The organism is Vreelandella sp. H-I2, assembly GCF_052959335.1.
In genome coordinates, this window is sequence record NZ_JBRAMC010000002.1 from 624,815 (window position 1) to 682,054 (window position 57,240).

The following is a 57,240-nucleotide window of genomic DNA, read 5'->3' on the forward strand; positions in this document are numbered from 1 at the left end:
CCAGCCTGGGGGATGTGTTGCACTTAGCGGGACTGGGCCAAAACCTGATGGATGCCGCGTTCACGACCGTGATCGCCAGAAAGCATTATGGCCACGAGACTGACGAGAGCGAGCTGGGCCAGCGGCGTTCGCGGGCCATTCAGCGGTTGTTGAAACAGCTGAGCAGTGAGCTTGGCGAAAAACAGCAGGCCTCAACTATCAACTTGGGTGAAATCGCTATCGCAGTAGCGCTGGATTACTTAGCTTTCAGGCTGCCAGAAGTGAACTGGGAAGAAGGGTATCCACAGTTGCAATCATGGCATTCTGGTGTGATCGCACGGGCAAGCTTTCAGCAGACTGCATTCGTTTAGTAGAGCCGCCGTGAAAAACCGCGTCTCCTTCATCGCCTCGCTATTGCGGGGCGTTTTTGTGATAGAGCCTTACCCATCCTGAAGTTCAAAACAATACAAAACCCAGCAGTACTGTTTCGCAGCAATCGAGAGCATCAGTAGGGCGGTAATGGGGCCAGAGAATGCCCCAAGCCACCCTCGTAGCCTAAAGTTTTACGAAGTAAACATGGGTTTCATCGAACTTAGCTGCTAGTCTGAAATAACTAGAGCGAAAAATCGCCGCAGGGACAACCTAAATGCAAATTACCTCACGCATAGACTTTACCCCGTTAGCCAATGTGAGCAGGTGCATGTTGATGGCAAACTGCTTGCCGATTCCACGAAAGCCCTCGAAATCAACGAGCAAAGCTATCCGCCACGCCACTAAATCCCACGTGAAGACGTACTGATGGATTTGCTTACACCCTCAGGAACGGCGACCCACTGTCCGCTTAAAATCCATACGGTGTATTTCTTATCAGGATTAGGTGATATTCAAGTTATTGCTTATAGCAACGAGCAGAAGAATAAAGAGATAAAAAGTATAGCCGCTAGGGAGGCTTTTGGTGGGGCAAGACGTACAAGGTTAGAGGTAGGACCAGCTAGTTATGTTTTGCTATTTTTTTATTAAATAAAATAAAACTTTCATGTTTTTAAGCAGTTTGAAATAAATAGGATAGAATTGAAGCTTGATAGGTAGTAAGACTTATCGCAAAAGGAATAATATGTCGAAATCTGACAGTGGTGGTATTGGTGCTAAAAAAGGGTTCCTGTACCAAGACTATGTAGCAGCTTTGTGTACCCTCAAAATGCTGACCGATAAAAGTGTAAATAAAATTCGTTGTGAGGTTTCTGACGATATTGATATTGTATTTGACGATTACATTGAATACATACAAGTGAAAACAACTAAAGCTGACAGATCTTGGTTAATTAGTGAGTTTACACAAGTATCATCTAGAAAAGAAAAAAATGTGAGTGGTAAAGAGAAAAAAATACTTAACAAAGACTCAATTTTACACAAATCATTAGATTGTGATGAAGGTGACCTACCAGGCCACTTTCGTATCGTTAGCCCCCGTGACATATGTTCAAAGTTATCTTATCTGAAAATACCTCTAAGCGAGAGGAATGATAGCCAGTGTAAAGAAGATATTCTTAAATCTCTCAGAAATGCTCTAAAGGATTATAAATCTCCTAACGGAAATGATGTGGAATATTGGCTTGACCATGCTGCTTGGGAAGTTATTGCGGGTGATGAGCAAATCAAGCTTGAGGCTTTTAAAATAATAACAACTGTTGCATATGAGTACTGTGGAATACACTTAAACCCTTCCCGTGATCCTGAACGGATTTTGAATGATTTGCTCGTGAATCTGATAGAAAAGAGTGCTTCTTCAATCGTTCTAAGGAGCGAAGATAATAAAATCTACACTAGAAAAGATTTTATTGAATGGTTTAAAAAAGAGGTTATTTATTATGGTGAGAAATCTAAAGATCAGCTAAAAGTATATACCGCCGAAAAAGCTAAGCTGATGGTTATACTTGACGAATTTTTAACAGATGACAGCCGATATGCATTCGATGGTGAAAAAGCGTGTCAAGGTCTTCAAGGTTTATATCACAGGAAGAAATATAACTATAACAACATATCAAGAGGAATTGCTCAATGGTTGCCAGAAGTGCTGCTTCGCCCTAGTGAAATTGCCGAGCAATCTCCTGAGAAGTTGGAGGAGAAAATAAAGCGCTATGCTTTCAGAAAAGAAAAATATCTATCAGAATTGGAAAGTATGATTGCAAGTGTTTTGCTTCATTCAACTATAAGAACAAAATACGGTTCTCAACCTATACCGGCTCATTTATATATAGATGACGGGAATTGCACTTTTTTTGAAAATATTCATATTCTTTTGAATGATCATGAACCAGATATACTGCTAATGGGGTTTAGTTATATCATTGCAGATAATGTTTCAGATTCCTTGTTTCAAATAGTCGAAGATTTTGATAAACTCCTTGAATCTGATGCATTTAGCCAGAAAAATGAAAAAATTTTAGAAGATAAAGAAGATGGTTATCTACTAAAACATGATATTGACGATATTTTACAAGCAAATACCTCCTTTGATGAAAACTTATCACGTTTTAGGTTTGCTTTCTTTTTGGGTTATGAAACAGAAGTATTAAAATGCAATATGAATGATATGTCTTCAAGTTATATGTCTTTGCTAGAGCAAGAAGTTATTTTTAATTTCCAGAAAATGATAGACGCACTAGTTGCAAAAGACGATTTTTTTAAAGATTTAAATATGGACGTCTATCTATACCCCATACCATCAATTGATAACCTTAAACTCGCTGTTAAATTACAAGTAGAGGGCGGATAATGCTCCATATAAATCCTAAAACATGTATAAAGACTGTCATAGACGGCGAGTTAAGTCCTTTTGTTTATTTAAAATATGCTGATAAATATTTATCCTCTCCAGCACATAGAGTAATCGGTAGAGAGTATGTGATCCGTGCGCTAGCAGAAATAGATAGATTCAGTAGTTATAATGAGATTCTGAAAAATTTAGTTAGAAAGGCCGGTTTATATCCTTATATAAAAAAATATTTCATTTCTAATGATGATTTAGATACAGAGTTGCTACTATCACTTTATCAAAGTGAATCTGACCCAGGTTTTATTTTTCATTCGATGCAAGCGAAAATCCTAAATCTACTAATTTCTGGAAGAAATGTAGTGCTTAGCGCACCTACCAGTATGGGTAAGAGTGCAGTTGTTGATTCGTTAATCGCAAGTAACAAGTTTCATAAATTAGTAATAGTAGTACCAACAATTGCACTTATTGATGAAACAAGACGAAGGATTGAAAAGTGCTTTAGTAGTGATTTTCAGGTAATTCATCATGGCTCACAAGAACGCCGTAAAAATAAAGTTATATACGTTCTCACACAAGAACGGGTCAATGAAAGAGAAGATTTGCAAAATATTGATCTTTTTGTAGTAGATGAATTTTATAAACTGGCATTTAGTCAAGAAGAAAAGTCGCGGGTAATTGCTCTTAATGTTGCTTTGAGTAAACTTTTGTTGGTTTCTAGACAATTCTATATGATTGGTCCATATATAGATGGCATTCGGGGCTTGGATGCTTTGCATCATGAGTATGTGTTTGTTCCGTCACAATTTAATACTGTTGCTTTGAATATTAATGAATACAATATAAGGCCTAATGATATTTCGCTAAAAAATATTGCATTGAATAGGATTATAAAAGAATACTCGGGTCAAACTATAATATATTGCAGATCACAAAATTCAATTGATCAAGTTGTATCTTCTTTAGATTGTATTTCGTCTGTTGACTTGCCTGCTGAAGTTGAAGAATATTACAGTTGGATTAAATTAAATTATGGTGAAAGTTGGTGCTACTCAAGAGCTTTGAGGCTTGGGGTTGCAGTGCACCATGGTGCTTTGCCCCGTGCTTTGCAACAAAAAACAATAGAATTATTTAATAGGGGAAAGATTAAATATTTAATATGTACTTCTACACTAATCGAAGGTGTTAATACGGTTGCTGAAAATGTAGTTATATATGACAATAGAAGGTCTAATTCATCAATTGATGATTTTACACACAAAAATATTGCTGGTCGTGCGGGTCGTATGAATAAGCACCTGATTGGAAACGTTTTTTGTTTAGAGCCTCTTCCAAAAAAAGAGCTCCAATCAAATGTTGTAGAATTGCCATTGGGACAACAAGGTGTCGATACTCCTCTTAATCTACTTGCTGGGATACAAGTTGAGCATCTAACTGAGATGAGTAATGAAAGCCTTTCTAAGTATAAAATTTCTTCTGATGTGCCGTTTGATATAATAAAAAAGCACTTTTCTTATAATGTCGAGGTTATTAAGGATGCCCATGATTTTATTGTAAAGCTCACATGGGAAGATGTTATAGAGCTTTCTTCTAAAAAAGCCCCCGATGGTCACTGTTTAGATTTGTTAGTAAAATTCATGAAAATTGTTGAGTATGGTTCGCTTCAGAAACTAAGCCTTCATTTTTATGATAATGAAGATTTAAAAAATAGGATGGCTTGGTATATATACGCACAAAATCATACTTCTTATATTCGTGAGCGCCTGCAATATATATATAAGAATTATCTGGATACCCAGATGCGCTCAAGAGCCACTGATAAAGAGTTAAAAATAGTCCGTAATATATTTAAGCACGCTATACCTAGAACGCTTATGCTTTTACAGGACTTGCTGAATCACGAGTTAAATAACTTAGACATTGATAAAAAAGCTGACTATGGGTATTTGATTCATATTTTTGAAAATTCTCATTTGCCTCCTACTTTTTCTGCTTTAGAAGAAATGGGGGTAGCGATAGAAACTTTAGAAAAAATAGTGAGTGAGCGGTTAAGTAAAAAAAGTATCGAAATTGTATCTAGATACTTAAGAATTCATCATAAAAATATGGAAAAACTAAATTCTGTTGATAAATTGTTTATTGAGCTTGCTTTATGATGATTTTGATTGTGTATAGTTAAATTGCTATATGCCTAGAATGTTATTGGTTGCTCTTCCGTCTCAAATGAGTACCCATTTAAAATTTTCTAATCACCACCCATCCCACTTACCTCATAATCTCACTGGTCACCGCATCATTCAATATCCCGCGTTTGGCTTCGATTAGCGTGAGCCAATCGCGAGCTCGGGTGATGCCGGTGTAGACCAGCTCGCGGGTTAGGGTTGGGTTGGGCGTTGGCGGTAGCAGCAGGGCGGTGTGCTGAAACTCCGAGCCTTGTGTACCGTCACTGCGAACACGGTTTCTACCGCATGCGCTACGACAATAACGATGGTTCATTTTTCATTATTTATCTGCTGCTTGCCGTTACTATTGGTGGTATGAAACTCTGGCTTGGGCTGATTCAAATCAGCGGCGCCGCGACGGCATCAAGCTACCACCTTCTTAATACGTTCTTCGGCGTACTACTCGCTTATCTAATACTAAGAAGCCTTTACGCATGGCGGATTTCATTGGTGCAGCGCTTATTGCAACCTGACTAATTTTTACAATTCAGGCAAACGGAAGGATAAGTCAAAGTTAACGACCATAAATGAGCTGAGCATTTAGCTCCATTACGTCAGCCCAATGATATACAACTACCCTATTAGAACATGGAGGCGATAGCTGGAAGGGGGGATCGTTTTGGATACAATCTCAACAAATTCATGTGGCTGATAGCCCGAACGCTAAGCACTCTCGCGATCTCTTAAGCTTGTCGTTAGTTCAATACTAGACGCTTTAGTTTGATTTAATAAATAAAAGGAGGGTGGATGGGTATTGAGCTTATGGGCTTCGTCGCAGTCGTATTATTGGCGTATCTGATTCCTGGCCCGGATTTTTTGCTAGTCAGTCGGTATGCGGTAAAGCATCGTCGACTTGGGTTAGCCGCAGCGCTGGGTGCTCAAAGCGGACTCTGTATACATATGCTGATGGCTGCCCTGGGTCTTTCGGCCATTGCGGCCCGCTCCGCCGAGCTGTTTATGCTGATTCGGTGGGTAGGTGCAGCTTATTTGATCTGGATGGGATTAACAGTTCTGTACAGCAGTCGTAGCCAGTACCGCAGTGAACAGGCAGATGCACAAGAGGTTATTGAGGTTGCTAGCCGTAGGCGTGCTTTTGCCAATGGTTTTTTGTGCAATTTGCTTAATCCAAAGGCAATCATCTTTTTCCTAAGTGTCTTACCCCAGTTTATCAATCCAACGGTCGGTGCAGCTCAGCAAATTTTGATACTCGGCGTGCTTGATGTGTTGATTGGTATCGCATGGTGGTGGGTCGTTATCATACTTATGGAGCGCGTTGCGCGGGCATTACGTAGACCGCACATAAGGCAGTGGTGGGATTGGGTTACTGGCAGTTTGATGATCGGTGCAGGTGCTCTCTTGGCTCGCAATAGTCCTAGTTAGTAGTGTCATATACGGTTTTGAAGCTAACAAATAGTTGGATCCGACAAGTGAGCTTTGGCGATAAAGCCATGAAGCGTTTGCCAGAATCTTCGCTTCGTTACGGTTGTATCGGAGACTTGGGAGTTGAGTACCGTCCTTGCGAACATGGTTTCTATTGCGCGCAGGCGTGAAGGCAACACCCAGTGAACTAGTCTTTTAAAACAGTTGCTTCTTATCGATGCTAGCTACTTGGCGAGGGTCGAGAAATGTCTGCAAATGTCCCCAACTACAACAGCCTTTGATAAGCGTCTAGGAGTAGGGCAGTGGTAAGGAGCTTGAGAAGGTCGTGGTCAAACCCACCACAGCCTAGTGCCGTTTGGTTGTAGACATCTCTAAACCTTTCACGATCTACTAGATCCCACTGAGCGAGCTGTCCATCGAGAACCAGCGGTTCCAGATACGCTCTATTGTTCCACAGTGCTTTCTGAAAGGCCCCTGTAACTGAGCCCTTCCTGCGTCGGAAAACGGCACTCGTATTGTAATGTTTAGCGACTTTCTGCCGGAAAGGTAGCCGCGTATGATTTTTATCATAGAGGGTGTCTGTAGGAAGCGAAAGGGCGTAACGGAGCATTTCATCCTGAGTGAATGGCCTCAAATACTGCGCACGTTCATCGCAGATAACACGATAGCTGTTCTCGTTGATAGCATCTTGCATCCATGCGCGTCTTATAGGCTCGTTTCTAGCAACTGTGAGCGAGGGGCGATCTTGGCAGAAGCTAGCAATTACTTCGTCTCGGAGAAACTTATTAACCGGATTCGGAGACGGCTTCATTATTGCTCGTAACACTCGAATATAACTAACCGAGTACAAATGAGCGTAGTGCCTAAGTTTTCGGGCGAATGCAGAAGGTTGACTGAGCAAAGTATCACGTAGCGTTGCCACCGGCACTGGGTCGAGGAATATCTGGTCGCCACCATGGCCATCTAGAATTTTCACAGGCCGTGTCTTGGTTCGTATCGATAGCTCCTCCGCGAGCTGATAGATGACGGCTTGGAAGGCAAGTGCAGTTGAAGGAGCTGCAGGTAGCGGCCGCTGAATCGGACGAAATAGCAAATCCTCCGAAAGCGTTAAAGAAAAGTGCTCGATTCCGAGTTCGTCGGCAATAGCCGAGGCAATCATCGCATCATCGTGTGCACTACCGCCTGGAAAGTACCAAGTGCAGGCTACAGGTTGCTCTATCCCGTATACGGCAGCAACTGCATAGAGCAAAGACGTCGAGTCACACCCGCCCGAGAACGCAATACCGAAACGCTCTGTAAGAGCCTCTTGTTGAAGCAATTCTTCTAGTATCGCAGCTGGATCTCCAGAGGCGTTGCTTATGGCATGTATTGAATCTAGCTCCGAGGCGATGCGGAGTGCTTCTCCACGCTGAAGGTGAGCCACGCCGCCAGCGGGGATAACATGCACATCTCTCCAAATTGAGAAACCCAGTGTACTGTCGTTATTCAAGTGCGCGACAACCTTCTCGAGCGCTGGCGTGTTGGCTCCTTTCTCTAGTACCTCCTCAAGTGTGCTGCCAACCAATACACCTGAAGACGTAGTTCGTAAATATACCTCACGGCAACTACCCAACGGATTCCGCACCCTTATCTTGCCGCCCTTAGCTTCGACATACGGGGCGCGAGCATTACGCCTTATCGCCATCCCACTGAGCTGGCTTTGCCCTTGCGCTGGTTTAATTGAACTGTCATCGAGACTTATCAGCAACGGAACACGACCGATGAGCTGGTGCACAACGCTATTGGTCCAAGGTTTACTGACGCCATCTTGTCGCGCATCCTTTAAGTACCCCAACGTCATAAGCTTAGCTCCCTTGCTCCGCCAAAATCGGTGCTTTGTACGATCCGACATCAATGCACTCATCGGCAAGCGCAAGTACCTGCTCACGGTGGCTTACTACCACCAGGGTCTCAACGCGTGACCTTAGCGCCTGCATGAGCTGAATCTCGCGCGCACTGTCCAGCGCTGCCGTGGGCTCATCGAGGATCATGGTGCGTGTGCCGCGCAGCAGCGCTCTGCCAATGGCGATGCGCTGTTGCTCCCCACCGGAAAGATTTCTTCCTTGTACGCCGACATCTCGATCCAGCACACCTTCTCCAGAGCTTTCACCGCCGATCCGTTCTAGATCCAGCAGTTCGATGAGTGCCAGGAGCTCTTGGTCAGGCACGGTCTGTTGGTGTGCGTACAGAAGATTTTCGCGAACGCTACCGCTGAAAATCAGCGGTGCTTGGGGAACGACACTTACTTCGCTAAGAATGTCCTCCGGTGAAAGGCGGCGAACACTGACACCGTGAAAGTGAATCTCACCATCAGCTTGAGGTTCAAGCCCCAGAAGGGTTCTTAACAGCGTGGATTTTCCGCTTCCAGATGGGCCGCGTATCCCATACATCTTGCCAGCCTGAATTTCCACACTGAGCGGCATGGCGGAGGTAGCGTCATCGGCGCGTAAGGTAACCTCGCGTAGCGTGAAGACAGGCTGCTGATGATCCAGAGTGATATCGGCCCCGGCCTTGGGATCGGTCGGCAGGCCAAGGTATCTAAGGCCGTCACCGAGAGCGACGTAGTTCTTCTTGAGGTCGATCAGCGCCGCCGCGATCATGACGAACGGGGAGGTGAGTTGAACCACATAGGTCGTGATCATGATGAAATCGCCGACTTGATAGCGCTGGCGTAGCGTTTCGCTGACGGTATAGAGCGTGAACCCACCTAGCACGACGCCCACAGCGAGAACTTGTCCACCCATTAAACCGCTGAGCTTCGCATGGGTCCCGTATACCGTGTGAACGTAGGTGCGCAGATGCTGGTCGAGTTTGCGTTCTTCATGCCCAACCGCGAGGTTGATCTTAATGTCGTACAGGGCACGTAGGCGCTCGGCGAGGAATTCACTCAGCTGAGTATGCGTCTGGTAGAATTTCTTGTGGATGCGGGTCGTCGTATCGGCAATTCGGTAGGTCAACGCGAAAAGCACAACGATGGCCAGGATGAAGGCGGCTGCGAAGGTGAGGTTGATCACCTGCCAGAGAATACCAAAGACAAAGCAAAGCTGGATCACAACCGGGGTGATGGTCCAGAAGAGGGCGTGGTTGATCAGGCCGAAGCTGCTCATTGCTCGGTTCACGTCGGCCATGACCACACCTGTATCAAGCTGATGCTGCGCTTGGTAAGGTAACCGTAGCAGACGCCGCACAATACTCGAATACACGGCCGCATCGCACCTAGCCATCACGTATGAACTGGCGAGATTCTTTCCCCACTCCATCATGTTGCTTAACGTCCAGCCGACTGCATAGGCAGTAGCGAAGACGTAGATCATACCCACTGCCGCCTCACCCGAATCCTCAACTAAGAGGTTGGTTGTTTGCCGCAGTAAATAGGGAACAGATGCGCCCACCGCCGCTATGCTGATCATGAGCAGCAGTACTAATATGAGGTGGATAAAAAATCTTGGATAGCGAATTCGAATCAACTCGAGTCCGCGCCGGTAGGTGGCCAGATAGGATGGAGAATACGTATCTTTCATAGCAGGGCTCTGTGGTCTAGATTTCAACAATCGGACACATTCTTTCGGGCAAACTCGGGTCATCGCCTAGCACTTTTCCCTCAACCTCAACCCAAGCGTGTGACAAGAAGTCGTATCGCTGAACTCCTATACGGAACGTGGTACAGACACCAAGTGAAAGAAGTAGTCGTGATAGCGACATGGAAAACTCCAGGCATTCCACACGATAAGGCACCCAGAGTGCTACCTCTGCTATAGCGTTAGCAGCGCACGCGCAAATTCGATTGTGTTCACTGGTTTCCGTCGGTATGCGTATTGAATGCGCTTGTGCAGCTTTTAGCGCACGTAGGCTATTCATTGCAGTGTGAAATCCTCGCGTTGATAGCAAAGTCTTGATCCAAAGCAAAGTTTGAAGCGCGCGGAGATTCATCCATTTAACTGAAACTGCCTGGTGAAATTGGCGAGCAAACCGCCACTCGTAGTCGCCAATCCCGTGTTCCTGTGCGATAACTCTCCGGATCGACTGACGCTGACTCGAGAGTTCGAGTAATCCTACATTGAGCAGTTCTTGAACGAGCGCTGACTGTTCGTTTCCCTCCATTAGAGCCAACTCAAGTTCTAAGCTAGTTGGCGCTTCTAAGATGACGTAACGGTCTCCTTGCTCATCAAGAATGATGAATTCACCATTAAGAAGTACGTAGTGAACATATTGGCTAAACTTGGGATAAACCTCCATGTCATGGCTCCGGGGTTGCTGGACAGGGATGGCCGCATATAAAAAGGCGGAACATAGAAGTGACAATGAGGCATGTCGCACTAGGTGCGACATGCCAGTTAGGCACTAGGCCTTAGGTCCACGGATCCCGCCAAACAGCATAGGAACCCTCAATAATGGCACCGCCGCCTCCCCCGCGAGTTGCACTGCTCGCTTTGAAGGTAGATGCCTTTTGACGTAGCACGCTGGGTAGGTGCTTCTTCACGCTATTTTTCTTCAACATGTCTTTCTCCTTTTATGGCTTTGTTTCAATTCCGACGTCGGCACTAATGAGGTTATCGGGGATGATAAGACTGCGCACCTGTCCATCTGGATAGTCATATGCTGGCTTACCCCGCGTTCGGGCAACACTTGCCTTATTCTTGTGATTACATGACAACTACTTGCTAGCTCGACAGCTAACAGGTAGTTATCGGGGGCAGTCGTGGAGAAGAGAACTAGACAGAAGAGAACTAAACAGAAGAGAAAATTGAGGTCGATTTATACGTAATTCGCTCTTACCCTACGGCGGTGATCAGTAAAATAAGACAGTAAAGAATAGACGTTGGGATTAGAGATGTACTTTGCAGCGGCATTGAGATGCTCGTTCCAGCTTTTCTTTATGTGCAAGCTTGGCTTGTGTCATCATTGCCAAAAAACCAGGGCGTCGTTTAGCAATAAGCAGGTCGCTGCTGGACCGAAACTCATCCCAGTCGAGGGCAGCGAAAATCGGTGCATCCCGATCAGACTGATGATGGTTCCCTGGTCTTGGGTGGCAGGGGAGGCCGTGCAGCCTCAAGGCACGAAGTAAACGACTAGTACCGATCATGTACACCTTATCGATTTGGTTTAGAGTACAAAAAGTGTAAAGCAGCTTTAAGATCAGACTAGTTGCGGTTTGATTATCTGAAAAAGCGAAGCGACGGAATGCCGGGGCTACTGCTAAGCGTGATACCTCGCAGACACCAGGCCGTCGTAGTGAGCAACCTGTCGGCGCGATGTCAGAAAAAACACTATCGATCATCCAAGGCGCCCAATAAGGGTGCACTCTTAAATAAGCTGCTGGTTTACCCTGAGCCAGGACACCTAAATGCCAAACGCTATCATCGAAAGCATCGACTTCTCGCAATTGCCCTTCGTGGCCTACCCACCTAAGCTCACGACAGAAGACCTTGGCTCTGAGTTCGAATGCTTGAGTTAAACGACAGTCGCACAATGGGTATTCAAGGCGGTACTCATGGTGATCAAGTGTGAGTGGCTTTATATCATCAGAACTTGGGGAAGGTGGTTTCGCTTTTTTTGCACTCATGTGTATACCAGTATCGTTATCGTCATTTCCTGTATTAGAATTAACTTTATTGAGAGTGATGGCTACTAACCAAATGGATAGGTAGAAACAGCAGGAGTTAACTATAGGTTCACTTTCTAGAAGGTAAGACCAGAGAGTGAGGAGTACACCACTCAGCTAATCACTACAGACACTACATGAGGGGAGTTATCCAACTACTACACATAGTTATTTTCCCAAGGTAGCGGGTTATACCGCGCCACCTTGGATGTGTAATATTAGTAATATCCGTAGAGATGCTGTAACGGGCCGAGGTATGGAATACCAGAGAGGTGGAAAACGATATGTCCGATGACTTGGATCAAGCGACTCTTTTCGGCCTTATTGACCACATGAAAAGCTGCCTTTCACAGCCAGAACGAGGTGTCTCAGACACGCTGGATTGGCTTCGTGACCTCAGCTGTTGCGATGGCATCATTCTGTGCCAAGCAAAACATCCATCCGCTTCCTCAGTCAGGCATCTTGTTAGCCATGACTATCCTCCGAAATGGATACAAACTTACTTGGCACAAGATTTTGGTAAGGTCGACCCAGTGATACGTTATGCATCTTTAGTCTCAGATATTTACTCTTGGAAAGACGCTTATACACACTTTGGAAGTTACTGCCCGCCTGCGTTTTTTGAAAAAGCCGCTGATTATGGGTTGCACGCTGGGGTCGCGTGCAGTTTTGCGCAAGAGCACTCCGATATAGTCACAATCTGTTCTATTTGCGTCGATAACAACGTGCTACCCCCAGCAGCCCAATGGGCACTTAGTAATGTCATGCCAGCGTTGCATACAGCAACTGGATGTATAAAGCAGCATACGTCTATACAGCCACTGACCGTGCGTGAATTGGAAGTGCTAAAGTGGGCAAGTGAAGGTAAAACGGTATGGGAAACAGGAATGATCCTCAGCCTTTCTGAGGGCACTGTGAAGTTTCACCTGAGCAACATCTACCGGAAATTAGATGTAACCAATCGAGCGCAGGCTATAGCTGCTGCTGCACACCAGGGGCTGATTTGAATTAAGATGCGGATTCGTAGACCTCATCTCAAAATACTCCCTGTCTTTTGGGGCTCGGTTGGTCTTGATCCGGGGCTCACTAGCTCTCCAGAGCTTCAACATCGAACGGCTCAATAGATTTGAACACTCCCGTCTTGGTCATTTTTCTCCGCAGTTCGAAACGCTCTAGGGTTGCCGGTGGCTCGATGTTGGCGAGGGCCTTGAAATTGATTTCTCGCCATTGAGGCTTGGTAACCAGGACACTATACAGATAGCTTTCAGTGGGCTGACCAGTCCCGGTGTCGAGTGCCGGTACGTAGGCCGATACAAGCGCTAGCTGAACGGTTGGAAGACGGTGATATATTTCACCGAGTACGCGCATCGCCACGCCATGAGCGTAGTCGCGATACAGAATGCGCCGCCGAGTGGCGGCAATTTTTTTGACAGAAACTTTCGGTTGTTTAGCGGCTAGGGTGTATTCCACGTCTGGGAAATCATTCTCTTCGGGTAGCTCGATGTCGATAGCGATGGTGCTAGCATCATCTCCGAGATCAAAACTCACGCTCGTCTCTCTGGGCCACGGAATTTCCCCCAGATGTTCCTCAAGAACATTGGCCATGGCATCAAGATTCGTCAGCACTAACTCGGTTTCCTGCTCACGCCGTTGCCGCTCCTGCTCGTTAAAGGCCCGTGCTGCCTCCTCCCATTCGCTAAAGGCGTGTGCGTATTGTTCCGCCCACCGCTCGTTTTGTTCTGCTAGCCGACGTTTAGCCGGGGGCCAGATACGGCTCCAGAGTGTTGGCTGAATAAGGGGCTTGCGTTGGGGTTCGGGTTCGGGAAATGCTCGGCTCTGAAATACAGGCTTGTCTTGTGGGAATAGCGTATCGCAATGCACTGTCGCCAGCGCCGAGAGGTCGGCGTTCAGCCGATCGCATGCTTGTTGGAGCATATCGCGCATGCCTTCTCCAGCGTACTTACGAAGTACACGGAGCTCTGTCTCGTCATATGGCTGGCCACCATCGCCAGTGATCACTAGCTCGCCGTCTTCTTGTACTCGAACACGCACCACCGCCGAGCCACCAGCCTTGAGCTGCTGTTCAAGTGCTTTGCCGGGAGAGGGAGCTCCCGCTTGGGCGCTCCTGCTTCCACGCTTATTGAGCTTTTCACGGTAGGCTAGGCCGGTACCCGGCAGTCCCACGTTGCCATATACACCGCGACTGCTAACGTTTATTTTGGCGCCACGAGGACCTATAGAGGCCCCGACACCACTTTTGCTGAGGTTCAGGCTAATGCCTGGGGCAATACGGATACGCCGATTAAATCGAAGTGCCATTCTCCGCTCCCTGTGTTATTACCAGTTATTATCGTCTTCGCCCTTGTTCCTAAGCTTCGATATGGTATCGCTTAAGCCTGCCTTCGGGATGCCGATGTTATGTCTCGTCGCCCAAGGCAGTGAGTGTAGGCACGTTCCCCAAGGCGATAGCCAACATCAAGCTCTACCTACTTGGAACCCGATGCAGCGTCGACTGCCTTTAGGTCGTATTTCGCGGTAACCGTTGATAGCTAGGATGGGACAAGTTAGCTTAGGGTGCTAGGATTAATCTCATATTTTTATAACTACAATCCTCATACGTAAGGGATGGCTCTATGCCAACGGCTTCCACTCGCCCTCCATCACCATCCGACAAGTTCGAGTTAGCATTGGCGGCTCCGTACTTACAGACACCACAAGCGACATCAATCTACGTGAGCTCGACTATACGCCGCGCCAATATTGTATCCGCGACGAGCTACGGATGAACCTGCAGATGGCCTCCAACAGCAAGACCCACTCCCCCCTTGAAGGGCGATGCCATGTACTTTTCATTTTGCGACCGGGTTGATGTGGTGGGGAAATGATGCCGTGCGACCCAACGCAGGCCTTGAATTTCACGCAGGCCAATATCGCATAGCCATTGGACTAAACGCTCTCACTCCCACACCTCGATTTGGTAAATGCAATGGCCGATGCTACAGATAATTACTTAGACGTCTATCAAAGCTGGCAGCACCACCTCTTTAATTTCGATTTGGCTGTCAGAGAAACTGCAACACTCGGTTTGCGTAAGCCTCAGTTAGCGGCTCTATATGCTTCTCTTGGGCATCTGGTGATGTCCCCAGCCACTACCGCAACTATCGTAATGCCCACTGGCACAGGCAAGACGGATACCATGCTGGGGTTGCTAATCGCAGGCCGGATACCAAGGGCTCTTTTTCTTGTACCATCTGATGCATTGCGAACCCAACTTGTAGAAAAAGCTAGGGAGCTAGAAAAGCTGCGCGAGATCGGCGCAGTGTCCAACACGGCACTTAATCCAATCGTGAAGGCACTTGACTCAAAAATGACAGAAGAAGAAGTGCTGGAGCTTGTCAAGGCGAATGTTATTGTTGCTACTCCCCAGGCGTTGCAGCGCTTCGATAACAAAGCTCTCCAAGCCCTATCTGACATCTGCAGCCATTTAATTATTGATGAAGCACATCACGTTGCAGCTATGTCGTGGGAACGAGTAAAAGCTGCCTTCAAAGCTAAGCCCTGCCTGCAGTTCACCGCTACGCCTTTCAGAGAAGACAGGCAACCTCTCGAAGGCAAAATTATCTACAACTATCCCCTTAAAGACGCACAGATCGACGGTTACTTTAAGCCGATAGAGTTTCATCCAGTCCGCGAATACAACCTAGAGCTGGCTGACGATGTGATTTCAGACAAGGCCGTGGAGCTATTACGAAGCGATCGAGACCTAGGACTTAATCATCTGCTAATGGTGCGTGCGAGATCAATGAAACGCGCCGAAGCTCTGTTTGAAATCTATAAAAAACACAAAGACCTTTCTCCCGTGCTCATTCACAGTAAAGTGCCGAATCGAGTTAAGCTCCTGGGCGAGATCGTCCAAAAGAAATATAAGATCATTGTATGCGTCGACATGCTTGGTGAAGGTTTTGACCTGCCAGAGCTGAAGATAGCGGCTATTCATGACCAGCATAGAAGCCCAGCCGTCACGCTCCAGTTCATTGGTCGTTTGACCCGGGTGGACGACACACTTGGCGATGCCAAATTCGTTGCAAACATTGCGAATCAGAAAACCGATTACCAAATGGCTGCGCTCTACAAGGAGAGTGCCGACTGGAGTTCTGTGATCAGAGATGTAAGCCACGATAAGATTAACCGTGAAATTGAGAAGGAAACTTTTACTGAGCAGTTCCCTGATGATGCTGACGCAGAGAATATTTTCGGATTAAACCCAAATCCAAAGATCAGTGCGGTCGCCTTCCACGTAGAGCGCGATCACTGGAGGCCAGAGCAAGCTGAACACTTCTCCAATAAGAAAGAAGGAATAAAGTTTTTCTCAATCAACGAGGAGGCTGACACCATCATTATGGTGACTCGACGAGAGACTGCCGTTGGTTGGGCTCAAACATCTGAGATCGTTGATACGAGCTGGGTTCTATATTTGGCTTACTACCATGAAGTCGACAGCACCTTATTTGTCCACACCTCGGGGGACGAGACACAAGCATCGCGTTTTTTGAAACTGATTACGAAGGATGCTAGAAGAATCAATGGCGAACCTACCTTTCGAACCCTGCATAATATCAAGCTCATGAAGCTTCAGAATGTAGGTCTCTCAAGGACGCGCAAGGATCTTAGATTCACTATGCACGTTGGACGTGACATCAATACCGTCATCAGTGAAATCGAGAATGGCACGGCAAAGAAATCTAATATATTCGCGACTGGGTTTGAGCTTGGAGAGCGAACCACCGTCGGTTGCTCTCATAAAGGTAAAATATGGGAGATGAATTCCTCTACCATCCTCTACTGGATAGAGTGGTGCAAGCGGACCTCAAAAAAACTCAACGATGCAACGATAAATCCTTCCGACGTACTCAAGGATGTTATGCGAGCGGAAAAGATCGTTGGTAGGTGGCCAAAAGGGCTGTTTTATGCAGATTGGCCAGAGTCCATTGCCATTGAAAATGAGAAAAAGATCTCGTTGTATTTTAATGGTGAAATCTTCAACCTTCTCGATGTTCAGCTTGGGAAACCCCAGCGTATCGACGATCTAACGCTGAGCATTCCTATCCTTGCTACATCAACAGACGGCATTGAGTGCAAGTTCCCCGAAATCTCAATACGGTTACTTGACGATAGTTACAGAGTCTCTTGTGCAGGCGCAAAAATAATCTTTGGTGAAGAAAGCTTACTAGAGCTGTATCTAGATGCTAATCCCTTGGTATTGCTAGCAGTGGATGGTTCGATCGTCGAAGGCAACTATAGGTACTTTACGCCTAACAGTCTGGATATCAAGCTTCCGGTTGCGCTAATAGAGCCTTGGGATTGGGGAACTACCAAAATTCATAACGAGTCCATGCGGGCAACTCGCAATCTGGATACTGTGCAAGGCTTTACCTTCAACAAAATTAAGGACAAATACACACTTGTTTTCGATGATGATGGCAAAGGAGAAATTGCAGATCTCGTAGCAATAAGAGAAACCAAAGATACTATCTACGTTGACCTTTATCACTGTAAGTTCTGTCAAATGAAGAATGGAATAGTCCAGCCCGGTGCACGCGTTGAAGACGTATATGAGGTCTGCGGCCAAGCATCAAGGTCTGTTAAATGGCTGTACACTCAGGAAAAATTCTTTGACAGACTAATGGATAGATATCAGAAGTCTTTACCAAAAGGCTTCATAAGAATACTCAAGGGTAGTCCTAAACAGTTGGAGTTAATGCGTAACAAGTGTCATGACCACGAAATGGTCTTTAGATTTGTGATTGTTCAGCCTGCAATCTCTGCGGCAAAAATTTCCGCGGCACAACTCGCTGTACTTGGCACAAGCTACTCGTATATTAAAAGTGTATCTGGGTCGGACATTAAAGTAGTTACAAGTCCATAACGAGAACATGAAATAGCCACAGACGCGGCTTCACGCCTCTTTTCCCTTAATTTGGTATAACATTCAGCAAGTGAGGGAAAAGAAGCAGCTAAACGGTTCATGTTTGGTGACGTTGTGTGATTTAGGAAAAACTCGACCTATGAATTCTATACAAAACTATCAGCCGGGTTACATCGGTGATGGCTATTTAGGCCGAAAACCAACACCCCCAATGGTAATGTCGATTTTGATTACAACCTCTCCATCCCACTAACCCGCATAACCTCCCTAGCCACCGCATCATTCAATATCCCCCGTTTGGCTTCGATCAGCGTGAGCCAATCGCGGGCGCGGGTGATGCCCGTATAGACCAGCTCGCGGGTGAGAATGGGGTTGGGCGTTTGCGGTAGCAGCAGGGCGGTGTGCTGAAACTCGGAGCCTTGTGATTTATGTACCGTCATCGCGAATACGGTTTCCACCGCGTGCAGGCGGGAAGGCAGCACCCAATGGATAGGGTTTTCTGCGTCGCTGGTCGGAAAGGCGACTCTTAATAGCGATCCTCCTGGCTTATTTGAAGGGCTTCGTGGATCAGGCACCGCCATTGTGATGCCGATATCACCGTTCATCAGTTTTAGGCCGTAGTCATTTTGGGTGACCAGTACCGGGCGGCCTTCGAACCAGCCTTTCTCTAGCGTGTGGTCGTTGCCAAACAGCAGCTTTTCGCGGCGCAATGTTTTGGCGATGCGCAGGTTTAAGCCTTCTACTCCCCATGGGCCTTTGCGCACTGCGCACAGCAGCTGGAAGCGGCTGTAGGCCTTGAGTACTTGCTTCGCCCAGGCATCGTAAACTTCACCGTTCTCTTCAAACGCTAGTGCCGTATCGGGCCGTTCACTCGCTAGGGTATTCAGGTAGTGCTGGTAGCCGGTGGGCGGTGCAATCGGCTCGCCCTTGAAATTGGTGCGCCCTTCGCCTTCGTTGGAAAAACGTTCCGGACTGCCGATGATCACCAGGCGCTCCAGGGCGCTGTCTTCGTTTTGCGCGTCTGGCTTCAACACCAAGTGGTGCAGGTCGGCGTAGCCGTTATTCAGTACGCCATGCACGGCTTGGTGTTTATCCCGTTCACGCAGTGCCTCACTTAGCGGTTGGTTAATCGCCTGGGCAAGCTGACCAATGCCGCTGGTTTCAGTAAAACGGTGGCTTACACGCAGCATGGTAATGGCTTGATCCAGCGCCTGGCCGTCCGGATCGATTAATGCCTCCGGCAGCGGGTGGTCGGTGAGTTCGGCCAGCCACTGCGCCGTGGCGGGTGTGTAGTGGGCGGCGTCGGCGCGCCGGCACAGGTCGCCCAGCACGGCGCCTGCTTCCACGGATGCCAGTTGGTCTTTATCCCCCAGCAGCACCAGCTTGGCGCTGGCGGGGAGGGCGCTGAGTAGCGCCGTCATCATTTCGATATCCACCATTGAGGCTTCATCCACCACCAGCACATCCAGCGCCAGCGGGTTGGCGGCGTTGTGGCGGAAGTGGCGGGTGTCGGCGCGGGCGCCAAGTAGCCTGTGTATCGTGGTCACTTCTGTCGGAATGTCTATTGCGTTCGATGAGGAGGCCGCTGAGTGCTCATCTAATAGCGATTCCAACCCGCTAAGCGGCAGGTCTTTCACCTGCCCGGCGATGGATTCATTCAGCCGTGCGGCAGCTTTGCCGGTGGGGGCGGCCAGGCGGATGCGCAGCGGGTGAGCGTTGGGCTGTGCCAGTTGCAGGGTTTGCAGCACGGCTAGCAGGCGCACCACGGTGGTGGTTTTACCGGTACCGGGGCCACCGGTGATGATGGCGAACGGGCTGCGAGCGGCAAGGGCGCAGGCGGTTTTTTGCCAATCCAGGGTGCTGGTGGGGGGGAATAGCGTATCTAGTGCATCTTTGAGTATTTGGGGGTGACTATCGTCACCTTTCGAGAGCTGAAGCTCCCTCCCACCCGTTTTATCAAGTTCTGTGGTGGCTAATCGGGTGGCGATTTCCTGATGTAGGGTTTGTTCGAACTGCCAGTAGCGGCGCAGGTAGAGTTTGCTGGTGTTGCCACTATGGCTTACCACCAGCGGCGTATTGCCGGGGCCGTCGCTGATTAGCATGGGGTGGTTGAGCGCGGCCTGCCACTCTTGCAGCGTTAGCGTGGCCAGCACGTGGCTGGGCAGCGGCGGCGGGTCGTTCAGATCGTCGCCTTCCGGCGGTAGCGAAAGCGCAAAATCCGGGGCGGCCAACGTGGCGGCTAGGTCCAGGCACACATGGCCACGGCCAAGCTGATGGCTAGCGAGCGCCGCCGCTAGCAATAGCAGCGGTGGGGTGTTGTGGGTTTCCTGCTCAAAAAAACGCACCAGGGCCAAATCTAAATCCCGCAGCCAGCCACGGGCGACCCAGCGCTCGCACAGCCGAAATAGTTCAGCGGTATCACTTAGCGCGGGGTGGGGCTGGGCGGCTACCTGTGGTGCTGTGGGTGCCGCTGCATCTTCAGATCGAGCAGCAGGAGGCGCGTCATCGGCAAACAGATCAAGGTTCATGGGCTCGTTCATAGAGGCTGTGTCTCTTTTGCTCATAGCTGTTTGCTCATGCTGGTTGCTCAAACCAGTGACTCCTGGCCTGTTACTGAGTTTGTTGCTGCGCCTGATTCTATGCTTGCCGTTGTGCCTGCAAAGAGCGCGTCCAGTGCTTCAATTAGCGCGACCGGCGCGGGCACGGCGTGTACCCCGCGGGCGGTGGTGCGGCTGCCGCGTAGAAACACGGTCATCGAGCCGCCCAGGTGTTGGTGTGGGTCGTAGTCGGGCATGCGCGCTTTCAGCAGCCGGTGGAGGGCAAGCATATACAGCGCTGCTTGCAGGTCGTAGCGTTTTTCGAGCATGGCATCGCGCAGGGCATTGGCGGTGTAGGCGCTGTCGTCGCTGCCCAGGTAGTTGGATTTCCAGTCGAGCACATAGAAGCGGCCTTCATGCTCAAAGGCGAGGTCGATAAAGCCCTTGAGCATGCCGTTGAGGGTGTCGGCATCCAACACGGGGCGCGCTACCCCTGGCAGTAAGTGATCACTAACCAGCTCATCCAGCTTGCGCGTTTCTACGTGGTGTGCGGCAAACCAGAACTCCAACTCCACCTGGTAGCTTTCGAGCTCACATAGCGCCACCTGGCTGCCCTCGCTGGGATTTGACGGGGCCAGTGACAGAGAGTGAGGCAGGGGAAGAGGTGTCGAGAGCAGCTCTTCAAACCAGCCTGCCAGCGTCTCGTACCATGCCTGCCAGCCACGCAGTTGTACGCGCCGCCGCAGCATGTCTTCCCGAGCGGCAGGGTCCTTTAGCGCGTTATCAAAGCCTAGCTGGCCCGCCCATTCTAAAAGGCCGTGTAAAAACGTGCCTGGCCCTGGGCCGCGGGGAAAGCGGTGCAGGTGGAACGCCTCGGTGTTAATGGCGTTGTCGTGGGGCTCATCCAGAACTTCCAGGGTGGTGGCTTCCTGGGGGGTGGTGGGTTCGGGCATGGGCGATGGGACGGGCGTGGTAACAGCGCCTGAGAGAGCCCCCGAGGTACGCAGCGCTGAATAGCTGGCGATCCACCACTGTTCCCGGGCGGGGCGCAGCGGGGTGCGGGCCAGTCCTAGCGCTTGCTGTTCCGGTGCGGGGGTAAAGCGCAGCGCGGTGGGCTCTGGGGCGGTGTTTAGTGCGATGTCGCTGCCTGCCACCAGTTCACCTAGCGCTTGGGTAAACCCGCTGGGGGCGATGGCTTTGCCGCCGTTGATGAGGTGGCCGATGGCGCTGTTCTCGCTGCCTTTTAGAGCTGCCAGCCCCAGCCAGGTGGCGTGGCGGGCGCGGGTGAGCGCCACATAGAGCTTGCGCAGGTCTTCGCCCAGGCGTTCGCGGTCAGCGGTGGCAAGTGTCTCTTCATCGGCGTTCAGGCTAATTTGCAGCGTGCCTTCGCCATCGTGCCAGCGCAGCGGCAGGTCGGTGTCGCTGACCGGGCGGTGGTTGGCGATAAACGGCAGGAACACCAGCGGGTACTCAAGCCCTTTGGATTTGTGAATGGTCACTACCTTGACCAGGTCGGCGTCGCTCTCCAGGCGCAGCTTGTGGCTGTCGCCGTGGCTGTCCGGGTCGGCAATGGCTTCGGCCAGAAAGCGAATCAGCGCGTGTTCGCCATCCAGTTCCTGGCTGGCGTGCTGCAGCATTTCACCCAGGTGGAGCAGGTCGGTTAGCAAACGCTCACCCTCGGCGAACTCGCCCAGCAGCCGTGCGGCGATATCAAAATCGACCATCAATCGGCGCACCAGCGGCAGCACGCCTTGGCGTTGCCACAGGCGGTGGTAGTCGCTGAACTGCTCGACCCGCGCTTCCCAGGCCAGCTCACTCTGGTTGAGGTAATCGAGTGCTTCAAGGCTTAGCCCAATCACCGGCGTTGCCAGGGCGGCGCGCAGCTTGGCTTCCGCCTGGCGGGAGTTGGCCTGGGGCTCGGCGCAGGCGCGTAGCCAAATGGCCAACTGCGGGGCAATGGGGGAGCTAAATACCTTGTCGTGATCGGAAAGGTAGACGCTCTTGATGCCTCGGCTGGCCAGCGCCAGTCGAATCGCCCGAGCTTCCTGCAGGCCGTTGACCAGCACCGCCATGTCCGAGGGAGCCAGCGGAGTGAGTGATTGCTCTTCGCCTCTCACACTGCTATCGACCGCCACACTGTTATCGCCCACTTGTACAAAGCCTGCCTGCTGTAGGCGGCCTGCTTCCAGCAGCGCGGCCATGTGCGAGGCGCAGCATTCGGCCATTTCAGTATGGTAGACGGTTTTGGAAAGCGGCTCTTCGCACTCCATTGGCCATAGGGTCATCGCCGGGATAGATTTGCCGTTGAGTACCAGCGCCTCCTTGGTGCCTTTGGCCTCCACTGGGTTAAACGGCAGGGGGTTGTTGCCGCTTTCTGCACGGAACAGGAAAGCCCCGGCGCTATGTTGGTCGGCGTAGTGAAAGCAGTGATTAACTGCCGCCACCATGGCGCTGCTGGAACGGAAATTGGTGCCCAACGTGACATGGCGGCCATCGGTGTCGTGCCGGGCCCGCAGGTAGGTGAAAATATCCGCACCGCGAAACGCGTAAATCGCCTGTTTGGGGTCGCCAATCAGTAGGATAGCGCTGTCACGGCGGGGCTGAGCGACGTCATACACGGCATTAAAAATGCGGTACTGGACCGGGTCGGTATCCTGAAACTCGTCGATCAGCGCGACGGGAAACTGACGCTGGATCTGCGCGGCCAGGGCCTCTTTATTGGGACCTTGCAGGGCGCGGTCTAGCTGCGTAAGCAGGTCGTTGGGGCCCATCTCGGCGCGGCGCTCCTGCTCGCGCTCCATGCGGGCGCGGCACCACTGCACAGCGTGAATCAGTAGGTCGTTGCGTGGCTCGGGCAGGGCAGCCAGTGCAGCTGGTAGTTGCGCTAGCGCTGCCCATACGTGCGGGCAGGGCGGCGCGCCTTCTTTCCATATCTCGGCCATGCCGTCAGGCGTCATGCGTTTCCAGGCGGCGTCGGTGAGCGCGGGGCGGTCGGCCTCCGTTTCACACCACTCGCGTAGTGCGCCTAGCCAGTTGGCGCGGCTTTTGGCGTTGAAGCTCTGGCCCTTGAAGGCTTTGCGCGTGGCGGCCTCTTCCAGGGCGGGCACCAGTTCGTCCAGCCAGGCGGCCCAGGGCGCTTTGAGTTCGCTGAGCTTTGCGGCGCGTTCTGCCTGGGTGGCGGCCAGGGTCTCGCTGGGCTCGGGCTTTTTGTCGCCCAGCGCTTCGCTTTCGGGCAGTAGCCGCTGCACCAGGGCGTGCAGGTCGTCCGGTGATTTCCAGTAGCTAATGACAGTGCCGAGGGCGTCGCTGTCCAGCGGGTAGTAGAAGCTGCGCCAGTAGTCGCGCACCACTTCCTGTTCCAGTTCGCGCTGGTCGTTCTCCAGGTTCAGCGAGAACAGGCTGCCGCTGTCGAAAGCGTGTTCGCGCAGCATGCGGTAGCACCAGCTGTGGATGGTTGAAACGGCGGCTTCGTCCATCCATTCGGCGGCCAGCGCCAGGCGCCGCGAACAGGCGGGCCAGGTGGCGGGGTCGTATTGGTCGCGGAGTTCTAGCAGTAGTTGATCGCTTTCTTGGCCATCAGCGCGAAACACTTCGGCGGCCTCTACCAGCCGGTTGCGGATACGTTCGCGTAGCTCTTGGGTGGCGGCGTTGGTAAAGGTAACCACCAGGATTTCCGGCGGCGTGAGCGGGCGTACAAATGCCGTGTCATCGTCAGTGCGGTGGCCGCCGAGCACCAACCGCACGTAAAGCAGTGCAATAGTGAAGGTTTTACCGGTGCCCGCGCTGGCCTCTATCAGCCGGCTGCCGTGAAGCGGCAGGCTTAGTGGGTCAAGAGATGTGATAGAAGGCATGGCATTTCCCGAGCAGTATTCACTGGTCAGCACTGTATAGCGCTGGAGGGCGAGGCTAGTCTAGGTGTTATTTGAACACGAGAAGGTAGCTGGGTAGAAGCCAGGTTATTCTAGAAACGGCGATTATAGCTGGTTTTTGCTTGAAATATTGACGTAATCAATTGCGCTTTAATGGAGTTATAAAGTTATTGTGGCTGGCGTGCCTATATTGGTTTTATTTATTTTATTTATCGCTATAAAGGCAACGTAATGGGGCGCTTCCTTAAGCTGTTTATTATTTCCTGGGCAGCTTTAGTTAATATACGCCCCCGCCGAACACAAAGAATGGTAGTGGCGAAGGGGATCTCTTTTTCGGCTATATCTACAATTGCCATTTTCTTGTGCTGCTTTTCATGGCTGACAGCATAGTCTGGCAGAATGGTTATATTGCCTGTCTGTAAGACATGCACTTTGATTAATTCGATATGATTTAACTCGAAACCAATCCTGATGTTTAAGCCTTTTCGAGATAAGGATAAGTCTAAGGCACGGCGGGTATGAAAGGTTGAGTCGAGCATGGTGAGTTCATAGGGCACGAGTTCTTCAAGGTGAAGCGATTTCCGGTGAGCTAGAGGGTGTTGGTGAGACATGGCCGCTTTGAAAGGAGTGGTAAATTTTTCAACGATGCCAATATCCGGATAAAAGTCGTCATGCATTGTGATCCCGAAATCGACCTGGTCATTTTCAAGCGCTTGGTAGACAGCTTCAGCGCCCGAAATAAAGCCCTTAAACTTGACGAGGGGGTAGATGCTTTGAAAATCCGCGATGGCGGGGAAGAGCCACGCTCTGACGACGCCCTCAATAGTGGCATATCTCACCGTCCCTGCCGTTAAGCCATGAAGGTCATCTATTTTTGCTCTAGCTAGCTCCATTTCACGCATGGTGCGCTGCATATGGAGCGCCAGAACTTTACCCTCTTCCGTGAGCAACATCCCATCTGCGCAGCGATCAAACAGCGTGGTTTGAAAGCTATGCTCTAGGTTTTGAATTTGACGACTAATCGCGGATGCGCTCACGTGGAGAGTGAGTGACGCTTGTCGTATCGAACCCGTTTCCGCAACGGCCAGGAAGTACTTAAACATTGAAATTTGCATATGGCGCCCTTTTTTTTATTTAAAAACAGCAATATAGGTTGGCGTTTACATTTCGGCAACGCGTCGTGCTAACAATAGCGTTTTTCTCACACCCTGACGCTCCCTATCCTCTACCTTACTGCAAAGCAGTACTTAGGTATCTCTTGTTAGCGACAATCGTGAGCTCAGTAAGTTATGAGAGAATTTTTGTGAAAACGTATTTGAAAGCGTTTTAAAGACATAGCTTAACGATAGTCGAGACGCTCGCTCAACACGGTTTGCTATAAAACTTAGTAAATAAAGCTAAAAAGAGATGTTGGCTTTGGCTCTATACTTAAAGGTGACTCCAATGTTGACAGGACAGAAACGAAAACTATTTTGGTTGGTGCTTATATTGGCACTTATTGGAAGCTGGCTTCCCTACTTTAATATCCTCAATGAATTGGTTTGGATAGGTCCACTATCTCTTCCTCTGGCTTGGGTATTGACCTGCAATATAGTGCTGACACTTTGTGCCATCGCTCTGTATCCACTCTATTTCAAGCCACTCTCTGAACGTATTGATGCATTTGAACGTAAGGAGGGCGGGCATGAATAGCACCGCTGTCACTATCATCATACTGATCGCGTTTATCGCAATCTTTGTCGCGATATCGCTGCGTGCTCGGCAGCATAATGCGTCCACCATTGACGATTACGTGGTGGGTGGGCGCTCCATGAATACAGCGCTGCTGCTGATGTCTATGGGGGCGACTTACTTTTCTACCTGGACGTTGTTGGGTTCATTCGGTGTCTATTATCGAGAAGGGATCTGGTTTGCGGGCTTTACTACCTGGGCGATCATTCAGGGCAGTGTGTTTATTTGGCTGTTTGGCACGCGCATTTGGTATATAGGGAAACGCTTCAACTTCATTACGCCTGGGCAAATGGTAGAGCACTACTACTCGAGCCCCACGCTTCGTTTGCTGTTTTCCATTGTCGGTATTATCGCGTTGGTGCCGGTAATGCTGATTCAGGTAACAGGCAGTGCACGTGCACTGGAAAGCCTAACCGGTGGCACTGTTCCCTATGCCGTTGGGGTCATTGTGACGTCGGTAGTGGTGGGCTTTATCGTGCTCTGGGCGGGCTTCAGGGGCACCGCATGGGCAGATGCCTTTATGGGCACCTTCTTCGCTACGGTACTGGTGTTCACGGCGGTGTTTATTATTGGTCAAGCGGGCGGTTGGTCGTTTCTGCAGAACGTGGCCGAGGTCGAGCCGCAACTGCTGACCAATAAAGGCAATCCGGTAGCCATGCTGGAGTTATGGGTTGGGCTGAGTTTTGGCGCCTGGGCGTTGCCCCACATGTGGCAAAAGTTCTACTCGGCGCATTCAGCGAAAGTGCTGGGCAAGGTGGCGATGTTCACCCCTTTCTGGAACTCCTGGATGATGGCCTGCATTCCGCTAGTGATAGGCCTTTCGGCCAACATTCCCGGCTTGGTGCCTGGGGCGGCCGATAATAGCGATGCCATTCTGCCGCTGATCTTTGCTGAATATGCTCCTATTCTCGGCTCCTTTGTGGTCGCCGGTATCCTTGCCGCTGCCATCTCTACCATCAATAGTCAGTTGCTCTCTTCGGCAAGCCTTGTGGCCGAGGATGTATGGCGTCGGTTCTTTGATAAAGAGATGAGCGAAAAGCGTCTACGACTGGTCAACAAAGTGGTTATTGGGCTGATCACCAGCATTGTACTGGTGCTTGCCCTTAGCCCTTCCGGGGCCGGCTACCTGGTGCCCGTTGCTTCCTTGGGCTTCAGCCTTGGCTTGCAGCTGGTACCCACCGCACTGGGGATGCTCTATTTCCGTTGGATTACTCCCGCTGGTGCATTAACCGGGATGGTAGTGGGCGTCATCACACTGTTCGTAAGTGCTGCTACCGATTTTACGCTGTTCTTTGGTCCAGGCATCAGCGCGATCATCGTCAATGGCCTGTTGGTTGCCCTTGTCAGCCGTTTTACCCAGGCTGCGCCAGTGAGCGGCGACAATGACTACCATGCGTTGTTCGCACAGCTCTATGGCAAGCAATCTACACAGAAGGTAACTGCTCATGCAATCAGCTAAAAAAGTCGCCGTTGTTCAGGCAGGTTCTCATCCCTTTGATCCTATGTTGACCGCTGAAAAAGGGGCAAGGTTGATAGGTGAAGCCGCTGACGAAGGGGCAACGGTCGTCGTATTCCCCGAGGCATTTTTAGGGGGCTACCCCAAAGGTGCCAGCTTTGGTAGCCCGGTCGGTAAACGAACCGAGGAGGGGCGTGATGAGTTTCTTCGCTACTATCGCAGCGCCATTGATCTTGATGGGTCGGAGCTGACTCTGATTGCCGATGCAGCACAGAGTCATAATGTATTTGTCGTCATGGGAGTGATTGAGCGTACGGCCTATACCCTCTATTGCACCGTGCTTTATATAGATCCCGAGCAGGGCTTGGTGGGCAAGCATCGCAAACTGATGCCTACCGGCGGCGAGCGTGTTATCTGGGGGTTTGGCGATGGCTCTACGCTGCCGGTTTTCAAGACCGGTGTAGGTACGGTGGGCGCAGTGATTTGCTGGGAGAATTATATGCCCATGATGCGCTCGGCCATGTATAGCAAGGGGGTTGATGTTTACTGCGCACCTACCGCCGATGACCGAGATACATGGCTGGCCAGCATGCGGCACATTGCCCTTGAAGGGCGCTGCTATGTAATGAGTGCTTGCCAGTATCTGACACGGGGCGATTTCCCCGATGATTATGATTGCCTGCTAGCGCCTGCGAGTGAACCGGAAGCGGTGCTGATGCGAGGTGCGAGTATGATCGTAAGTCCTATGGGAGAAGTGCTCGCGGGTCCTCTGTTTAACGAAGAGGGCATCCTCTATGCAGAGGTTTCCCAGGACGTGATCGTACGAAGCAAGCTCGATTTCGATCCGGTCGGCCACTATGCCCGCCCGGATGTCTTCAGCCTGCATGTGGACACGGAAGCGAAGTCGCCAGTCAGAAGTGACTGAGCACGTTTAAGCTTAGTGTGAAATCAACTCATCAGATGGCTGTTCCATGCTCCGCTGGATCAGCCATCGTTGGGATGGAGTATTGCCATGACATTTCATATTGACTATCCCCGAGTGGTGCCCGAGCGGCGGCCTCCAGGCCATGAACCGGCCGCTCCTCGCTATACCTTGCGCTGGACACGGCCGGTCAATCGACTCTGCTGTGTCTATTTAGGTATTCAAGGGCGTGAGCTAGCCTGGGATGACCAAGCGTCGTTTTTCAGCCGTATCAGGGACTCCTTTGTAATCGACTCCGCGCCGGAAGCCCACGAAACGCTGCGCTTTACCGATGAGGCGGGCTACACCAATGCGGTGCTAGTCGCTTATTGGACTGATCCTTCGGTCTATATGGAGTGGCTACGGAATGCTGCGTTTATCCAGTGGCTCGCACAGCCACAGCGCACCAATGATGCGTTCGGATATTGGCGGGAGACCATTCACGTCCATTATGACCGCCATGAAACGATCTATTCCGAAGGTAACTATCGGATAGGGTTTGGACGCTGCCCAGACACCCAGGTGGTGCTTATGACCACCAACGGCTACTTTGGCGCTGCCCGCGACCGTTTTCCGGTCTCTGCGGTGGATCCCTTGGTGAGCACCTTTAACATTAAGATGCCTGAAGCAGGTAGCAAAGCCACGTTTGGACGGCGTTTATTTGCCCAGGTGCCCCATAACCTGACATCGATCCGTTCCGGCCAGTATTGGGGAGAGGCGAAGCAGGAGCAGTTTGACGATTATGAAGAGTCTCTAAGGCCCAAGTTAATGGAGGGCATGCAGTACTTGCTCGACAATAAGGAGGAGACGGGCACGCTTTGCTTGAGGGTGATGTCAAACCTGGATGATGACGGTGACGAACGCTACGAAACTTCGGTACATGCTTACTTTGCCTCATTGGAAGAGATGGAAGGCTGGGCCAGTTCACATCCTACCCATAAAGCCATTTATGACCACGCCATCGCGAAGAACAGGGAATATGGCAAAAAGCGTGAAGTGGTCACTTGGCATGAAGTCTTCCTGTTAACCGAAGGCGTGCCATTTGAGTATATTAATTGCCACCCTGACACCGGTGTATTGCCGTTTTGCACTCTTTATGAGCGTAGTTCATAAGCTTGATTGAGCACTGAAACGCATCATGCAGCTTGGCATTTTGATATCGCTTATGAAGGCGGAAGTGTCCGTATCACTAGAATTTTATAAGAAAATACTGTCAAACTCAGCGGAAAAGTCAGGGCTGGCGGGGTAGATGCTGAGTTGCTCAGCGCTCCAGGCCACAAGACGTTGAGACGTCACTAAGAGTATATCGGCGAGCTCGTTCAGCAGATTGAAATGTTCCGCTATCTGGGCGTAGTCGGTCGAGTAGTCATGTGCCGCGATATTGCGGATGGCGCGGCAACGTTGCCAGTCACTTGTCGCGTTAATTACGCCTTGCTTTTCAAATAGTGCAAGTACCTTGAGAAAGCTGTCGGTGGATTCACCTGCAAGCAAGGCACTGTGCCGCATAGTCGAGGCGATGGAGTCTTGCAGCTTGGCAAACCGCTCATTGATGGCGGCAAGTGTTTCGAAATAATCCACATCTTTTTTGTGTTCGGCTAGCCACTCCCCCTTAATCGGCCAAGAGATTTTGTTGCGTGACTGTTGCAGAAACCAAGCGCAGCGCTGGATCGCTTCGAGCAGCTGCGCAAGATAGTGTTGTTGGTCGCTGAGTATATCCTGACTCATGCTGCTTCCTCGCTTTCGATCGGACGTGACTGTGCCAAAGCGATTGATTGGAAAGGCGTGGGTTCTGCTGTCGAGACATAAGTCACGATATCCACAGGCAGTTGGAGACGTTCCTCAAGGGCCATTTTGAGTTCGGCACAAGCAAGCAGTGGTATCACTGTCTGGGAGATCAACAGGAGATTAACATCGCCGCCTCGCTTGGTGTCATCCAACCGCGAGCCAAACACATGGACTTGCACAGAAGGCTCAATGAACTCGCGTACGCTCGAAAGAATCATGTCGCGCTGTGATTGAGTAAGACGCATCAAGACAGCTCCTAGACTGTATGAGAGCTCCGCCACCTGATAATCTTGTCGCTGAGCCACTCTTGGTGCATTTTAGTTTACGCTACCGGCGGCTTCGGTTCACTCTAACGATGGGATCTCATGCTGACATCGCTGCTGGATAATGACTTTTACAAGATCACGATGCAGAACGCCGTGATCAAACGCTTTCCTTATGCCCAGGCGCGCTACGCCTTTATTAACCGTGGCGAGCACGATTTTCCTGATGGCTTCGGTGCTGCGCTGCGCCGCGAAGTGGATCAGATGGCGGATCTTCGCCTGAGTGATGAGGAGAAGCGCTATCTCGAAACAACCTGCCCCTACCTCGACCCGACTTATCTCGACTTCCTGGCCGGGTTCCATTACGACCCCAGTGAGGTCATTGTCGAGCAGCAGGGGAGCGACCTTTCGGTGATTATCGAGGGGCCCTGGTATCGCACTATTCTATGGGAAGTGCCGCTGATGGCACTGATCAGCGAGCTTTGGTATCGGCTGCGTGGTGTCACGATCACGCCAGAGGCCGATGCAATGATCGAGCAGCGTGCGCAGGAGAAGATCGAACTCTACCGCCGCTTAGGACTGAAGATTGCCGAGTTTGGTACCCGGCGGCGCTTTTCGTTTGATGTTCACGACCGTGTGGTCGGTGCGCTTCACCATCACGGTGGCGAATCGTTTACCGGTAGCAGTAATGTGCTGCTGGCCATGCGCCACGGCGTCAAGCCGATCGGTACCCATGCCCATGAGTGGTTTATGTTCCACGGTGCCCGCTTTGGCTTCAAGATGGCCAATAGCCTTGCCCTTGAACATTGGGTCGATGTGTATCGAGGGGATCTGGGTATCGCCTTAACGGATACGTTTACCTCGCATGCCTTTTTTGACAGCTTCGATAAGAAATTCGCCAAGTTGTTTGATGGCGTGCGCCACGATAGCGGCGACCCGATCGATTTTGCTTCGCAAACCATTGCGCACTACGAGCGTCTGGGTATCAACCCATTGAGCAAGACGATTATCTTCTCTGATGCGCTGACGCCTGAGAAAGTCGAGCGTATTCAGGCCTTTTGTCAGGACCGTATCGGCATGGCGTTCGGTATTGGCACCAACTTCACCAATGATGTGGGCGTTGAGCCGATGAACATGGTGGTCAAAATGGTCGAGGCACGCCCCGAGGGGCAGGGCTGGCTACCGGTGATCAAGCTTTCCGATGTGCCGGAAAAGAACACCGGCGACCCGGAGATGATCGCCCTAGCCAAACGGATTTTATCGCTCAGCCAGAAACATACTTAATCCTTGACCGAACGGTGCAGCGGCGCATAGAGCGCTTCGGTTAGCGAGGCGAAGCTGTGGCCCAGGGCGCGTTCGTTAAATAGCCGCTCAAAGCTCGACCATTGGTGAGAAAGATAGGCGCTTTGGGCGACTTCGCCGGTCTGGAAGCGCCCACCTTCATAGGCGATTTCGGCGGCGGCATAGGCGTCGCTGTCGGCTTTGGATTCAGGCGTGCCCAGCTTGGCTAACCACGCGAAGGCGGCCTTAGGGGCCAGCGGCAGTGGTGCCTGCATGGCATCGCACCAGGCACTGAGAATGGTTTCTAGCTGGTAGCGGGCATTCTCGGCGTCTAACGGTTCCAGCCTCACATGGCCCGCTTTTGAGAGTAGCTGAGTGGTCAGTGGTTGCTCACTATTGCCTGCCAAGTGCGCTACCCACGGGCGTAGCAGGTGCTGCCAACGGTACTGGCCCCGGCCGCGCCCTTGGCTAATCAGGCTGCTGCTAAGCAGCAATAGGCGGCAGCGGTTACCTGCCTCATCCTGGCGTAGCTCTCCTAGCCAGTCTTCCAATGTGACTCTTCCTTCGACATAAACTGCTTGGGGTGCGGCCACTACGTGTGGCCACTCTTGCAGCGCCTCTTCGTAGGCCCCAAACAGGGCGTCCATCGGTTCCGCCAGCGTTTCGCGCATTCGCTCGCCAAAGGCGCCCACGGCCAGCACACCCTGGCCCTTGAAGCGTTCCAGCGCGGCGTGAAGCGCTTCTATTCGCGGTAGGCCGTTATCCACGGCGTGGCGCTGGGCGGCGATTAACTGGTCCTGTAACTGCCAATTCTGTAGCCCGTTCAGCGTGAAAGGCTCTACATCTAACTGGGTAAGTTCTTCCTGCTCGAAGTAGACCCCCAGGCGAGAGTTGAAAAATGCCTTGACCGGTTCGCGTAGAAAGCTGCCCAGTTGAGCTAGGGTTAACGCACCTTGCTGTTCGCTATCTTGTTTAAGCGCCGCTGGTCTCTCTCTTGATTGGCTTTCGCTTTGCGGTGCGTGCAGAGCGTGCCACTCGTGAGCGTATGTGAACAGTCGCGCCTGGGCGGGGGAGTCGCTGGTGGTTTGGGTAAAGTAGCGGCGGCTAAATGGTTGCAGCGGGTGCTCGGTGGTCAAGGCATCGAGCAAAGGCTCGCCAGTTTGCGTGCGCCAACCTGCCGCGAGGTGATCGCGCAGTTGGCCGACCAGCACTGAGGGCGGCATGGGGCTGTTGTCGATCTGGCTTCGACCGACCCAACTGATGTAAAGCTGCTGGCGGGCGGAGAGCAGCGCTTCCAAAAACAGGTAGCGGTCATCTTCGCGGCGCGAGCGGTCGCCGGGGCGGTAGTCGCTGCCCATCAAATCGAAATCCAGTGGCGGCTGCGAACGCGGATACTCACCATCGTTCATGCCCAACAAGCATACGTGCTTAAAGGGGATCGCCCGCATCGGCATTAGCGTGGCGAAGTTGACTGCCCCGGCCAGAAAGCGCTGGGAAAGGCTATGCTCGTCGATTTGCCCCAGCCAGTGTTCGCGCACCATGGAAAGCGGCAGGGGATCAAAAAGCTGGGCCTCTTCGGTGCTGTCCAGCAGCTGTTGTAACGCGGTTTCCAGCTTGGTGAGCATGACGCTTTCCTGAGCGTCGTCGGTCAGGAAGTAGGTTTCCAGCAGTTCGCGCAACCGGGCCACCCAGGTGGCGGCATCGGTGGGCTGGCAGAAGCTTCCCCAGGTGTTTTCTAGCTTCTCCAGCAGGATCGCTAGCGGCCCGGCCAGCGATGCTTCCAGCCCGCCAATATCATCGAATGGTTCAATACCTTGCCACGCTTCGGCACTGCCGACGGTGTAACCCAGTAATAGGCGGCGCAGGCCAAATGCCCAGGTGTTTTGGGTCAGCCCTTGGGGCAAATCCAGCCGGGTGCGCTGTTCGGCATTGAGCCCCCAGCGAATGCCCGCGCCCTCAATCCACCGGCTGAGGGTGGGCAGGTCGTTCTCGTCAATACCAAAGCGTGTACGCAGTGCGGGCACTTCCAACAGGTCTAATAGGTCGCTGACCGAGAGACGCAGTTCCGGCAGGCGCAGCAATTTTTCCAGCGCAATCATCAGCGGCAGGCGATGGCGGCTGGCCTGATCCGAAAGCGTGTAGGGGATATAGCGCGGGTCGTCGCGGTGGCCGAATACGGCGTCAATATGCGGCGCGTAGCGGTCGATGTCCGGCACCATGACGATGATATCTCGCGGGCGCAATTCGGGGTCGGCACTGAACGCAGCAAGCAGCTGGTCGTGAAGGATCTCTACTTCGCGCTGGGGGCCGTGGGCGATATGAAACACGATGGAGTCGTCGCTGGCCGGGTCTAGCGCAGGCCAGTGGGTTTGAGTTTCCGCCACTGGGCGTAGCTCGCGGATATCATCCTGCAGCTGGCTGAGCAGGCAGTGACGTTCGTCGTCGCTAAACGGCTCGAACATATCGATGCGCAGCGCCTGCTGCTCAAAGAGGGTCTGGTAGTTGCCCGAATCGTCGTGCTCATCAAGCAGGCGTAAATAATCACGCCCCTGTTTGCCCCAGGCGGCCAGCAGCGGCTGGGCGTGCAGGTGCAGGGCGTCGTCGACGTCGCCGGTACCGAGTACGTCCAGGGCGTCGGGCATGCCGGCCTTACGCCGCTGGCGGTAGCGGCTGGCGCGGAGCAGGTCTTTGTGCTCGATGATATCCGCCCAGTAGTACTGGCAAGGGTTGTGCACGCAGAGCACGATTTGGCAGCAGCGCGAGAGTGCGGCCAGGGCTTCAAGCGTCTGTTGCGGCAGCGATGAGATGCCGAAAATAATCAGCCGCCGGGGCAAACCGGGGGGGCACGCCTGGCCTTCAAGGTGAACAGAGGCGTCTAAAAAGCGGCTATGTACCTGGGCGCGGCTGCTGTTAAGGCCCGCTTCGCCTTGGGTATTGGCGACATCATCGCGCAGGGCGCGCCATAGCTCTGGTTGCCACAGTTGGTGGGCTTCCAGTGGGCGGGTTTCGCCGCGGGCGGTAATCAATACATCGTTGCCCTTTGCCCAGGCATCGAGCCAGTCGGCACGGTACACCTGATACTGGTCGAACAGGTCCGCCAACCGCTCGGCCAGTTGGTAGTGCTTGCGCTGGTCGCGGTCAACGTTTAAAAAACGCGCCAGCGGGGCAAACGCTTCCTGCTCGGCAAGGCTGGGCAGCAGGCGCAGCAGTCGCCATATCAACCGCGACTTATCAAACGGCGAGGTTTCCGGCACCGCATGCTCATCGTGCGTCAGGTGAGTCAGCACCGTGCGGTAGGCCTGCCACAGAAAACGTGCCGGCAGCGTGACGTTTAGCGCCGCGGCAATCCCCGCGCCGCCTTGTGCCGGGTCTTCCGCCAGCGCCAGCTTCAGCCACTGCCCAATGCCATTGCTCTGCACCAGAATGGTCTCGTTCTCCAGCGGCGACAGTGGGTGAAGGCGCATCCACTCCACCGCCAAGCCACGCAGGTCCTCCAGGCGATTGGCGTGCACGACCATAAAGCCCGGCGTTAGCGGTGTTTGTGAGAGCAGCGGTTTTACAGACATGCACGATGTTCCTTAATGGATGATTCCTTAACAGCAGAGGCAGGGCGACTAAGTGTATGGTGCCATAAGTTAATCGTCTTGCGGGATGCAAGATATATCGCCAAGCTATGCAGATACCGTGAGCCAAGCTAAGAGAAAATATCGATGACTGATCCGAACAACAACTCCCGCCGTCATTCTGCCCAAGTGGTCGATGGCCCAGGCAAAGCCGCTAGCCGCGCCATGCTGCGCGCCGTGGGCTTTAATGATGCCGATTTCCAAAAGCCTCAGGTGGGCATTGCCTCTACCTGGAGCATGGTAACGCCGTGCAACAGCCACATTAATGAGCTGGCCGAGTTTGCTCGCGATGGCGCCGATGCGGGTGGTGGTAAAGGAGTGATTTTCAATACTATTACGATTTCTGATGGTATCGCTAACGGCACCGAAGGCATGAAGTATTCGCTGGTGTCGCGGGAAGTGATCGCCGATTCCATTGAAACCGTGGCCGGCTGCGAAGGCTTTGATGGTCTGGTGGCGATCGGTGGCTGCGATAAAAACATGCCGGGCTGCCTGATGGGCTTGGCGCGTTTGAACCGCCCCAGCGTATTTGTGTATGGCGGTACGATCATGCCCGGCAAAGGACACACCGATATCGTCTCGGTCTTCGAGGCGATGGGCGCACACTCCCGCGGCGATATCGATTTGATCGAGCTTAAAAACATCGAAGAAACCGCCATTCCCGGCCCGGGCTCCTGTGGCGGCATGTATACCGCCAATACCATGGCCTCTGCGATTGAAGCGCTGGGCATGAGCCTGCCGGGTAGCTCGGCACAGAATGCTATCTCCCAAGAGAAGCGCGACGACTGCAAAGCCGCAGGCGAGGCGGTGCTGGCGCTGCTTGCCGACGATATCAAACCTTCCGATATCATGACTCGTGAGGCGTTCGAAAACGCGATTACGGTCACTATCGCGCTGGGTGGCTCTACCAACGCGGTACTGCACTTGATTGGGATGGCGCGCACCATTGGCGTGGAACTGACCCTGGCGGACTTCACCGAAATTGGTAAGCGCGTGCCGGTACTCGCTGATTTACGCCCCAGCGGCCACTATATGATGAGCGAGCTGGTGGCGATTGGCGGTATTCAGCCGCTAATGAAAATGCTGTTGGACGCAGGCCTGCTCAACGGCAACTGTTTAACCGTCACCGGTAAAACGCTGGAAGAGAACCTTGCTGAGGTTGAACCTTACCCTGCCGAGCCGCCGATCATTGCCCCGCTGGGTAATCCGATTAAAGCGGAAAGCCATTTGCGTATGCTCTACGGCAACCTAGCACCGGAAGGGGCTGTCGCGAAAATCACGGGCAAGGAAGGCACACGCTTTTCTGGTTCGGCGCGGGTGTTTGGCTCGGAAGAGGAGGCCCAGGCGCGCATTAACGATGGCACTGTGGTCGCGGGCGACGTGGTGGTGATTCGCTATGAAGGGCCGAAAGGCGGACCTGGTATGCGCGAAATGCTGACACCTACTTCCGCGATTATGGGCCGAGGCTTGGGCAACGACGTCGCGCTGATTACCGATGGGCGCTTCTCGGGCGGCAGCCACGGTTTCGTGGTCGGGCATGTGTCACCGGAAGCCTTCGATGGCGGCCCGCTGGCATTGGTGGAAGATGGCGATATCATCACCATTGATGCCGAGGCTGACACCATCGAGATGCACGTGGCCGAGGACGAAATTATGCGTCGGCGGGCGGCATGGCAGCGGCCTGAGCCGCGTTACACCCGCGGCGTACTCGCCAAATATGCGCGCCTTGTCAGTTCCGCCAGCACCGGCGCGGTGACCGATCAAGAGTAGCCCGCACTCATGGCATGAAAATATAGGTAGGTGGCAAATGTGAAAGCACTGTCATGAAGCCGTCAAGCGCAAGGCGTAACATTAAAGCCTTGCGCTTTTTTTGTAGCTAAACATCAATGGCAAAATGGGGGAAACGATGGCAGATCAGGGACCGGTGCGCGGGCGTATAGGCGAGGTGTTTTGGGCATTTTTAGCGCTGGGCTTAACGTCCTTTGGTGGCCCGGTGGCGCACCTGGGCTATTTTCGCACCGCCTTTGTCGAGCGTCGGCAGTGGTTAACCGAAAGCGCCTACGCTGATTTAGTCGCGCTGTGCCAGTTTTTGCCAGGGCCTGCCAGTAGCCAAGTGGGCTTTGCACTGGGCCTGATGCGTGCTGGCCCCTGGGGCGCGGCAATGGCGTGGCTGGCCTTTACGCTGCCCTCGGCCATTGTGCTGGTGCTGTTTGCGTTTGGTGCAGCGGTGCTGGATGGGCCAATTGCCAGCGGCATTGTTCACGGTTTAAAAGTGGTCGCGGTAGCGATTGTCGCCCATGCGGTATGGGGCATGGCGCGTAACCTCTGCCCGGATAAAACCCGCACGGGAATCGCGCTTGTGGCGGTATTTACGGTGGTGCTGGTCAGTGGCCCGCTGGGCCAGGTGTCGGCGATTGTGTTGGGTGGCTTAGCCGGGCTAGCACTGTGTCGCGATAGCGTTGCCGCTACGCCAAGTGAGTCGCTGCATTTTCCAGTAAAGCGTAAGGCGGGCATGGTGGCGCTGGGGCTATTTGGTGGGCTGTTGATTCTTCTGCCGCTATTGGCGGGGATGGCAGCCTGGCTGGATATTGCTGATGCGTTTTACCGCTCCGGCGCGCTGGTATTTGGCGGTGGGCATGTGGTGCTGCCATTACTGGAAGCCGAAGTGGTGCAGACGGGCTGGGTAACGTCGGATGCGTTTTTGACAGGCTACGGCGCGGCCCAGGCGATACCAGGGCCGTTATTTACCTTTGCAGCCTACTTAGGGGCGTTGCTGCCGGGCATAAACGGGTTGCTGGGGGCGCTGTTAGCACTGTTGGCGATTTTCATACCGGGCTTTTTGCTGCTAGTGGGCGTGCTGCCGTTTTGGAATCAATTTCGCCAATGGGGCAGCGCCCAGGCGCTGATGCGTGGTGCCAACGCGGCGGTAGTGGGCATTTTAGGCGCCGCGCTTTATCAACCGGTGTGGACCAGCGCCATTATCGGGCCTTATGAGTTTGTGCTGGCGCTCACGGGCTTTTTGCTGCTTACCGTGTGGAAACTGCCTGCCTGGATGGTGGTGGCAATAGTCGCGTTTGCAGGAATATTTCTTCCAACTCCCTAGACGAGGACGAGCCAAAGCCTGATTTGGTATTCGCGTTGGGTTTTCCCTACCCCGGCATTGTCTTCTACGCTATGTATGTCGCCAACCATGGTTAACCAGGGAGAAGCCATTATGACAGACATGGGAGTCTGTGCCTGCCCAGGCTGTGAGCATCACGTCTCTAGCGAGCAGGCGGCCATCACGGAAGGACGCGCCTACTGTTGTACCGCCTGCGCCGCTGGTCATCCTGGGGGGAGGGAGTGTGTTCATAAGGGGTGCCCTTGCAGCGAATTAAATCGCCCTCCATCCGATGAAGAGTCAGTAGATGAATTTAGTAACGCTCAGTTTTAGCGAGCGAAAAGCGTAACCGTCAACATTGACAAGGAGATCAACATGTCCAGACAAGCACGTATCGAACCGGTCATTGAAGCCACCGATCTTAAGGAGACAATCACAGGATGGTTAGTCATCGATGAGTCAGTGCCCGAAAACGAAGTTGTCGTCTCGGAGCATACTTCCCAAAAAGAGGCGATTCAGGCTGCAGAGGCGTTTGAGCAGCGCGAAGATTAAGCAAATGTAAACGAAAACGCCTCGCGCAAGCGAGGCGTTGATTGGCTATCGGCTATGGCGCCTCCAGCTCTAACGTGCGACGTAGGACGAGGAGTTCATCCACCCCCAGGTGCTCAAGCCTTCCGGCGAGCAGGTCGCTAATTTTCTGAACGGGAAGCCCGGCCCGACGGGCAATTTCTCGGCTTCCTAGGTCTGATACGGCGATCAGACGCGTGATAATACGCATTAAGCGCGTACGTTTTTCAAGTTCCCTGACATCGAGGTCAGGGCTGCTTCGCGGAGGATCAAGCTGTTCCGCAGTGGCAGTTGTGCGTGCCGTGCTCATGTGGCTCCATCAGTCTGAAATGACAAACACACAATGCCGCCAACTCGGGCGCTTTTCAATGCCTATTTTGATGAAAATTTCACGACCGCTGCAAAGCCCTTAAACGGGCTAGCTCTGGTAAACTATCCGCCTTCCTATTTTTGTGTGTGCCTGGGTCGGCGCACGCCGTTTTTTTCAATTTAGTCTCGCTTTTAAAGGCCGGTGGGCCGAGGAGTTTTGCATGACGTCGAACAGCGCACCCAAGGTGGGCGTGATCATGGGGTCTAAGTCCGACTGGCCAGTCATGGAGCACGCCGTCTCCATGCTGGAACATTTGGGCGTTGCTTATGAAACCCGCGTGGTTTCGGCGCACCGTACGCCAGACCTGCTGTTCGATTACGCCAAGAGTGCTGCCGAGCGTGGCTTACAGGTCATTGTGGCAGGGGCCGGCGGCGCTGCTCATTTGCCGGGCATGGTGGCCTCGCAAACGCTACTGCCGGTACTGGGTGTGCCGGTCGAGTCCAAAGCGCTTAAGGGCTTGGATTCGCTGCTCTCGATTGCACAAATGCCGGGCGGTATTGCGGTGGGTACGCTGGCGATTGGCAAAGCAGGTGCCACCAACGCAGGTTTATTGGCGGCGCAGATCGTCGGCCTGCAAGATACAGCCGTACGCAATGCAGTCGAAGCGTTTCGCGCCGAGCAGACCCAGAAAGTACTCGATAACCCCGACCCGCGCCCCGAGCCGGAAGCAGAATAAAGAGGCTCGGCTATGAATTCAGACATTATCAAAAATATTGGCGTTTTGGGCGCAGGCCAGCTAGGTCGCATGTTGGCGCTGGCGGGTTATCCGTTGGGTAACCGCTTCACCTTCTTGGATACGACGGGTAACCCCAGTGCAGGCATTGGCGAGGTGATAGTTGACCCGGATAACCAACGCCTGGCCGAATTTTTGGCCAACGTCGATGTGGTGACCTACGAATTTGAGCACTTGCCTGTTCAACTGGTGCGGGAAATTGAGCAACACAAGCCGGTCTACCCCAGTAGCCGTGCCATTGAAGTGTGCCAGAACCGGGTCGAAGAGAAGGCATTGTTTGATTGCTTAGGCATCCCAACAGCTGCTTATCGTATCGTTGAGAGAGCCGAACAGCTTGAAGCCGCCGCCCGTGAATTGGGCTGCCCGGTCGTTGCTAAATCGGTTACCGAGGGCTATGACGGCAAAGGCCAGGCGGTGCTGAAACAGCCTGAGCAGGCTCAAGATGCGTGGAGCGCTATTGGCCACTCGCAGCTCGTCGTTGAGGCGTTCGTCGATTTTGTACGCGAAGTTTCGATGATTGCTGTCCGCGGTCGCGATGGCGAGGTGGTCTTCTACCCCATGGCGGAAAACCAACACGTGGATGGTATTCTGCGTTACTCCGTGGCGCCGCTACCGGATCTCGACGCAAGTGTTCAGAAAACCGCGGATAGCTATATTCGTGCACTGTTGAATGAGCTGGATTATGTCGGTGTACTGGCCCTTGAGCTGTTTCAGACTCGCGATGGCAGCCTGCTGGCCAACGAAATGGCGCCCCGTGTCCATAATTCAGGGCATTGGACGATGGACGGCGCGGTGACCAGCCAGTTTGAAAATCATCTGCGCGCGATTCAGGGCTTGCCCTTAGGAAGTACCCAGGCGATAGCACCTACCTGCATGATTAACGTGATTGGCCGTGAGGGCGATAACGCAGCGATATTGGCGCTTTCTAATACCCACCTGCACCGCTATGACAAAACAGAGCGTGCCGGACGCAAGCTTGCTCACATCAATATCCTAGCGCCTAACCATACTGAATTACTTGAAAAAGTGCGCGCCTGCCAAGCACTCTTACCTGAGGCACCGCCCCCTAGTTTAAGCTTTGACGGTAACCCGTAATTTTATAACCGCCTTCTCAGGCGGTTTTTTTACGTTTCAATAATAATCAAACTTTTCTCGCTTAATCGGAGTAAATAGATTACAAAGTAACCAAAATAAAAATAGGCTAGTAAAAAAGGCTTATAAGTCATTTCTCCTTTTCGGCGGTAGTCTGTATGCCTCACTTCTCAACCACTGGGACAACGTCCGGGCTGCGTAGTGGTTATCACCGTGATCATCATCTCACTATAAATCGCTTACATAGCGAAAAAGTACGATTGCTGTACGACAATCTTTGGCAACCAGTGCTTAGCAGTGTGTTGGCAGGCGCGCTGTTAGTGGCAGCGATGTGGCCGGTGGTGACGAGTTGGGTACTGCTCACCTGGCTCGCTCTTTTGGTTGCTGTATCGCTGGCTCGTCTTGCCTTGGCTTCTTATTTTCGCCGCTTACCTGCGCTGCAACAGCGCCGTCGCCGTTGGCTATATCGGTTTAGTGCCGGGGCGATTGCCGCTGGCTGCGTGTGGGGAGCTGGCGGGGTTGTTCTCTTTACCGGTGAAAATCATGGCCAAGTAGCGGCGCTTTCGATCGTTTTGGCGGGCATTGCCGCGGGCGGGGTGACGACACTTTCCGCCGTATGGTGGGTGGCGCTGGGTTTTGTGCTGCCGATCATACTCCCCTTACTCGTGCAGTTTTTATTACTGGGGTCAACGCTGGCACTTTTAATTGGCACCATGCTTTGCTTGTTCCTAGGCCTGATTATTACGACCAGCCGCCGTTTAAGCCGGATTATCCACGATAACATTGCTTTGCGGGTGAGCATGTCCGCCCGAGAAGCGCAGTTGCAAGAGAGCGAAAACCGCTACCGCTCCATCTTTCAAAACTCACCACTGGGGGTATTACATTTTGATGAGCATGGCCAGATAACTGATTGCAACCATAAGCTGCTTAGAATTTTGCAGGTGAATCGCGCGCAGTTGCTCGGCTACCGCATGTTGGACCGCGCTGCCGATGCGAGAGTCGCTAAGGCCGTCCGTGATGCGCTGGCCAAGGGAACCGGCTATTACGAGGGAACATTTTATTTGCCCAGAGCAAGCGCTGGTACTCCTTTACGTGCATTTTTTAACGGTGTGCATAGTGCAGGCAATGAGATCATCGGTGGGGTGGCTATTGTTGAAGACTTCACCGAGCGAAAACGCGCTGAAGCCATTATTTACCGTCAAGCTTTCTATGATGCGCTGACCGACTTGCCCAATCGGCGTCTTTTGATCGAACGTTTGGCCTCCCTCTGTGATGAGCATGAAGCAGAAAAGCGGGGAGGGCTGCTGATGTTTTTAGATTTAGATCATTTCAAGTTGATTAACGATACGTTGGGCCACGCCGCCGGGGATAGTTTGCTGATACAGGTCGCGCGCCGGTTAGAAAGTTGTTTGGCTGAGGGCGATTTAGCCGCCCGGCTTAGCGGCGATGAGTTTGTACTATTAGCGCTATTTGATAAGTGCTCAGAGGAGGCGTTAGAGGTTAGTGCTGAGACGTATATGCATAAGGTTAAACTCGCCCTCTCACCTACCTATTGGCTTGAAAATCGGGGGGTAAAGGTCACTCCAAGCATGGGCTATACCTGCTTTACGGCCTCCGTGTGTGAGCACGAGGAAGTACTCAAACAGGCGGATATTGCGATGTATCGTGCCAAAACCCAGGGACGAGCGAGGTTATGTCGCTTCGAACCCTGGATGCGCGATGAAATGCTTTAGGCAATTAAGCCAACTGACCGCTAAGCAGTAACCATAATGCGATTAACGCAAAATGGCCTGGGTACCATGCCAGCCATAAACGACGCGGCATGGCCAGGTTAAGAGCGGGAATACGCTGGGCGACACCCGCGGCAAGCATCAGTACCACCACGCAGGTACCGACGGTAAACGATTTGGCCATGTCGGATGCATTCATCTGCCCTGCAATCCAAAGGACCGGGAAGGCCGCTAAACCTGCCCAGAGGCGCGATTGAAAATCGCTGTCTGCTTGGCTTAGCGCATGCATAGCAAACATTAATAGCGGAATCAGCAGTAAACCGTTATGGCCATACTCCACCCAGAACCCTAGTAGATACCACACGGTAACACCCAGCGCAGCACCGGCCAGCAGCCAAGGCATCGTCAAGGTTTGTTGCTGGTAATGCTGCCATCCTTGACGCACCAGCGCTCCTAACGCTAAACCACTGGCCAGGGTAAAGCAGACATTCAAGATAAAGGCGTCTGATGTACGCGGCATCATCATATAGGGGAGTTGGGCGACCAGGCCGATGATTAAAATTCGCCGCGAGTAACGCAATGGATTTCGGGTATTAAATAGTCCGTGCCACGCCACCATGGCGGCAAACAGCGGAAAGGCAATACGGCCAATGGAAGACCCCGCCCAGCTCAAATCCCAATCGCCGGGGAGTATGTAACGAGTAAGGTGATCAATGGTCATGGTTATCAGTGCCAGCCACTGGCCCCAACCGGTCCAATGGGAAGAAGGGCGCAGTGTTGCAGCAGCCTCTTGCGCTATTGCATGACCGGCTGTTTTTTCAACCATGATACCTCCTTGTAAGATTCCGTTGATAAGTAAAGACCGGCATTACATGCGCGAGTTCGTTGCATTGGCGCAACTTTCTTATCTTTCTCAACGTCGCGATGAACACGCTATTGAGTTTACCCGGTTTAGACCAATGATGGTGTTTCTTACCACATGCTTTTGCTAAATGAGGGGGCAAGCAGGTGATTGAGAGAGGGAAGATAGGTGTTTAGAGCTATGTATCTAGAAGCTATAAGTATAGGAGCGAGGTATTTAGAAGCTAGGTGTTAAAAGGGGGAGTGGGCGTTTCCAAGGCTTAATATGGCGATGCCTCCCCGGCGTTGCACCGGGGAGGCAAGAGCAGATTACTCTGCGTCTTCTTCACCAAAATAACGGTTATAGATTTCGTCGTAAGTGCCGTCTTCTTGTACTTCGGCCAAGGCTTCATTGAATTTCTCAGCGAGCGCTTCGTCGCGCTGACGGAAGGCGATACCGAAGCCGTCACCGAAGTATTCCTTCGGCTCGCTGATGCGCTCGCCGACCACAACGTAGTCACCATCTTCGCTTTCCAGCAGCGTGGATTGGCCAATCGGGAAGTCGAGGAAAACGATATCCAAACGCTCGGCTTCCATATCCAGCACCATATCGTCGGCAGTGGAATAGCGGCTGACATCAGCAACGTCGCTGAAGTTATCAGTCACGTAGTTGTCCTGCAGGGTGCCACGCTGAACACCAATGGTCATTCCTTCCAGCGTCTCTTTAGTGGCTTCGCTGATGCCCAGATCGCTAGCAGCGAACCATGCAGAAGGCATGGTGATGTAGGGGTCAGAGAACAGCACTTGCTCACGACGCTCATCGTTAATGGTCATTGATGACATGATGGCGTCATAGTTGCGTGACATAAGGCCAGGGATGATGCCGTCCCACTCTTGTTCGACCCATTCACAGGTAACGCCCATGCGGTCACACAGCTCGTTGCCAAGGTCAATATCAAAACCAGTAAGCTCGCCTTCAGCAGTGCGGAACTCCATGGGCTCGTAGGGTACGTCAACACCAATGCGCACGTTATCGTAGTCACGGGCCTGTGCCGAGGAAGCGGCAGCGACTGCCAAGCCTAGCAGTGAAAGGGATAGTAGTTTTTTCATCTTGTTACTCCGTAGAAAGCGGTTCACTTGAGAGTGATCCCAGTTTTTAACTGATAAATAGTTGTTAGCCGACAATTAAACTAACCCAGGTTGGCGTTGACGAAAAGAGGCTGCCGGGTTTTGCACTAACGTTTGTTTGACGATTGCACCGTTTTTCCATGATCAACCGGTTTTCCATGATTAAGCATCTTGTGGGCGTACTTATGGATTTAGATGTGCGAGTAGCTTTTTCTCTAGATAGCGGAAGAAGAACAAAATCGCGAACGTTAAGCACAGATAAATCGCGGCCACGAATAGAAACGCCTCGAAAGGGGCGTAGTAACGGGCGTAGACAAAGCGGGCAGCACCGGTTAAATCCATCAGCGTGACCACGCTGGCAATCGCGCTGGCGTGAAGCATAAAGATCACTTCATTGCCGTAGGCGGGCAAGGCGCGACGAAAGGCGCTGGGTAAGATGATCCGACGCATCATTAAATTCTGCGACATGCCATAGGCACGCGCGGCCTCAATCTCACCTTGGGCCGTGGCCTTGATAGCGCCTCGAAAAATCTCGGTAGTGTAAGCGGCTGTATTCAGCGTGAAGGCGATAAGCGCCGGGTAGAAAGCTTCGCGCAGTACTGGCCATAAAAAGCTCTCTTGAATACCATCAATAAACACGACACCGTAGTAAATGATATAGAGCTGAATCAGCAGCGGCGTGCCTCGGAATACGTAGGTGTAGAGGTAGACCGGCAGGCTAATCCATTTATGCTTCGAGCTGCGCATAATGGCCAGTGGTACAGCGAGAATGAGGCCCGCAATCAGCGATAAAAATACCAGCTGGGTGGTCGTGACCAAGCCTTCCCAGTAGTAACCCAGCGTATCTGCGGTGAAAATTACGTTGCCAGCTAGTAGGTCATTGAACCAAGTGGAAATATCGAGCATGTCACTGACCTCCAAAGCCGATGTCGTAGTGTTTCTGCAGGCGCGCAAAAATCCATTCGGATACGCTGGCGATGAGTAGGTACGCTACGGCGACGGGGAGCAAAAAGGTAAAGGGCTCATGGGTCGCTCGGGAGGCTTCTGCTGCCACCCGCACCATATCGGTCAAACCAATGACCGAGACCAGCGCGGTGGTTTTGAGCAGTACCATCCAGTTGTTGGATAGCCCCGGTAACGCATGGCGCATCATTTGCGGAAAGCGGATGCGGCGAAAGACAAGGCTGCTGCTCATGCCGTAGGCTTTGCCCGCTTCTATCTGACCGTTATCCACCGCCATAAAGGCACCGCGAAAGGTCTCGCCCATATAAGCGCCGAAGATAAAGCCTATGGTCAGCACGCCCGCAGCGAAGGCATTGAAGTTAATATAAATGTCGATATCGTAGCTGTAATAGAGCATGTCGCTGATGGCGTTAACGCCAATCTGACCGCCAAAAAACAACAGCATCATCAAAACGAGATCCGGCACGCCGCGAATCAGCGTGGTGTAAACCGTTGCTGTACGCCTTAAAAACCAATTGCGCGACATCTTCGCACTGGCCGTCAGTAGTCCCAAAATAATCGCCAAAATCAGCGACAGCACCGCTAATTGAACGGTAACGCCTGCCCCCTCGATCAGCCGGGGACCATAACCTTGCAAATCAATCATGGTGAGCCTCGCGGATCAGTATTTAGGAGCCAGGAATTGCTGCAGGCGCGGTGATTGCGGGTTGCCAAGCACTTGTTCGGGCGGGCCAGCCTCTTCCACCAGACCCTGGTGAAGGTAAATCACTTGGCTGGAAACATCCCTGGCAAACCCCATTTCGTGGGTCACCACGACCATGGTACGTCCTTCTTCAGCGAGGCCGTGCATGACTTTCAATACGTCGCCGACCAGCTCTGGGTCCAGCGCGGAGGTGGGTTCGTCAAAGAGCATGACCTCAGGGTCCATTGCCAGCGCGCGGGCAATGGCACCACGCTGCTGCTGGCCGCCAGACATCTGCGCTGGGTAGGCATCTGCGCGCGCCGTTAAACCCACACGGTCAAGCAAGGCGTGGGCTTGCTCTAACGCTTCTTTTTTGGGTTTTTTCAACACGTGAATAGGCGCTTCGATGATGTTTTCCAACAACGTCATATGCGCCCATAGGTTAAAACTCTGGAACACCATGGAGAGCTTGGCGCGCATCTGTACCACTTGCTTCCAATCTTCAGGTTCGCGGCCGTGCTTCGTGGTCTTAAAGCGAATAGGGTCGCCGTGAACGATGAGATCGCCTTCGTCGGGCTGTTCAAGCAAGTTCATGCAGCGTAAAAAAGTACTTTTACCCGATCCAGAGGCACCAATCAGGGTAATCACATCGCCCTTTTGGGCTTGCAGTGAAAGACCTTTCAGAACTTCCGTATTGCCAAAGCGTTTTTTAATATTACGCACTTCAAGGGGAGTAGGCGTAGCGGCCATAACATTGGCTCCAGTACAGAGTTGCCGCAGCAACGAGTTGTCAAGAACAGGCTGTGATGCGGCTGGCGCGAAAAAAGGGGCGATTCTATCAGGCTGGACGCAATATGCGCGCCCTCCTTTTCACATTAAGCACTCGACGATAGTCGTATCGGTGTCGAGCGGCCTGGTATCGCCACGCTATTGTTATTGTCAAACTCTCTAACGGTAAGACGGTTTTAAAACTGTTTTAGCCGTGGTGAGCCCCTAGGTAATCGGTGCTACCAACAGCGCCGCACGGGAACCTACTTCAACCTTGGCGTTGGGAAACACAACGTAGAGGGGCGTATCGCCTACCCGAAAATCACCCGCTTCGCCGTCTTGTGCCAGCAGAGTGCCCGGCTCGAAACGGCTGAAGTTGGCCGTATCCTCGGTAAAACAGAGTTGAAAGTTCTCGGAGTGACGAATTAACTCGTGTTGAACCTGGAAAAACAGCAGTTGAGCGGCTGGCCGATCGGCAGGGGAGCGCTCTTCACTTAACGCTGTGAGCAACGCACGCATCGGTTTTAGTGATGCCATATCGTTCTGGCCAAAAGGAGCCACGCGTCCTAACTCAAAGGTAAATGCCTGAGCAGCGTGATAATGCTTGCTGTAGTGGGAGAATGTCCAGCTATGTTGGTGCTGGTGTAATACTGCTTGCATGTCTGCGGCGGCTAACCAGCCCCACTGTTGAGTATCGGTGGGTGACTCGGCAAAGGGTTCCACTACGAAACGGGGGTAGCGGCTATCCCTGATGGCGGTATGTAGGTCGTAGTGAAGCTTGGGGAGCGCTGAATGACGCGCATAAAAATTATCCACAGCGGTCATTAATTCCCGGGCGCGGTCTGGTTCTTCGCCTTCAACGTCGAGGTCGCGGTTAAAAAGCCGGTTTAAGTTGGTAGTAAGAAAACGCTGCTGCGCCTTAAGCGCGGGTAGGTTGCCTAAAATAACCAGTACGGGAGCGCCGAGCGATATGTTGCCCGCTTCTACGCCGCTTAACCAGTCACCCACCAGTTCTACCGGCGCGGTTTCATTACCATGGATCGCCGCTGAATAAATGCATGCGTGGGCGGCAGAACTGACTTGGTTCGGGATTAATTCCAAAATACCAGGTGCATGCAAATGGTAAGTACCGCTTGCGAAGACGCCTTGGCTGGCGGCGGGAAGCTGCCCATCGAGCGACCAGTCGAGCCATTGGCCTAGCATTGTCGGCTCCTTGAATAGATTGTTTTCAGTATCGTTACCCGTCAATAAGTCAACCTAGGTTTACCACGCTGGGCGGTTGCCACAAGCCTAGAGGTCGTTCGCGTGAAAAAGCCCAGCGTATTCGTGAAAAGCCTAAAGGAGCGGGCATTAAAAAAGCGCCTATGCCGAAGGCATAAGCGCTTTATGAATCGGTTGAATCGGTAGCTCAGGTTATGCCGAACGTTGGCGCTGCATCTCTTCATGGTACTCATTGGCGAGCGAGGTCTTTTGCTTATCTTTCAGGCCTCGGCCAGCCAGTTGAAATACTTCCTGCTCTTCTTCATCCAAATGATGGGTCACTAGCTCCTGAAGCTGTTTGGCGTGGGTCAGCCAATGAGTAGCGCTGTAGTCGGTTTCATCAAGCAATTCTATAAGCTCGTCAATTTCATGGTGCTCGGCCACGCTGTGACGTGCCTTTTCCTGGGTTAGATCCATTTCCATGAGCGGGATGTAGAAAGCCCGCTCTTCAGCTGCGGCATGACCATGCAACTCTTTTTTCACCTGCTTGTAGAGTGAGTCGCGCTCGTCGCTGTCTCCATGAGTCTCGACTAGGCGGGCAAGCAAATCACGCTGAATATCATGATCCTTGCGCAGGGCTTCAAAAATCGTCATTCCTGACTCCTTGGATACGTCAAAAGTTAAACAATGTAAAAGTTAGTGGTGGATGTCATAAAGCGCAAGGGGGCGACCATCGATGAAATCGACGCCCGCGGACGAAAACATTCGCTTTTATCTACGCTTGAGTGCGCTATGTTGAGGTTACTGTTTATGGGGAACACCCAGTTATGGGGAAACGCCCAGCGCAACGCTAAGCAACTCATGTAAGCGATACATAGCCAAGGAGATAGCAATGACAAAGGTATTGGTTCTTTATTATTCCATGTACGGCCATATCGATACGATGGCGCATGCCGTCGCAGAGGGCGCAAAAGGCGTTAGCGGCGTTGAAGTAACGGTTAAGCGTGTGCCTGAGACCATGCCAGCGGAAGCATTTAAAAACGCGGGCGGTAAGCAGGATTACGATACGCCAGAAGCTACTCCGCAAGAACTTGCTGATTACGATGCAATTATCGTCGGCACGCCGACGCGCTTCGGCAATATGACAGGTCAAATGCGCACTTTCTTTGATCAAACCGGCGGTCTGTGGGCGAATGGATCACTACGTGGCAAAGTCGCCAGCGTGTTCACGTCGACCGGCACAGGCGGTGGCGATGAAATGACGATTACCTCTACTTGGACCACATTGGCCCACCACGGCATGATCATTGTGCCGATTGGTTACGGTGTGGAAGAGCAGTTTGATATTTCCAAGGTTAGCGGCGGCACGCCTTATGGCGCAGCGACCATCGCCGGTGGCGATGGTTCTCGCCAACCAGATGAGCGTGAGCTGAAAATTGCCCGTTTCCAGGGCGAGCTAGTCGCGAAAACAGCTGCCAAGCTGGCTAATTAATCCGTTTTAGCGCGTAACATCAGGGCTTGATATAAGTTCATGGCATAAGTTCATGACAAGAATGCGTGACAAGAATGCGTGACAAAAAAAGCCTCGCCGGCTTGCTCCAGCGAGGCTTTTTTAATGGCGGTGCCGTCATTGCTAGGCGCCGCGTGTCGCCGTATAGATAGTGTAAACAGATTGGCTGGCAGTCATAAATAGCCGGTTGCGGTTTTTGCCAGCGAAACACACGTTTGAGCAAACCTCAGGCAACAAGACCCGACCCAGTAAGGTACCTTCGGGTGAGAAAACCACGACGCCATCGATACCTTCGCCACCATTAGCACTTGACCAGATATTGCCGTCCACGTCGCATGCCATACCATCGAAAATCGTATCTTCGCTGGTCACAATGACCTGCCGGTCGCTGGCGCTGCGGCCGTCTTCGCCAAGTGACCAGCGTATGATTCGTGCAGGCTCGTCGAAATGGGTCGGGGCGCTGTCGCTTGCGTAAAACCCTTCGCCATTCGGGGTGAGTACAATACCGTTTGGTTTGTGAATTTCGTTGGTTAGCATAATGGGCTCATCGAGACTGTCGTCGACATAATAAATCGCTGTCTCAAGCTCCAGTTCACGCTTCTTGCCCTCGTAATCGAAGTGAGCGCCATAGCCTGGATCGGTAAAAATTATCCCACCTGAAGGTAGTGCTACCACGTCATTGGGTGCATTAAGCGGCTTGCCTTGATAGCGCTCGGCGAGCACCGTTGTGCTGCCGTCCCACTCGTAACGCAATACGCGTGAGGGAAAGTGTTCGCAGGCGATTAATCGACCCTGGTGATCGAAGGTATTGCCATTTGAGTACCCGACGTTGTCCCTTAAAACACTGACTTGGCCAGTCGGTTCGTCCCAGCGCATCTGCTTGGCACGGGGTATATCGCTGAAGACTACGTATCGGCCTACAGCGTTCCAGGCTGGCCCTTCTGTCCATAGCCCTCCACTCCAGTGGCGCTCCAGTGGACTATTGAAAATCATGTAATCACTGAAGCGTTGATCCTCGACCTTCCAGGCCTCAATAGGGTAACGGTCGGGTACTGGGCCTTGTGAGGCCTGCATGGCAAAAAGCTGGGGCGATGTACTGACAGCGGCCAGGGTGGCCGATGCCGAAAGGAACTGACGGCGTCCAAGTTTCATAGCGTTGTCCTGATTGTTGTTTGATCGCGTCGTTTGGTCAGGCGCTTTGGTGACGTGGTGATAAACGACGTAGTGATAAACAGAGTGAGAAGAGTGTTTCTCTAACTCTCAGAACAAAGGTAGAACATAGCTGAGTAAAAATCGCACATTGGCTGCCCGATAAAGGGCAGCCAATGGCAAGCGAACATTAGTGATCAGTGGATGGCAAGTAGTGAGGAAAATCTAGCGCGACACCGCATCGGCAATCGCCTTGCCTAGGCTTTCAGTTGTGCCTTGGCCGCCTACGTCGCGGGTGAGAACTTGGCTGTTGCCTTCGCTAAGTACCTCTTCTATAGCCGTCACGATCGCATCACCGGCTTCTTTGTAGCCCAGATGCTCCAGCATCATGGCGCCTGACCAGATTTGGCCGATGGGGTTGGCAATGCCTTTGCCAGCGATATCCGGTGCGCTGCCATGTACCGGTTCGAACAGGCTGGGAAAGTTGCCTTCTGGATTAATGTTAGCCGAAGGCGCAATGCCGATCGTGCCGGTGCAGGCGGGCCCTAAATCGGAGAGGATGTCGCCAAACAAGTTACTGCCGACGACGACGTCGAACCAATCCGGGTGAAGAACGAAGTTGGCGGTCAGAATATCGATATGGAATTTATCTACCGCGATCTCTGGGTAGCTTTTCGCCATTTCGATCACGCGTTCGTCCCAGTAGGGCATGGTAATTGAGATGCCGTTGGACTTGGTGGCAGACGTAAGCTTCTTACGCGGGCGGGTTTGCGCCAATTCGAAGGCATATTTCAGCACTCGATCAACGCCAGTGCGGCTCATCACCGTTTCCTGAATGACGATCTCGCGCTCGGTGCCTTCATACATTTTGCCGCCAACGCTTGAGTACTCGCCTTCGGTGTTCTCACGCACCACATAAAAATCGATATCGCCGGGTTCGCGACCTGCTAATGGACTTTTAATGCCGGGCATCAGCTTGCAGGGGCGTAGGTTGATGTACTGATCAAATCGGCGACGGAACTGTAGCAGTGAACCCCACAGTGAAATGTGGTCAGGTACTTTATCGGGCCAGCCCACCGCGCCATAAAATAATGCATCAAAGCCTTTTAGCTGCTCAAACCAATCATCCGGTAGCATTTTGCCGTGCTCTAAATAATAGTCGCAGCTGCCGAACTCAAAGGTAGTGAACTCAAGCTCAATATCAAAACGCTTTGCCGCGGCTTCAAGCGCGCGAATGCCTTCGGGCATCACTTCGGTGCCGATGCCGTCCCCGGCGATAATGGCAATACGGTGGGCCATGGTGACTCCTTGGTTTTTTATTGATGACGATAAGGTTGTAAGTATGAGACCTAGCGCGTGCCAGTAAGACTGCTAGTAAGATCAAGTGTAGCGGCTATTTAGTAAGAGATAATTAGGCTACTATTCAAGCTATTGTTGCGAAAAAGTGGAGAATGGCTGGGGTGGCATGGCGTATCTTGATGATTTAGCGTTTTTTCAGCATCTGGCCCGGGCAGGCAATTTAACGGCGACTGCACGCGAGCTGGGGCTGTCGCTTTCGGCGGTAAGCAAGCGCTTAAAGCAGCTGGAAGCGCGTCTGGGAGTAGAGTTGGCTGCCCGCACTACTCGGCGTTTAACGCTGACTGCTGAGGGCGAGCGCTATCTGGCCCGTGGTGCACTCATTTTAGATGAACTTGATGAGCTGGAGAATTCATTGGGTGAGAGTGCTAATCAGGCGCTTAGCGGGCGATTGCGGGTGAACGCCACGTTCGGCTTTGGTCGTCGTCATATTGCGCCATTGCTATCGCGTTTTTGCGCCGAACATTCCCAGGTCGAAGGGTGGTTGGAACTGACCAATTTTCCGCTCAACTTGAGCGACCATGGCTTTGATATTGGCATTCGCGTTGGGGAACCGCCGGAATCGCGTTTAGTCGCCCGGCGAATTTTGACTAATCGCCGGATACTCTGCGCATCGCCTGCCTATATTGCCCAAGCATCGCCTATTCAAACCCCGGCAGATTTGCAGCAGCATGCATGCTTGGTGATTCGCGAGAACGACAGTGATTTCCCGCTATGGCGCTTTGAATGTAAGAACCAACCAACCCAGGCGCAGTCTGTAAAAGTCAGTGGCCGATTAGCCAGCAACGATGGAGAGGTGATCACTCGTTTGGCTTTGGATGGGCATGGCGTCATGCTGCGCTCGTGGTGGGATGTGAACGAGCATCTTGCCAGCGGGGCATTGGTAGCATTGCTACCTGAATGGCAAAGTGTACGTGCGGACTTTTATGCTGTGTATGAGCAGCGCAGACATGTACCTGCACGGCTGCGTGCCTTTATTGAGTTTATTCAGCGCGAGATGGCGGGGCGGGTGTCGATACTGCCGGAGGGTGAGGGGCTTAGCGACTAAGGCCTGCCACTAACGCCTATGGGTAGTCGTCATACTATTAGTAATCGCCATACTATTAACCGTCGTTATTCTGCCACACAAGAAGAGCACGCTGGTGATGACGTGTCTTCATTTACATAACAAATAAAAGGTGGGTTTATGTGGTTCCAACAAGAGATTCATTTACCTGAGATGGGCCGCGGTTTTCATCTTATTACCGACGATGTGGCCAGGGCGCTGCCATGTTTGAACGACGTTCATATCGGCATGTTGCACCTACAGTTAATGCATACTTCCGCCTCGTTAACGCTCAATGAAAATACTGATCCGGATGTACGCCACGATCTGGATGCCTTCTTGAGTCGCCTAGTACCTGAAGATTTACCCTATTTTCGTCATACCTTGGAAGGGCCCGACGATATGCCTGCGCACGTCGTTGCCAGCTTGCTAGGTACTCAACTCACCTTGGCGGTACGGGATGGTCGCCTGGCCTTAGGTACTTGGCAGGGAATATGGCTAGGTGAGCACCGCAACCAAGCGGGACCAAGGCGTTTGCTAGCCACCTTAAACGGGTGCGAGACTCGCTGACGCAGGGACATCTACTCGACTCAACGTTGCTGGGTTGCTGTATAGTAATGGCATTTTAAGGCTTGAACCGCTGCAGTAGCGGTGCACCCCATTTATCATTGAAAAAGCACTTTTAAATGCCACGACGCTCCTTTCTTCGTCTCTCACGCCAGCGCTGGTTGCGGCTGTTTTTCTTTCTTAATCTCGCCCTGGTGATTGGCCTGATTGCTCACCAAATTTGGCTGTACGTGGCGGAACCTGAGTTTGAATCGGTGCATACTCTCCAGGTGGCCGATATCCGTGAGGTGTTGACGGAGCGAACCGACTACCGCTTTGCCGTGGTGGGTAATATCAATAACTCGGTAAACGTTTTTCAAGATGAGATTGTGCCGCTGATCAACCAGGGTGGAATCGACTTTCTTATCTCGGCAGGTAACGCCGTCAGCGGAGGTCAACAGGAGAGCTATCAGGCGATCTACCACAGCCTGGAACTGCTTAATGTCCCGTACTTACTCACCTATGGCGACAACGAAGACAGTGATTTTGGCAGTTACCTGTTTTATGAGTATTTTGGCCCGCATTTTTACTCTTTCGTTGCAGGCAATAGCCACTTTATTTTTCTTGATGGTACGGGCAAGTCATCCACTTCCTGGCAGCTTGATTGGCTCTCCAGGGAACTTGCGGCTTCCGAAGCACAGCACCGGTTCCTGTTTATTGGCTTGCCTCTGCACAACGTAGTGAGCGATGCGCCGCTGTTTGAAGCCGACAATTACCTTAATGACTCCCGGCTGGCTGATGGCATCATGGCACTGGCGGAGGAGCATAATGTGGATACGGTATTCTCCGCTAACTTAACGCTCTTTTCACAGCAGACGATTAACGGTGTGGATTACGTCACTACGGGTGGCGCCGGCGGCATTTTGATTGATGCCGATAGTAGCTTTCATCACTACGTTATTGTTGATGTCGCGGGCGAGAATGTCGCCATTGCGCCGGTACGCTTAAACGTGGATAGCCCCGGTTGGTGGCGGGTGCTGAGTAGCGTTGGGTCAACGGTGTACGCCTTCTTTTACGTCAGCTATACCCGCTTTTTACTGATTGTGGGTTTGCTGACGCTGTTAGCACTGCGTTTATATCGGCTTATTTTTGAAGACCGACATTACTATCCCGACTTTGATAACGATCCAACGCCCTTTTTGGGTAAGTCTTTGCGGGTGGCGATGGTATCCAATAACTACTTTCCGTTTGTGTCCGGCGTGTCGGTATCGGTGGATCGCTTACGTAATGGTTTGCACGACTTAGGGCATTCGATCCAGCTGTTAGTGCCACGCTATCGAGAAGCCTGGCAGGACGATAAGTCGATAAAACGTATCCCGACATTGATGGCATTTGGTGAGAAGGGCGAGTTCCGGCTAACCAACCCATTTAGCGTTCGCTTTCGCCATTGCCTGCGTGCCTTCAAGCCCGATTTGATTCATGTTCACCACCCTTTTTGGCTTGGTTCCATGGGGCTGTTGATGGGGCGCCGGCTGAAGGTGCCGGTGGTCTACACTTATCATACCCGCCTGGAGCACTATGCTCACTTTGTGCCGCTGCCCGGTGCGCTTTTTCGTAATTTGATCTCGCACTACCTGATCAAGCACTTTTCTAACCGCTGCCAAGGGGTGATCGTGCCCACCTACTCCTCAGAGGAGTATCTACGCATGATCGGCGTTAAAACGCCCTCGCTGGTGCAACCCACGGGCATCGATGTGGAGCGTTTCGCACATGTTGAGGCGGGGAAGTTGGAAGAGTTACGTAAGCGGCTGGCGATCCATCCCGAGCGCAAAATATTGATTAGCGTCTCGCGGATTAGCAAAGAGAAAAATATTGGCTTTATGTTGGAAGCGCTCGCCGAGCTGCAAAACCAAGGGCATGAGGACTTTCATCTGCTGCTCATTGGAGATGGACCCGACCGCGAGGCGATTCAACATCAGATCGATACCTTAAAACTCACCGCGCGGGTAACGTTAGTCGGGGCGGTGCCACCTGACCAAATGGCGCTTTACTATCATCTGGGCGATTTATTTGTGTTCGCTTCTACGTCGGAAACCCAGGGGATGGTGATTCTCGAAGCGATGTCGGCGGGTCTGCCCGTGGTGGCGGTACGCTCGAGCGGGATAGATGACGTAGTGCGTCAGGGCGTGAATGGCTTCAAAACGCCGCAAAATCGTCAGGCGTGGGGTCAAAAAGTCGTCGAGCTAAAAGATAACGAAGCGCTACGCCAGCAGTTGGGTAAACAGGCCAGCCATTTTGCCGAAGAGTTCGATATTGCCAACTTTGCCACCGCAGTAGCGGCCTTTTACGCTGAAGTGCTCGCCAAGTATCACTCCCCATCACGATGAGGCAATTTTTTGGCTGCTTGGCGGCGGTTGGCATCTTGACGCTGACTGGCATAGTACTTAAGCCCGACAAGTAGGCCAACCCCAGCGGCAAGCCCGGCGCCGGCCAATATGAGTTCTTTTGCGGAAGCCGCAGTAAACAGAGCACCTAGCTGGCTACCCAAAAGAATGACCGCTGCCAACCCGGGCACGATGCCCAGGGTGGAACCGATCATGTAGTCGCGAAACTTAAGGTGAAAGGCACCCGCCAGCATATTGGTCAGCGTGAAAGGTGCGAGCGGCAGCAGGTTAATGACCGTCATGGTGCGAATGCCGCGCTTGGACAAATAGCCCGAAAGGCCGCGCAAATGACGCCCGCCATAGCGCATCAGCGCTTCCCGGCCTAACCAGTGGCCCACCCAGTACGACACAACCGATGATGTCAACGTACCGAGTGTGGCATATGCCAGCCCCCACGCGGGGCCAAACAGTAAGCCCGTGACGACCACCAGTAGACTAAGCGGAAACATCACCAGCAGTGCACCAGCGTAGACGGCCATCACCGCCGCAAACATCCAGGGCGCGGTACGCCACTGGCGAATGTAACCGATCAGCTCGCTAAGGCGCGCCTGGGTCAGTAGGTCGTAGCGCTGTAGCAAATGCCACATAAC

Annotated in this window: 49 protein-coding genes and 1 pseudogene (2 of these 50 only partly in view); 25 read left to right on the forward strand and 25 right to left on the reverse strand. The window is 52.3% G+C overall.

Annotation, left to right across the window (positions count from 1 at the left end; genetic code table 11):
- From ACUVOF_RS07510 to ACUVOF_RS07525, 4 genes are all read left to right on the forward strand, one after another.
- Positions 1-350 carry the 3' portion of a glutathione S-transferase N-terminal domain-containing protein gene (locus tag ACUVOF_RS07510; protein WP_447043730.1) on the forward strand. It extends 253 nt beyond the left edge of the window, so only the last 350 of its 603 coding nucleotides appear in the window; its start codon lies off the left edge, out of view; its stop codon occupies positions 348-350.
- Between the two features lie 406 nt (positions 351-756).
- Positions 757-999 (forward strand): DUF427 domain-containing protein, encoded by a 243-nt coding sequence (locus ACUVOF_RS07515; RefSeq protein WP_447043801.1) that lies wholly within the window; start codon positions 757-759, stop codon positions 997-999.
- A gap of 94 nt (positions 1,000-1,093) precedes the next feature.
- On the forward strand, positions 1,094-2,755 hold the full coding sequence (locus ACUVOF_RS07520) for a dsDNA nuclease domain-containing protein (protein WP_447043731.1): 1,662 nt from the start codon (positions 1,094-1,096) through the stop codon (positions 2,753-2,755).
- On the forward strand, positions 2,755-4,908 hold the full coding sequence (locus ACUVOF_RS07525; RefSeq protein WP_447043732.1) for a DEAD/DEAH box helicase: 2,154 nt from the start codon (positions 2,755-2,757) through the stop codon (positions 4,906-4,908). The genes ACUVOF_RS07520 and ACUVOF_RS07525 overlap by 1 nt, the downstream gene beginning before the upstream one ends.
- Positions 4,909-5,017: 109 nt before the next feature.
- Here ACUVOF_RS07525 and ACUVOF_RS07530 read toward each other — a convergent pair.
- Positions 5,018-5,223: pseudogene (locus ACUVOF_RS07530) on the reverse strand (ATP-binding domain-containing protein); the annotation flags it as partial.
- Between ACUVOF_RS07530 and ACUVOF_RS07535 the strand changes: the two are divergent.
- Both ACUVOF_RS07535 and ACUVOF_RS07540 read left to right on the forward strand, forming a co-directional pair.
- A complete protein-coding gene (locus tag ACUVOF_RS07535; RefSeq protein WP_447043733.1) occupies positions 5,221-5,451 on the forward strand; it encodes a hypothetical protein in 231 nt (76 codons plus the stop codon). The pseudogene ACUVOF_RS07530 and the gene ACUVOF_RS07535 overlap by 3 nt on opposite strands.
- Before the next feature lie 270 nt (positions 5,452-5,721).
- The gene (locus ACUVOF_RS07540; RefSeq protein ID WP_447043734.1) at positions 5,722-6,354 is read left to right on the forward strand and encodes a LysE family translocator; all 633 of its coding nucleotides are present in this window, start codon (positions 5,722-5,724) and stop codon (positions 6,352-6,354) included.
- Positions 6,355-6,619: 265 nt separating this feature from the next.
- Here ACUVOF_RS07540 and ACUVOF_RS07545 read toward each other — a convergent pair whose 3' ends face one another.
- The 5 genes from ACUVOF_RS07545 to ACUVOF_RS07565 all read right to left on the reverse strand — a co-directional run bounded on the left by ACUVOF_RS07545 (position 6,620) and on the right by ACUVOF_RS07565 (position 11,956).
- On the reverse strand, positions 6,620-8,194 hold the full coding sequence (locus tag ACUVOF_RS07545) for an asparagine synthase-related protein (RefSeq protein WP_447043735.1): 1,575 nt from the start codon (positions 8,192-8,194) through the stop codon (positions 6,620-6,622).
- A gap of 4 nt (positions 8,195-8,198) precedes the next feature.
- Positions 8,199-9,977: an ATP-binding cassette domain-containing protein gene (locus ACUVOF_RS07550; protein WP_447043736.1), complete on the reverse strand. Its 1,779-nt coding sequence runs from the start codon at positions 9,975-9,977 to the stop codon at positions 8,199-8,201.
- Positions 9,931-10,629 carry a lasso peptide biosynthesis B2 protein gene (locus tag ACUVOF_RS07555; RefSeq protein ID WP_447043737.1) on the reverse strand — a complete coding sequence of 233 codons (699 nt, stop codon included), beginning with the start codon at positions 10,627-10,629 and terminating at the stop codon, positions 9,931-9,933. Before ACUVOF_RS07555 ends, ACUVOF_RS07550 begins: the two co-directional genes overlap by 47 nt.
- A 112-nt stretch (positions 10,630-10,741) precedes the next feature.
- The gene (locus tag ACUVOF_RS07560) at positions 10,742-10,891 is read right to left on the reverse strand and encodes a hypothetical protein (RefSeq protein WP_447043738.1); all 150 of its coding nucleotides are present in this window, start codon (positions 10,889-10,891) and stop codon (positions 10,742-10,744) included.
- Between the two features lie 327 nt (positions 10,892-11,218).
- Complete coding sequence (locus ACUVOF_RS07565) at positions 11,219-11,956, reverse strand: acyl-homoserine-lactone synthase (protein ID WP_447043739.1); 738 nt, start codon at positions 11,954-11,956, stop codon at positions 11,219-11,221.
- 323 nt (positions 11,957-12,279) lie between these two features.
- Between ACUVOF_RS07565 and ACUVOF_RS07570 the strand changes: the two genes are divergently transcribed.
- Positions 12,280-13,002, forward strand: a complete 723-nt coding sequence (locus ACUVOF_RS07570; protein WP_447043740.1) for a LuxR C-terminal-related transcriptional regulator — start codon at positions 12,280-12,282, stop codon at positions 13,000-13,002.
- Positions 13,003-13,081: 79 nt separating this feature from the next.
- Here ACUVOF_RS07570 and ACUVOF_RS07575 read toward each other — a convergent pair whose 3' ends face one another.
- Complete coding sequence (locus ACUVOF_RS07575; RefSeq protein ID WP_447043741.1) at positions 13,082-14,314, reverse strand: DUF4236 domain-containing protein; 1,233 nt, start codon at positions 14,312-14,314, stop codon at positions 13,082-13,084.
- Between the two features lie 367 nt (positions 14,315-14,681).
- Here ACUVOF_RS07575 and ACUVOF_RS07580 point away from each other — a divergent pair, with 367 nt between their 5' ends.
- On the forward strand, positions 14,682-14,864 hold the full coding sequence (locus ACUVOF_RS07580; RefSeq protein ID WP_447043802.1) for a DUF427 domain-containing protein: 183 nt from the start codon (positions 14,682-14,684) through the stop codon (positions 14,862-14,864).
- Between the two features lie 117 nt (positions 14,865-14,981).
- On the forward strand, positions 14,982-17,921 hold the full coding sequence (locus ACUVOF_RS07585; protein WP_447043742.1) for a DEAD/DEAH box helicase: 2,940 nt from the start codon (positions 14,982-14,984) through the stop codon (positions 17,919-17,921).
- Positions 17,922-18,151: 230 nt separating this feature from the next.
- Here ACUVOF_RS07585 and recD read toward each other — a convergent pair whose 3' ends face one another.
- The 3 genes from recD to ACUVOF_RS07600 all read right to left on the reverse strand — a co-directional run bounded on the left by recD (position 18,152) and on the right by ACUVOF_RS07600 (position 25,442).
- Entirely contained in the window at positions 18,152-20,449 is a 2,298-nt protein-coding gene (gene recD, locus ACUVOF_RS07590) for an exodeoxyribonuclease V subunit alpha (protein ID WP_447043803.1), read from the reverse strand.
- Positions 20,450-20,508: 59 nt separating this feature from the next.
- A complete protein-coding gene (gene recB / locus ACUVOF_RS07595) occupies positions 20,509-24,309 on the reverse strand; it encodes an exodeoxyribonuclease V subunit beta (protein WP_447043743.1) in 3,801 nt (1,266 codons plus the stop codon).
- Positions 24,310-24,542: 233 nt separating this feature from the next.
- Positions 24,543-25,442 (reverse strand): LysR family transcriptional regulator, encoded by a 900-nt coding sequence (locus tag ACUVOF_RS07600; RefSeq protein WP_447043744.1) that lies wholly within the window; start codon positions 25,440-25,442, stop codon positions 24,543-24,545.
- A gap of 328 nt (positions 25,443-25,770) precedes the next feature.
- Between ACUVOF_RS07600 and ACUVOF_RS07605 the strand changes: the two genes are divergently transcribed.
- The 4 genes from ACUVOF_RS07605 to ACUVOF_RS07620 all read left to right on the forward strand — a co-directional run bounded on the left by ACUVOF_RS07605 (position 25,771) and on the right by ACUVOF_RS07620 (position 29,588).
- Positions 25,771-26,019 carry a hypothetical protein gene (locus ACUVOF_RS07605; RefSeq protein WP_447043745.1) on the forward strand — a complete coding sequence of 83 codons (249 nt, stop codon included), beginning with the start codon at positions 25,771-25,773 and terminating at the stop codon, positions 26,017-26,019.
- Positions 26,012-27,517 carry a sodium:solute symporter family protein gene (locus tag ACUVOF_RS07610; RefSeq protein WP_447043746.1) on the forward strand — a complete coding sequence of 502 codons (1,506 nt, stop codon included), beginning with the start codon at positions 26,012-26,014 and terminating at the stop codon, positions 27,515-27,517. Before ACUVOF_RS07605 ends, ACUVOF_RS07610 begins: the two co-directional genes overlap by 8 nt.
- A complete protein-coding gene (locus ACUVOF_RS07615; RefSeq protein WP_447043747.1) occupies positions 27,504-28,439 on the forward strand; it encodes a carbon-nitrogen hydrolase family protein in 936 nt (311 codons plus the stop codon). Before ACUVOF_RS07610 ends, ACUVOF_RS07615 begins: the two co-directional genes overlap by 14 nt.
- Before the next feature lie 87 nt (positions 28,440-28,526).
- On the forward strand, positions 28,527-29,588 hold the full coding sequence (locus tag ACUVOF_RS07620; RefSeq protein WP_447043748.1) for a phenylacetaldoxime dehydratase family protein: 1,062 nt from the start codon (positions 28,527-28,529) through the stop codon (positions 29,586-29,588).
- Positions 29,589-29,672: 84 nt separating this feature from the next.
- On the opposite strand, the gene ACUVOF_RS07625 is transcribed toward ACUVOF_RS07620, so the two are convergent.
- Complete coding sequence (locus ACUVOF_RS07625) at positions 29,673-30,200, reverse strand: hypothetical protein (RefSeq protein WP_447043749.1); 528 nt, start codon at positions 30,198-30,200, stop codon at positions 29,673-29,675.
- On the reverse strand, positions 30,197-30,505 hold the full coding sequence (locus ACUVOF_RS07630; RefSeq protein ID WP_447043750.1) for a nucleotidyltransferase domain-containing protein: 309 nt from the start codon (positions 30,503-30,505) through the stop codon (positions 30,197-30,199). The genes ACUVOF_RS07625 and ACUVOF_RS07630 overlap by 4 nt, the downstream gene beginning before the upstream one ends.
- A gap of 120 nt (positions 30,506-30,625) precedes the next feature.
- On the opposite strand from ACUVOF_RS07630, the gene pncB reads away from it, so the two are divergent.
- Complete coding sequence (gene pncB / locus ACUVOF_RS07635; RefSeq protein WP_447043751.1) at positions 30,626-31,807, forward strand: nicotinate phosphoribosyltransferase; 1,182 nt, start codon at positions 30,626-30,628, stop codon at positions 31,805-31,807.
- Here pncB and recC read toward each other — a convergent pair.
- Positions 31,804-35,370 carry an exodeoxyribonuclease V subunit gamma gene (recC, locus tag ACUVOF_RS07640; RefSeq protein ID WP_447043752.1) on the reverse strand — a complete coding sequence of 1,189 codons (3,567 nt, stop codon included), beginning with the start codon at positions 35,368-35,370 and terminating at the stop codon, positions 31,804-31,806. The genes pncB and recC overlap by 4 nt on opposite strands.
- Positions 35,371-35,514: 144 nt before the next feature.
- Between recC and ilvD the strand changes: the two genes are divergently transcribed.
- Positions 35,515-37,197: a dihydroxy-acid dehydratase gene (ilvD, locus tag ACUVOF_RS07645; protein ID WP_447043753.1), complete on the forward strand. Its 1,683-nt coding sequence runs from the start codon at positions 35,515-35,517 to the stop codon at positions 37,195-37,197.
- Between the two features lie 136 nt (positions 37,198-37,333).
- Positions 37,334-38,530: a chromate efflux transporter gene (gene chrA, locus ACUVOF_RS07650; RefSeq protein ID WP_447043754.1), complete on the forward strand. Its 1,197-nt coding sequence runs from the start codon at positions 37,334-37,336 to the stop codon at positions 38,528-38,530.
- 69 nt (positions 38,531-38,599) lie between these two features.
- On the opposite strand, the gene ACUVOF_RS07655 is transcribed toward chrA, so the two are convergent.
- A complete protein-coding gene (locus ACUVOF_RS07655) occupies positions 38,600-38,779 on the reverse strand; it encodes a hypothetical protein (protein WP_447043807.1) in 180 nt (59 codons plus the stop codon).
- Between ACUVOF_RS07655 and ACUVOF_RS07660 the strand changes: the two genes are divergently transcribed.
- Entirely contained in the window at positions 38,708-38,860 is a 153-nt protein-coding gene (locus ACUVOF_RS07660; protein WP_447043804.1) for a hypothetical protein, read from the forward strand. The genes ACUVOF_RS07655 and ACUVOF_RS07660 overlap by 72 nt on opposite strands.
- A 42-nt stretch (positions 38,861-38,902) precedes the next feature.
- A complete protein-coding gene (locus tag ACUVOF_RS07665) occupies positions 38,903-39,079 on the forward strand; it encodes a hypothetical protein (RefSeq protein WP_167408799.1) in 177 nt (58 codons plus the stop codon).
- A gap of 52 nt (positions 39,080-39,131) precedes the next feature.
- Here the strand turns inward: ACUVOF_RS07665 and ACUVOF_RS07670 are convergent, their stop codons facing one another.
- Entirely contained in the window at positions 39,132-39,404 is a 273-nt protein-coding gene (locus tag ACUVOF_RS07670; RefSeq protein ID WP_113270007.1) for an XRE family transcriptional regulator, read from the reverse strand.
- Positions 39,405-39,624: 220 nt separating this feature from the next.
- On the opposite strand from ACUVOF_RS07670, the gene purE reads away from it, so the two are divergent.
- The 3 genes from purE (at position 39,625) to ACUVOF_RS07685 (ending at position 43,022) form a co-directional block, all read left to right on the forward strand.
- On the forward strand, positions 39,625-40,140 hold the full coding sequence (gene purE, locus ACUVOF_RS07675; RefSeq protein WP_447043755.1) for a 5-(carboxyamino)imidazole ribonucleotide mutase: 516 nt from the start codon (positions 39,625-39,627) through the stop codon (positions 40,138-40,140).
- Positions 40,141-40,152: 12 nt separating this feature from the next.
- Positions 40,153-41,292 carry a 5-(carboxyamino)imidazole ribonucleotide synthase gene (locus ACUVOF_RS07680; RefSeq protein WP_447043756.1) on the forward strand — a complete coding sequence of 380 codons (1,140 nt, stop codon included), beginning with the start codon at positions 40,153-40,155 and terminating at the stop codon, positions 41,290-41,292.
- 155 nt (positions 41,293-41,447) lie between these two features.
- A complete protein-coding gene (locus ACUVOF_RS07685) occupies positions 41,448-43,022 on the forward strand; it encodes a diguanylate cyclase domain-containing protein (protein WP_447043757.1) in 1,575 nt (524 codons plus the stop codon).
- Between the two features lie 4 nt (positions 43,023-43,026).
- Here ACUVOF_RS07685 and ACUVOF_RS07690 read toward each other — a convergent pair whose 3' ends face one another.
- The 7 genes from ACUVOF_RS07690 to ACUVOF_RS07720 all read right to left on the reverse strand — a co-directional run bounded on the left by ACUVOF_RS07690 (position 43,027) and on the right by ACUVOF_RS07720 (position 49,254).
- Positions 43,027-43,845 carry a TraX family protein gene (locus ACUVOF_RS07690; RefSeq protein WP_447043758.1) on the reverse strand — a complete coding sequence of 273 codons (819 nt, stop codon included), beginning with the start codon at positions 43,843-43,845 and terminating at the stop codon, positions 43,027-43,029.
- A gap of 344 nt (positions 43,846-44,189) precedes the next feature.
- Positions 44,190-44,969: a transporter substrate-binding domain-containing protein gene (locus tag ACUVOF_RS07695; protein ID WP_447043759.1), complete on the reverse strand. Its 780-nt coding sequence runs from the start codon at positions 44,967-44,969 to the stop codon at positions 44,190-44,192.
- 201 nt (positions 44,970-45,170) lie between these two features.
- Positions 45,171-45,893, reverse strand: coding sequence for an ABC transporter permease (locus ACUVOF_RS07700; protein ID WP_447043760.1), 723 nt, complete (start codon positions 45,891-45,893; stop codon positions 45,171-45,173).
- A gap of 1 nt (position 45,894) precedes the next feature.
- A complete protein-coding gene (locus tag ACUVOF_RS07705; protein ID WP_113270012.1) occupies positions 45,895-46,596 on the reverse strand; it encodes an ABC transporter permease in 702 nt (233 codons plus the stop codon).
- A 15-nt stretch (positions 46,597-46,611) separates the two neighbouring features.
- Complete coding sequence (locus ACUVOF_RS07710; protein WP_447043761.1) at positions 46,612-47,382, reverse strand: ABC transporter ATP-binding protein; 771 nt, start codon at positions 47,380-47,382, stop codon at positions 46,612-46,614.
- 243 nt (positions 47,383-47,625) lie between these two features.
- Entirely contained in the window at positions 47,626-48,603 is a 978-nt protein-coding gene (locus tag ACUVOF_RS07715; RefSeq protein WP_447043762.1) for a succinylglutamate desuccinylase, read from the reverse strand.
- A 210-nt stretch (positions 48,604-48,813) separates the two neighbouring features.
- Entirely contained in the window at positions 48,814-49,254 is a 441-nt protein-coding gene (locus ACUVOF_RS07720) for a hemerythrin domain-containing protein (RefSeq protein WP_447043763.1), read from the reverse strand.
- Positions 49,255-49,492: 238 nt separating this feature from the next.
- Here ACUVOF_RS07720 and wrbA point away from each other — a divergent pair, with 238 nt between their 5' ends.
- Positions 49,493-50,092, forward strand: coding sequence for an NAD(P)H:quinone oxidoreductase (wrbA, locus tag ACUVOF_RS07725; protein WP_447043764.1), 600 nt, complete (start codon positions 49,493-49,495; stop codon positions 50,090-50,092).
- A 141-nt stretch (positions 50,093-50,233) separates the two neighbouring features.
- On the opposite strand, the gene ACUVOF_RS07730 is transcribed toward wrbA, so the two are convergent.
- Positions 50,234-51,262: an SMP-30/gluconolactonase/LRE family protein gene (locus ACUVOF_RS07730; protein ID WP_447043765.1), complete on the reverse strand. Its 1,029-nt coding sequence runs from the start codon at positions 51,260-51,262 to the stop codon at positions 50,234-50,236.
- 222 nt (positions 51,263-51,484) lie between these two features.
- The gene (locus ACUVOF_RS07735) at positions 51,485-52,558 is read right to left on the reverse strand and encodes a tartrate dehydrogenase (protein ID WP_447043766.1); all 1,074 of its coding nucleotides are present in this window, start codon (positions 52,556-52,558) and stop codon (positions 51,485-51,487) included.
- Between the two features lie 166 nt (positions 52,559-52,724).
- Between ACUVOF_RS07735 and ACUVOF_RS07740 the strand changes: the two genes are divergently transcribed.
- The 3 genes from ACUVOF_RS07740 to ACUVOF_RS07750 all read left to right on the forward strand — a co-directional run bounded on the left by ACUVOF_RS07740 (position 52,725) and on the right by ACUVOF_RS07750 (position 56,593).
- A complete protein-coding gene (locus tag ACUVOF_RS07740; protein ID WP_447043767.1) occupies positions 52,725-53,663 on the forward strand; it encodes a LysR family transcriptional regulator in 939 nt (312 codons plus the stop codon).
- Positions 53,664-53,801: 138 nt separating this feature from the next.
- Entirely contained in the window at positions 53,802-54,230 is a 429-nt protein-coding gene (locus ACUVOF_RS07745) for a secondary thiamine-phosphate synthase enzyme YjbQ (protein ID WP_447043768.1), read from the forward strand.
- Between the two features lie 116 nt (positions 54,231-54,346).
- Positions 54,347-56,593, forward strand: a complete 2,247-nt coding sequence (locus ACUVOF_RS07750) for a glycosyltransferase (protein WP_447043769.1) — start codon at positions 54,347-54,349, stop codon at positions 56,591-56,593.
- Here the strand turns inward: ACUVOF_RS07750 and ACUVOF_RS07755 are convergent.
- On the reverse strand, positions 56,575-57,240 hold the 3' portion of the coding sequence (locus ACUVOF_RS07755; protein WP_447043770.1) for a TVP38/TMEM64 family protein. 57 nt of this gene lie beyond the right edge of the window; only the last 666 of its 723 coding nucleotides appear in the window; its start codon lies off the right edge, out of view — the gene reads right to left on this strand; it ends in the stop codon at positions 56,575-56,577. The two genes, ACUVOF_RS07750 and ACUVOF_RS07755, sit on opposite strands and share 19 nt — an antisense overlap.

What these genes read in the sequence shown, in the direction of transcription:
- ACUVOF_RS07520 (WP_447043731.1), top strand. Translation starts at nt 1,094, where the DNA reads ATGTCGAAATCTGACAGTGGTGGTATTGGTGCTAAAAAAGGGTTCCTG.
- ACUVOF_RS07525 (WP_447043732.1), top strand. Translation starts at nt 2,755, where the DNA reads ATGCTCCATATAAATCCTAAAACATGTATAAAGACTGTCATAGACGGC.
- ACUVOF_RS07535 (WP_447043733.1), top strand. Translation starts at nt 5,221, where the DNA reads ATGCGCTACGACAATAACGATGGTTCATTTTTCATTATTTATCTGCTG.
- ACUVOF_RS07540 (WP_447043734.1), top strand. Translation starts at nt 5,722, where the DNA reads ATGGGTATTGAGCTTATGGGCTTCGTCGCAGTCGTATTATTGGCGTAT.
- ACUVOF_RS07545 (WP_447043735.1), bottom strand. Translation starts at nt 8,194, where the DNA reads ATGACGTTGGGGTACTTAAAGGATGCGCGACAAGATGGCGTCAGTAAA.
- ACUVOF_RS07550 (WP_447043736.1), bottom strand. Translation starts at nt 9,977, where the DNA reads ATGACCCGAGTTTGCCCGAAAGAATGTGTCCGATTGTTGAAATCTAGA.
- ACUVOF_RS07555 (WP_447043737.1), bottom strand. Translation starts at nt 10,629, where the DNA reads ATGGAGGTTTATCCCAAGTTTAGCCAATATGTTCACTACGTACTTCTT.
- ACUVOF_RS07560 (WP_447043738.1), bottom strand. Translation starts at nt 10,891, where the DNA reads ATGTTGAAGAAAAATAGCGTGAAGAAGCACCTACCCAGCGTGCTACGT.
- ACUVOF_RS07565 (WP_447043739.1), bottom strand. Translation starts at nt 11,956, where the DNA reads ATGAGTGCAAAAAAAGCGAAACCACCTTCCCCAAGTTCTGATGATATA.
- ACUVOF_RS07570 (WP_447043740.1), top strand. Translation starts at nt 12,280, where the DNA reads ATGTCCGATGACTTGGATCAAGCGACTCTTTTCGGCCTTATTGACCAC.
- ACUVOF_RS07575 (WP_447043741.1), bottom strand. Translation starts at nt 14,314, where the DNA reads ATGGCACTTCGATTTAATCGGCGTATCCGTATTGCCCCAGGCATTAGC.
- ACUVOF_RS07585 (WP_447043742.1), top strand. Translation starts at nt 14,982, where the DNA reads ATGGCCGATGCTACAGATAATTACTTAGACGTCTATCAAAGCTGGCAG.
- recD (WP_447043803.1), bottom strand. Translation starts at nt 20,449, where the DNA reads ATGAACCTTGATCTGTTTGCCGATGACGCGCCTCCTGCTGCTCGATCT.
- recB (WP_447043743.1), bottom strand. Translation starts at nt 24,309, where the DNA reads ATGCCTTCTATCACATCTCTTGACCCACTAAGCCTGCCGCTTCACGGC.
- ACUVOF_RS07600 (WP_447043744.1), bottom strand. Translation starts at nt 25,442, where the DNA reads ATGCAAATTTCAATGTTTAAGTACTTCCTGGCCGTTGCGGAAACGGGT.
- ACUVOF_RS07605 (WP_447043745.1), top strand. Translation starts at nt 25,771, where the DNA reads ATGTTGACAGGACAGAAACGAAAACTATTTTGGTTGGTGCTTATATTG.
- ACUVOF_RS07610 (WP_447043746.1), top strand. Translation starts at nt 26,012, where the DNA reads ATGAATAGCACCGCTGTCACTATCATCATACTGATCGCGTTTATCGCA.
- ACUVOF_RS07615 (WP_447043747.1), top strand. Translation starts at nt 27,504, where the DNA reads ATGCAATCAGCTAAAAAAGTCGCCGTTGTTCAGGCAGGTTCTCATCCC.
- ACUVOF_RS07620 (WP_447043748.1), top strand. Translation starts at nt 28,527, where the DNA reads ATGACATTTCATATTGACTATCCCCGAGTGGTGCCCGAGCGGCGGCCT.
- ACUVOF_RS07625 (WP_447043749.1), bottom strand. Translation starts at nt 30,200, where the DNA reads ATGAGTCAGGATATACTCAGCGACCAACAACACTATCTTGCGCAGCTG.
- ACUVOF_RS07630 (WP_447043750.1), bottom strand. Translation starts at nt 30,505, where the DNA reads ATGCGTCTTACTCAATCACAGCGCGACATGATTCTTTCGAGCGTACGC.
- pncB (WP_447043751.1), top strand. Translation starts at nt 30,626, where the DNA reads ATGCTGACATCGCTGCTGGATAATGACTTTTACAAGATCACGATGCAG.
- recC (WP_447043752.1), bottom strand. Translation starts at nt 35,370, where the DNA reads ATGTCTGTAAAACCGCTGCTCTCACAAACACCGCTAACGCCGGGCTTT.
- ilvD (WP_447043753.1), top strand. Translation starts at nt 35,515, where the DNA reads ATGACTGATCCGAACAACAACTCCCGCCGTCATTCTGCCCAAGTGGTC.
- chrA (WP_447043754.1), top strand. Translation starts at nt 37,334, where the DNA reads ATGGCAGATCAGGGACCGGTGCGCGGGCGTATAGGCGAGGTGTTTTGG.
- ACUVOF_RS07655 (WP_447043807.1), bottom strand. Translation starts at nt 38,779, where the DNA reads ATGAACACACTCCCTCCCCCCAGGATGACCAGCGGCGCAGGCGGTACA.
- ACUVOF_RS07665 (WP_167408799.1), top strand. Translation starts at nt 38,903, where the DNA reads ATGTCCAGACAAGCACGTATCGAACCGGTCATTGAAGCCACCGATCTT.
- ACUVOF_RS07670 (WP_113270007.1), bottom strand. Translation starts at nt 39,404, where the DNA reads ATGAGCACGGCACGCACAACTGCCACTGCGGAACAGCTTGATCCTCCG.
- purE (WP_447043755.1), top strand. Translation starts at nt 39,625, where the DNA reads ATGACGTCGAACAGCGCACCCAAGGTGGGCGTGATCATGGGGTCTAAG.
- ACUVOF_RS07680 (WP_447043756.1), top strand. Translation starts at nt 40,153, where the DNA reads ATGAATTCAGACATTATCAAAAATATTGGCGTTTTGGGCGCAGGCCAG.
- ACUVOF_RS07685 (WP_447043757.1), top strand. Translation starts at nt 41,448, where the DNA reads ATGCCTCACTTCTCAACCACTGGGACAACGTCCGGGCTGCGTAGTGGT.
- ACUVOF_RS07690 (WP_447043758.1), bottom strand. Translation starts at nt 43,845, where the DNA reads ATGGTTGAAAAAACAGCCGGTCATGCAATAGCGCAAGAGGCTGCTGCA.
- ACUVOF_RS07695 (WP_447043759.1), bottom strand. Translation starts at nt 44,969, where the DNA reads ATGAAAAAACTACTATCCCTTTCACTGCTAGGCTTGGCAGTCGCTGCC.
- ACUVOF_RS07700 (WP_447043760.1), bottom strand. Translation starts at nt 45,893, where the DNA reads ATGCTCGATATTTCCACTTGGTTCAATGACCTACTAGCTGGCAACGTA.
- ACUVOF_RS07705 (WP_113270012.1), bottom strand. Translation starts at nt 46,596, where the DNA reads ATGATTGATTTGCAAGGTTATGGTCCCCGGCTGATCGAGGGGGCAGGC.
- ACUVOF_RS07710 (WP_447043761.1), bottom strand. Translation starts at nt 47,382, where the DNA reads ATGGCCGCTACGCCTACTCCCCTTGAAGTGCGTAATATTAAAAAACGC.
- ACUVOF_RS07715 (WP_447043762.1), bottom strand. Translation starts at nt 48,603, where the DNA reads ATGCTAGGCCAATGGCTCGACTGGTCGCTCGATGGGCAGCTTCCCGCC.
- ACUVOF_RS07720 (WP_447043763.1), bottom strand. Translation starts at nt 49,254, where the DNA reads ATGACGATTTTTGAAGCCCTGCGCAAGGATCATGATATTCAGCGTGAT.
- wrbA (WP_447043764.1), top strand. Translation starts at nt 49,493, where the DNA reads ATGACAAAGGTATTGGTTCTTTATTATTCCATGTACGGCCATATCGAT.
- ACUVOF_RS07730 (WP_447043765.1), bottom strand. Translation starts at nt 51,262, where the DNA reads ATGAAACTTGGACGCCGTCAGTTCCTTTCGGCATCGGCCACCCTGGCC.
- ACUVOF_RS07735 (WP_447043766.1), bottom strand. Translation starts at nt 52,558, where the DNA reads ATGGCCCACCGTATTGCCATTATCGCCGGGGACGGCATCGGCACCGAA.
- ACUVOF_RS07740 (WP_447043767.1), top strand. Translation starts at nt 52,725, where the DNA reads ATGGCGTATCTTGATGATTTAGCGTTTTTTCAGCATCTGGCCCGGGCA.
- ACUVOF_RS07745 (WP_447043768.1), top strand. Translation starts at nt 53,802, where the DNA reads ATGTGGTTCCAACAAGAGATTCATTTACCTGAGATGGGCCGCGGTTTT.
- ACUVOF_RS07750 (WP_447043769.1), top strand. Translation starts at nt 54,347, where the DNA reads ATGCCACGACGCTCCTTTCTTCGTCTCTCACGCCAGCGCTGGTTGCGG.